Origin of the sequence: Miniphocaeibacter sp. (genome assembly GCF_049276255.1) — a bacterium.
Classification (GTDB): domain Bacteria; phylum Bacillota; class Clostridia; order Tissierellales; family Peptoniphilaceae; genus Miniphocaeibacter.
In genome coordinates this window covers 1-57671 of the sequence record NZ_JBASWB010000016.1, presented here as the reverse complement: position 1 = coordinate 57671, position 57671 = coordinate 1, and the positions used below count along the sequence as shown (strand labels likewise).

Genomic DNA, 57671 nt, shown 5'->3' with positions numbered 1-57671 from the left:
ACTATATTCTGCTGCAGAGTTTTCTTTAACAATTTGAAATATTTCAAGCCATAATCTGTTAGTCTGGGTCATATAGTTTTGACCCATGGCAACATAGGGACTTTGCATAGCATTTCCTGTAGTAGGGTGTTTTGCTAGAAAGCCAAATTCTGTTACAGCTTCTTCGCATTGAATCCACCTTGCCACACTCATAGCATACCTTTCTAAAAGTTGAGGGGAGACTAGGGAAGAACAACCTCTTTCATGGAGCCATTGCCAAGTTTCCCTAAAAACTTCACCTGCTAATAAGGTTTTACCATCCTTTTGAACAGCCTCCAGCATCTTATTTGGCTCTGGCATTTCTTGGCCTTGGAGGTCTGCTGCATTTTTAAATTCCATAACTGTTAAAGTTCTACCACCAGGGTTTCCTTCGGCTATTTTATCTGCTAGTGGTTTCTTTTTAGCCCCTGCTCCAATACGAGCACCACCTCTATTAGTACCATCTTTCGCCATATATTAAAACACCTCACTTTTGCATTGCCCTATTACCCCCTTTGAAACTGCATTTTTTCACACGGGACTCCCCGCCGCTGTCCGAGATTGAAAGTTCTAGGGATTTGACCTCCCCCACCGGTCACCACTGAGGACTGTTATACGAGAGTGACAGGATTTACATAAAGACATCAAGTTATCATATTCATTTCCACCACCCTTAGATAGGGGAAGTATATGATGAACCTCTTCAGCAGTAGTTAACCTTCCATGCTTCTCACATTCTTCGCAGAGAGGATGGGCTTTGATGTATCTGTCCCTGATTCGTTTCCAAGACCGTCCATACCTTTTGTTAGACTCAGGATCTCTTTGGTGCTTGTTGTAGCTTTTGTTTACTAAACTCCTATGGTCCTTACAGTACCTATCATCAGAAAGATTAGGACAGCCTGGGTAGGAACAGGGTCTTTTAGGCTTCCTTGGCATTTAATCACCTCAATTCTTTCAACAAAAAAACCTCCGTAGATTTTTCCACGAAGGTTTGTAAAAGATTTATATTCTTTGCCTATCTTAATAATATCATAGGGGTCTATGAACATCTACTAACATTACCTATCATTTTTTAAAAGAATAGAAACTTCTGCAAGGGCCCTATCTCTGACCCTATAAATATGCTGAATGCTGTAATCCATATCTACTGCAATTTGCTCCCAAGTTTGAAAGCAAAGGTATCTTTTCTCAAGTAGGGTTTGGTGCTCCTGGTTATTAACATTTTTTATAAGCATTACAATTTCGGTTTTAAAATCTATTAGCCTATCAATATCTTTGTTTATATTACTTTGTAAATCTATAATCTTAGAAATAACATCGGCCATTTTGGAGGTAGCCATATTAGGATTCCTAGGCATAGCAGAGAGGGTAGAGGTTGCCTTCATGGCCAATTCATTTAGTGAATCTACTTGTTCTAGTTTACTATTTATCCTTTGATCTAGACGATAGGCTTTACTTAAATATTCTTTAGCTCTCATTATATAACCTCCTGATTGAGCTTCTCAATAAGCATATTAGGATCAACATCTGTGAGAGCTGAATACCAGCTGGAAAGGAAGAAGAATTCAATTTCAAGTTTTGTGTATGAAGCACGACTATTCTTTGGATGTTTCTTTAATACTTTCAAGGCTTCACGATAGTCTTTAACAGCAGTTAAAACAATAGCATTGGCTAAATCTTCATATTTAACATCCATAGTCTTTACCTCCAATTTGTAAATTAACTTTAACAGCATCTATTAATGCAGCTTGAGTATTATCTTTGCTTTTAAGTGCCTTCACTATCTGTTCATCAATAGTTGCTTTAGCTATTAGATGGTGAATAACAACATTATTCTTTTGGCCTTGTCTCCATAGCCTTGCGTTGGTTTGTTGGTAAAGTTCTAAACTCCAAGTAAGACTAAACCAAATGAGAGTAGAACCACCAGTTTGTAAATTAAGTCCATGCCCAGCAGAGGCTGGGTGGATAACTGCTACAGGAATCTCACCATTATTCCATCTTTTTATGGAGTCTGAGCTGTCCAAGTTTTCCACTGTAAATCTTTTAGTAATTCTTGCTAGATCATGTTTAAACCAGTAAGCTATTAAAACAGGTTTACCATTTGAAGCTTCTATTAAATCTTCCAAAGCATCTAACTTTCCGTGATGAATATGAACTATATTTCCACTATCATCATAAACTGCACCATTTGCCATTTGAAGAAGCTTTCCAGATAGAGCTGCAGAATTGGAAGCTGTGATTTCATCTCCTTCAATTGTTGTGATTAAATCTTTTTTCATTTCATCAAGGACACTCATTTCTTTTTTAGAAAGATTAACTTTGACTTCATTTAAAACTAGTTCAGGAAGCTTAAGGTAATCGGAACCTTTCATACTTATGGTTATATCTGAAATCTTTTTATATATTAATTCTTCAGCACCAGCTTTAGCTTTATATGAAAATATGATCTGCTGGTTTCTTTTATCTGGAGTGAAATATTCATCTCTATATTTTCCAATAAATCTTCCAAGTCTTTCTCCCATATCTAAGAGTCTAAACTCGGCCCATAAATCCATAAGTCCATTACTTGCTGGGGTTCCAGTTAGACCTACGATTCTTTTAACCTTTGGTCTTACTTTTATAAGGGAACGGAATCGTTTAGCCTTATAGTTCTTGAAGGATGAAAGCTCATCTATAATTACAGTATCAAAGTCGAAGGGGAGAGAGCTATCTTCTATAAGCCATTTAACATTTTCACGATTTATAATATAAATGTCCGCCTTTTTAAGCAGTGCAGCTTTCCTTATTTTTTCACTACCAAGAGCTACAGAATATATTAAATTATCAAGATGATCCCATTTTTCAATTTCTGTAGGCCATGTATCTCTAGCTACTCGAAGTGGTGCAATAACTAAAATCTTGTGTGCTTCAAAGCTATCAAACAATAGGTTATTTAAAGCTGTTAAAGTAAGGACAGTCTTACCTAACCTAAGCCCATATCCAAAAACACTGCTGATATAGGATTTGTTTCAATATATTTAGTCGCATATCGCTGGTAATCATGGGGTATGAACTTCATCTGGCATCACCTCCTATAATATTTTGAATTATTATTTGTATTTCTTTTTCATCATCTAAAACATACACTTTAAAACCAAGATTTCTAAGAAGTTTGTGTCTTGAAACTTGAAGAGGTCTTGGATTTAATCTTTTTGATTTAACTTCCACAAAAGCTATTTTACCTTTAGGAAGAAGGACTAGACGGTCAGGCATTCCAGCAAATCCAGGAGAGACAAACTTAGGACAAAGCCCACCTAGTTTTTTAATTTCTTTAACTAACTTTTGTTCGATCAGTTTTTCTTGCATTTTATCTTTAACCTTAGCACCATTATAAAACCTCCATTTTTAGGTGTTTGTAGCTACTATGTTTCATCATAATTTAAAGAGAATGTAGGTCAATGTAGGGTCTGCCTATAACTATATATATAATAATATTTATAATATTTACATGTAAAAGTCTTATATATAGCCTTCATAGACCTACATTATTACTAAAACACTGGGTTACAGGAATTCTGATTTTAATCTTAATCCTTTAACTAAAACTCCTTTTGAAGTCCTTTTTCTTTCGAACGCTTCTGATTCGAGTGCAGTATAGAAATCAGCTGTACTTCTAGAAAATTCTCCAACCCTTAAACAAAATGCTCGGTATTCATTATAGACTTCACCTGATTTTGCAGTATAGCTTTCATTTACTTCGCAGCATTCATTAAGAAAGTGAGATAACCAGTTGTTATTTTCCCTATAAAGTTGTATGGCATCTTCAACTTTTTTAGGTAGCTTTATTTTGTAGTCATCATTGATTACTTTTTCCGCGCCTTGAATTATCCAGCTAAGAATTGCTCCACCTGATTTTTCAACTAGATAATCTGTATAGTTTTTAATATCCTTGCTTCCTTCAATTTTAGCTTCAAAGGGAATTACAATAAGCCTTCGCCAGGTTCCTTCATCAATAGCACCAACCTTAGGCAGATGATTGGTATATAAGACTAGGGTGTGAGTTGGGATGTAGCTGAAGGGGGCCTTATATTTTTTCTCCGCATAGATTTCATCAGTAGAACAAAGTTGCTTAATATTTGATGTGTTAAGTCTCATACCTTCTTCAAGTTCTGCTGCGATAATAAGCCTCTTCCCTTTGGCTTCGGCGAGCTCTGGCTTAACATTTCTTCTGCAACCTACTGTAAGAATATCAGCAGAAATATTACCACTGTAGGATCCTAGAACCCTTGCGATGGCATTCCAGAATGTAGATTTACCATTTCGTCCTTCACCATATGATATTATTAATGCCTCTACATAAACTTTTCCTATTGCAGCAAGTCCAACAATTCTTTGAACATATTCAATTAAACTTTTATCTTTACTGAAAAAGGTATCTAATGCATCTATCCATTTGTCCATTCCATCATTACTTGGGCTTACAGATGTTTGTTTTGTTATGAAGTGTGAGTAGTCTGGTTCCATGCTAGAAGTTAAACCTTTTCTTAAATCATAGGTGGACTCTGGTGTATTTAGTAAAAAACCATCTGCATCAAGATCTTTAGGTTCAATTTCAAGCATGGGCTGTGCTTCTTTTAATGATGAGGTTATTTTCCTAGAATCCCTTCGACTGATTACATACTTCCTATAAGCCATAGCACTTTCATACCTATTAAAGGCTTTTTCCTGATCACTACTAAAATGCTCAGCTGCCTTTTTAGCACCGTTTTCCATAACTATATCCATAGCACCATTACCAGTCATTTCATCTAAGGCATTGTCTATTTCAAATTCAACCTCTTCTAGTTGCTTGGTAGTTAGCTCTTGGGCAACTGCCTGCGCCTTAGACTTTGATTCCTCCCAGAAGCTACCGTTATAAACAATATAATCGGTAGCAGGGGAGTACCTGAGAACTCCTAAATATTCATTAAAAAGTACAATTGCTTGGCCCACATCTGAAAAGTCAGCAGGTTTTAGTTTAGGTTCAGCACCATAATCTTCTGGAGATATATAACCTTCTTCAGAAGCTACTTTCTTGCCAAAGTTAACAGCGCTCCGCCATATAAGATTTAATTCATCTTCATCTAGTGGAGGATTACATTTTTCTGCTTCCTTGAGAAAGAGGGAGTAGGCTTCATCTGTGACTCCAAGTCTTATAATTACTTTTCCTGCAAAATGAGACATGGTATTATTGCGGTTTCCTTCTGGAACTTCTTCCTGTTTGCTATCCCAATTTTCAAAATCAGATGTGCAAAAGAATTCTTCAATACTTTTGCTCCCATCATAGACTTCTATATTTGGATTACTTGTACCAAAAATGAATCTAGCGCTATCAAGAGCATTAGTATCAAAGTAGGGGAAGGCAGCTGCTATTTTTTGTTTTAAAGATACATACTCAGTTGAATCTGTTATTGGCTTAATTGCGAAATATACATGAAATCTGGGACGGGGAGACTTATTACCTTTTTGTTTCATGTGATTTCTACTATATACAGCTATAAAGGGGACATCTTGAAAGGTGGTAGATAAATCGGCTACAGTGACCCAGTCATCTAGATTGTCTGAATGATCATTATCACAATCTAGCACTGCATTGTCTGCTTGGATAAAATTAGCCTTACTACGATAGTTGTTTTTGTATTCAGCTGTAACGTGATCAAACTTCATTGCATCTATCATAGATTCTTTATCTGTGATTACAGTCTTTTTAGGATAAATACAGTTTGAAAGATTCCCAGTACAATCCGCTCTATATAGGGTAAATCTAATCATTCTAACACCTCCAGGTAATCATCCCAAGCAGTTAGAGGGTAGCTGTTTACTGATCCAAATCTTTCATCATTTGTTTCACATTTTCTTATTTCAATAGAATGGGACCTGCAATATGCTGAGAGACGTTTACCTAGAATTTGACACTCTCTAAGATTCCAGCCCATATTAAATACTCTGTTATATTTTGCTACTGTAAAGAACTTTAAGGATTCATTAAGGGCAATTTCAAGAGTTTCATTTTCTTCCACTAAAGCAAAGATCTTTAATTCAGCTTCCCTTGATTTTTGCTGGGCGATTTGTAGGGCACGTTCCATAATCTTTTCTGGAGAATTCCAGGCTTCTTCGACGGCAATGAAATATTGTCTAAACTTTTTTCCCATTTCACTTCTTTGGAGCATACATAATTCTTTGGCCATAGGGATTTTTACTTGGTGTTCTTTGGCTGGTCTGCCACCTGTACTTTCCGACAAAAATGTCGTAAAGTCTAAACCTTCAGTAAATCCATATTCACACATTCTTGGAAACCATTTATCATAAGGGGTTTTTACCTCTAAGGCTTCATATAGTTCACGTCCAATAACAGTAGGAGCATCATCTTTGTAATTGATTGGAATTAAGTGGTTCATTCTAGGTCCTCCTCACATTTTGAATTAAAATATCTAATTGGCATATTTCTTCTTTTGGCCTTTGCAATTTCCTGGGCTACTCCTTTGGAAACTCTATCAAAGACCCATAATTCTTCACATTTACCAAGAAGAATAAGAGCAAAGCGAAGTCCAAGCTTTCTTTCATCTGGATCCTCGTCATCTAGAAACTGTGGGTAATGTAAATGAGGAGCTAGGGGAATATATCCTTCCTTTACTGCAAACCTACAATACCCTTGAGCCTTTGTAGTGTTTCTTTCCATATCACCAGAGAATGGAGAGGCTATATATACAAGAGGTAGATATTCTTTCTTTGTTTTTTCTTTTTTCATAATATTAGTTAAAGCCTTATGAGGAGTAGGATCATAGTAACCTTCTGAATTAAGTTTACTTATCTTCATATCTTAGACCTCACATTTTTAAAATCTTTTAGTTTTGATTTGCTGCATTCTGTACAGTAGACAGAAGTACCATAAAGGTCCCCATCTCCTTTACTAAACAGTTCTACTAAATCAATTTCTACTTCACATCCACAATTAGGACAGATACAAAATACATTGTCATCATGAAGATCAACAGTTACATCAACTGATGGACTTATTTTTTCTTTTACATAAAACATAAAAAACACCTCCAAATAAAATAGGCAGATACGCCCTTATTATCTAAAGGACAGTACCTGCCAAATTCCGTAGTAGTTTTTAATATTTTTATTTAAAATGATAATATATTCTTATTATTTACTACTTTTTTAGAGGCTCATCTTTCATTTATATCAAAGATAATATCTAGTCCTTTTTATAGAAGTAGCTTTCAAAGCCTTCAGCACGAAGCTTTAAACCTTTAGCCCAAGGAGGGATTTGGCCCATCATTTTACATGTTTCATCTACACTTATATGTTTCTCAGCTTCGATAACTATTTCATCATGGATATGCATTACAATAGAAAAGTGTTTTAAATTCTGCATAGAGTAGGTTAGGATGTCCCTACTAATTGCCTGTACAATATTTTCTACAAACTTAGGTCCATAGGATTGCATTCTTTCCCATTTTTTAGTGGCCCCAATACCTTCATAGGATATACAATTTGAGCCAAATTGGTTTAACTCTATACGTGGCTTAACATAGGATAATTTTCTGCCAGAGGGAAGTTTTATAAAAAACATTCCACTTTCATAAGAAAATATGATTCCGTGGGTTTCAGTTGTAGTTCTTTCTCTTACAGATTTTATTGCAGCCCTATCAACATCCCACCAAAAGCTTACGATTTTAGAATTTGCCTGTCTCCAAGTATTAACTAAAGGTTTAAGTTCATCTTTAGTAAGACCCATATCAAGTGCCCCCATAGCCACTAAGGCACCCACTGAGCCGCCGTAGCCGCATGCTAGATCAGCCACCTTTCCCTTTTGCCTCAAAGGGCCTTTTTTATCTATTTCTTCAATTGGAACTTGAAACATTTGACTAGCAGTTGCAGTATATAAATCTTTTTTATCTGCATATGAATCAAGAACCCACTTTTCACCAGCTAGCCAGGCTAGAACAACTCTTTCTATGGATGAAAAATCTGCAACTATAAACTTATGGTTAGCTTTAGGGATAAAGGAGGTTCGAATAAGTTCTGATAAAACTTCAGGTATAGAGTCATAGAGTATTTTCAAGGCATCTAAGTTATTGTTTCGAACTAATTCTCTGGCTTCAGAAAGATCAGCCATTTCATTTCTGGGAAGATTCTGGGGTTGTAAAATGCGCCCAGAAAACCTACCTGTACGATTTGCACCATAAAACTGAAACATCCCTCTAGCACGATTATCAGAGCATATTGCATTTTCCATAGTTTGATATTTTTTCACTGACGATTTAGATAGTTTCTGCCTAAGAATTAATACTTCAGATAAGGCACCTGATGAAGTTTCTAATAATTCAGATACAATCTTTTTTCCTAGACTGTCAGTTTGGAGTCCATTTTCAGCTAACCAACCTTTTAGTTGTTGTACAGAGTTTGGATTATCAAGATTGGTTAAAGCTTTCATTTCATTTAGTAATTTAGACCTGGAATACTCATCAATTTCAATAGCGTGATTGATAAATGTTAAATCTAAAAGAACTCCCCTATCATTTATTTCCTGATCTAAATGATATTCATCCCATATGTTCTCTGGTACAGGGAATTTTGAAAGTTTGATTTGAATTTCTATTTCAGTTTCAACATCTCTTTGATTATATTCTTTAAAAGTGGACCATTTATCTAAGTCGTGGAGAGGTAAATTTCTGGTTCTTTTTCCATTTGAAATTGTTGGTTTGCGGGGAATACAAAAATAACGAATTAAATCCTTACCTTCTTTAAGCTTTTGTTTTTCCAGTCTTAAGACGGTACCTACACCTTCAAGAGAGAAGGGAAGACCCATATAGGCAGACCAAATCATAGTACATCTAAAGGACTTAGGGTCCAGGTATTTACCAGTAGGAAGTCCTAACCATTTGGATAAACAGACTCTTTCAAAATTAGCATTAAATGCCCATTTGATTATGTTGGAATCAGTAAGGGCCTGTATTATTTCTTCTGGTACTTTTTCTCCAAGTGTTAAATCAACTACCTTAACCTCACCACTATTAACGGCGTATGCAAATAATAAAATTTCGAAATCTTGAGACTCTACATACCTATAAACTCCTGATTTAGAAAGATTTACACTACTAAAAGTTTCAATATCAATTTCTAATGTTTTCATCAAATTCTCCTTTCCTTTATATAGATAGGGCAGCAAGATATAATCCAGCTGCCCGTAGGTTAATATTTTATGAAAGGAAATCTTCATCCACACTAGTGGAGAAATCGTCCTCAGCACGTGTTCGACCGCCAAGGGACTCACCATCTTTAATTTTCTGTAGATTATTAAGTCCGCAGGCAATTCCCTTATTTCCATTGCTGTTAAAGGCATAGAAGCTGATACTTGCACGACCGTAAACACCACTGTAAACTTCAGATCTTTCAATGATAGGGTCAAGATTGGAATCTACAATACCTGGTTGTGTTGCTGAGTTGGCATTAATGAAATATGAATTAGCATAATCAGCATCATCAGGACGTTCAAGGTCCCCATCACGAAGTGGTTGTTTAAGAGTTGATAGGGGAGGTACACTTTTACCATTTCCTTTTAATTTCCCCTGACCTTCATTGTAGGCAGCTTCAATGGCAGCCTTTATTTTATCTAAAGTTTTAGTATCTGATTTAGGAACAATAAGGGATACAGAAAACTTTGGAGTACCACCGTTAATTGACTTTGATTCCCATACATTTGCATAAGACCATCTAGTGCTTGGACCTGTTATTACCTTCATTGGGTTTTGATTTAAATTTTTACTCATAAATTTTATCCTCCTTAATTTTCATTAAAATCATCTGCAGCTGTATTAATAGCTGGGCGTTTATCGCTCTCGGGAACGAGAGTAGGTTTGCCTTTTGGTTTTTCTAATAGTTGGGAAAGAAGTTCTGAAAACCTAGATTTTCCTAGAGCTTTTTCCATAGCTGTAATACCTCTAATTTTGTGTTCATATGGGTCATAGCCATGAGACTTAACTATTTCAACAACGGCATCTTCATTAATATATTTCCTGTTGCTTCTTCCTTCGACTAATTTGAAGTCTTTCCACTGCTTACCTCGTAGGGATGCTTGTAGGGCATAATCCTTAATATCAGAGGCCCAAGATACCAATCCATCAACTTTACTTAAGATTTCTTCAATATCATCATCTTCTAATGTTGGTGGAAGTTGAAATTCATATTTAGCTAGTTCAAGATTGTATTCAGAACGGTATCTGCATTCATGCTTAATCTTACAAAATACGCACCAGTCACCACATTTAAATTCACCTTTGCCATCGTAAGCAAGTTTTGCTGTAGGCTTTAATACTTCGTTGGCCCATTTATAGAGTTCTTCTTTTGGTATGGTGAAAGTACTGATGTTGCTTCTTCTAGGTTGATAGACGGTCATTGAAACAGTATCAATGTCATATAGGCAGTCGAATAATTCAAGGGCTCCCAAGGCATATAATTTTAATTGGGAATTTTCATAGGCTTCTACTAAAATTCCTTGACCATGCTTATAGTCAATTATGTGTAAATTATCATCTGAAACAATGACGCAGTCACCTGTACCAAAACCACCTTCAGCATATTTAGAGTAGTCTACCTTTTGTTCAATAAGGATTAAGGGATCAGAGCAGGTATTTTTTGCATCTTCTAAAAGTTCTAAAATATATGTGGCATAGTCTGAAGTACATTCTTCCATTTCTTCATTATAATAAATTAAATTAGCTGTAGGATCTCTAGCCTTAATGCCAAGAGTAGACCTAAGCTTATATTCACATAGGGCATGGGCTTCAGTACCCTCAGCTGCATAGCTACTGCTTGTATTTTCATATTGCTGGCTAAGTCTTAAAGACGGAGGGCAGTTTAACCAGCGGTGACTTGAAGAGGGTGAGAGTAGGGCATGTTTATTCACTACCTAACACCTTCACTTCATCTAATAAATTTTGATAATTTTTAGGATCTACCTCGCTTAATACAGCTGCACCATATTTTTCTATTAAGGCTTTGATTTCATTTGTATATCCACTACGAGATTTCTCTGCGAGAACTCCTCTAACCGATTCAAGAGTTAGCAGCTTCTTATTTTCTATTGGTGGACTTGAACTTTCATTTACTTCCTCTGAAAGACTACCAGCTCCAGAAAATAAGTCTGTAAGAGTATCAGTTATAGATAAGATTGATGCTGCTACATTTTTCAGCTCATCTAGGGTTTGAGACAGCTCGTTCATTTTACTCATTAAATTTACCTCCTTTCAAAATTCTTGTATTTTTTAAAAGTTTTGCCCTTCACTTTCTAAAGGACAGTAAGGGGCAAAACCCGTAGTGAAATTTAAAACATTTCTAATAAATCTTTTAATTGTTTATCGGAGAGTAGCTTTTTACGAAGTTGTAGCTCTCTGTAGCGGACTCCATCAACTGTAATATTTAAACTTTCTGCTATGACTTTCTTCTTTTCATTATTTAAAAGTAAGTTAAAAAGTTTTTTATCATCAGGAGACAGAGTTTCTAAAGTGGAATTAAAGAAGGAGACAAATTCTTCATTCTTAATGATTTCAATTATGTTTTGAGATTCATCTACTGGTTCAAAAATGCTTATCATCTCATCGCTACCACTGCTAGTCCAAATTTTGTCTATTTCAACAGTACGACTTGTATTTTTTCTATTACATTCATTACAATTTTGGTCACAGTTAGATGTATCTTTCCAGACACAAGAGAATTTTCTATTTCTGTATCTCTCGTCTCGTTTAAGGCTTGTATCATTAGAGCGGTGAACTTCCTCGCTAAGTTGGCTTCGTTCTAGGCGAACTGCATATCCTGCCTCAAAGTCATAGAACCATCTTTGTTTAAATGGATTATCATCAGTTGGTGGTTCTGCAGGTGCAAAGCAAGATTTTCTGTCGACTGGGATATATTCTCCCTTTTCATTTTGAGCATAGTAATTCTTGAAATATAGGCTTTGGTAATTTTTCATTTTATTGTCTCCTTTGGTTTTCAAATTTTGGCTTATCTAGGTGAAACTTTATGGATTTGTTTACAAAAAGATGGTGGTGATCTAGAATGATTTTGAAGTTTCAGAAATTTCATAAATTTGTTTTCCTCCTTTTATTGGCAGTAAATAAAAATTTGTGTTAAAATGAATTGATAGGAATAAGTAGGAATTATTGTTGATTGAAACAACAAAAAAGCTGCTGTTAGAAGTTCTAACAACAGCATGCAATTTATTGATATTGCTTAGAAATAGAGTGGGACATACTTACAGATTACAAAGGCTTACAAAGACTTACTTATAACTTACAAGGGGGTCGAAATGATGAGATTATGTTTTGGAACATTTGCGCAGGTTCTTCGCCTGAGTATGCTAGAAACGGTAACGGATAAGCAGCTTGTAGGTACAATGACAAGAATAATAGATCCTAATTGTAAATATATTGAAAAAGGTAGCGACACACCAGTTTCTCGACTGCTTAGTTGTGAGGGGAACTTTCCACCAGTAGTAACAAGTGGAGGTAGTGGAGCTTATAAAAAGGTTGGGGATAATTTAAGTGCTGTAGCAACGTTGGCCTTAAGAATGAAAACTGAAGATATAATAAAGGATTTTAATAACTTTGTTCTTACGCTAATTGATGAAGACAAGAAAGCCATAATAGTTCTTGCATTGTTAGATATAATCAAAAAGGACTTAACGATAAATGAAGTAAATAAATTGAAGTTCGAGAAATATATTGGGACGACAAAAGAGGACTTATTTTCACAAGGTGAGTTTGTATTATCTAAACTTTTAGCAGGAATATTTTTATATACTGTTGTATCAGTAAAAAATACTGTGGGTAAGGTTTGTGTAAAAACTATTGATCCCAACTATTTAAATGCTTTTGAATCTAAAAGAGAGAGTATTAATGTAGTTGATTATAATGAAATTATACGAGCGGCCCCCTCACTAGATATTTTATCTTTAGAAGATCAATTATATTTTGATGATGATTTTGATGATCAAGTAATTAGATTAGATCGAGTATTACGTTGGGTTGACGGATTTATAATGGGCAGGATTGAGAAACAAATGGATGATATAGGTACGTTATTTGTAGAGACACTTAATAATACGGTTTCACAAGGAAGGTTAATCAAAAATACAGCAGGTAGTTTAAAAGACTTCATTGATAAGTTAGCAAAGTCAGCAAAAATGTGGAAAGATGCCGAAAGAGATGAAGATGGGGATAGTGAAGACATTAATGAGATTTTATTTGGTATCAAAACTAATATGGATGAATATCTAGATTTTAGGCAGGATTACTTGTTGAATAGAAAGGTAGCCTTATCACCAGATTTGACACCTTCAGAAAAAATGATTTTAATATTCAAGCAGGCAATTATGGACTATCGCATTATAGACTTTGTGAACAACGATCCCAGCATATCTTTATCTATGAATTTGGAAATGGATGCAGAGTACTTTTCTGATGTAGTTAGGAATAGGATTACTCTACCCTTCGCTCATGACCAAAAGGAAAAGACCTTTATTAAAATTAATGAATTCATACAAACTATTAATAAATATAATACTTATTTATCTCATAATATGTATCCAATTAATAATAAGAAAATATCCATGTATATTCCTATGCATAGTCAAAGTGAACTTGATCTAAGATTGAAATTTGAAGAGTCAACAGGTGCATTCAGAATGCAATTAGATGAAATATATGGTCAAATTACTAATGGAGAAACACTGTTTATTTATTCGATTAATGACACCTTTGGCGGAAGTAACTTTCCTCTATCTAATTATTTAATCAAGTTGAGAGAAAAATATAGCATGATAAAAACCTTACTGTACAGTGACCAGCCCAGGTCATTTTATGATTTCTATGTGTGTAATTCTATAGAAAGACGGATACCTAAACCTGGCAGACATGGGGTATCATATGAAACTGAAATTATTGAGAATATTACCTTTATATCATTATTAGAATACTCACGATTTATTATCTTATCTGGAACAGGTGGTTTAGGGAAATCAATGATGATGCGGCACTTGCTATTAGACTCAATAGAGTGCTATAAAGAAACAGAAGTAATCCCTGTTTTTATTCCTTTAAAAGATTATGATGAAACAACTGGTAGTCTATTTGATTATGCTTATACTAAAATGGAAAGCTTGGGGGGCAATATTACAGAGAGTCAGTTTGGGAATACTCTTGAAAAAGGACTATGTCTTTTACTTTTCGATGGATTGGATGAAATAGGTACTGTTCATGCCAAGCGTTTTGAACTGGAATTAGAGAAATTTACAGATAAATATCCAGAAAATTATTTTGTTTTATCCTCTCGTCCTTACCAGGACTTTGTTTCTTATTCTAGGTTTACTGTTTTAAGATTAAGGCCGTTTTCAAAACTACAAGCTATGCAATTGATAGAAAAACTAGAATTTCGTCTAGATGAGCCTATAATTAAAAAGAAGTTTTATCATGAATTAGAACATCAACTTTATAGGACGCATCGAGAGTTCACAGAAAATCCTCTTTTGCTTACAATTATGTTGATGACATTTGAGCAATTTGCTGAAATACCTTCAAAAATGCATATATTCTATAGGGAAGCATTTCTAGCTTTATCACAAAAGCATGATGCTAGTAAAGGAGCATATAAAAGAACGCTTAGAACAGGGTTGTCTACAGATCGATTTGCAGATTACTTTGCTGAACTTTGTTCACGTTCCTATCATGATGAAAAGTTTGAATTAGATGAAACAGAGTTTGCTAAATATTACAATGAACTCAAAGAGAGGGAGAAAGAACAAGATAGAATAACTAATGCAGAAGATTTTTTATATGATCTTTGTACTAATATGTGTTTAATGTATTTTGAAGGTGGGAAGTACCACTTTACCCATCGTTCATTTCAAGAATATTTTTGTGCATTATACTTTTCAAAACAAAAAGATAAAAACCTTAAGGAGATAGGTAACTTTTTTGAAAACAGAAGAACTAGAACGTATGGAGATAAAACTTTCAGTATGTTATATGACATGATTTCTGCTAAGGTAGAGGAGTATATTTTCCTACCTTTATTAGATGATCTTTATAAGAAGTGTGATAAGGAAGATGGATATTGGACATTTTTAGAGACTCTTTACCTTTATTTAAGTTATGAGAAGGGTGAAACCAATGTTTCAATTTCTAATGATCCGCAATCATACCTGTATGAATTTATTAGTCTTCTTAATGACAATGAATCCGTAGATTATCTTGACTTACCTCACTATGAACAGTTAGTTGTTGAAGAGTATGTTTATTTAGTAACTGAAGATGGAAGAGAAGAATTAGTTAATTCTACAGATGTTAGTTGGGAATATGAAAAAGAATATGGAGAACCAGATACTGTTGGATGGTTATTTGAAATTGATATAGATGACATACTCAGGAAACCAGAGGAATATAAAGAACTATTAGAAATTCTTGACAAGGATGATTTTGTATTGAAAGTGGAATATATAAAAATGAGAAAATATCTAGAGGAACTGAAAGCAAAACAAAAGGTCACTGGTGGTAGCCTTTTCGATTTGTTTTAGAATTTAGAATCTATAAAAATAAGAAACATACTGATCATAACTGATTTAAAGAGGGGGAACGATAGCAATGAATGAACCTGAAAAATGGTCAAGCCTTGAGGATATTGCAGAGCACCTTGGCGTTAGCAAGGACACCATTCGTAACTGGATTAAAAAAGACGCAATCCCAAATTATAGAGTAGGCAAACAGTTCAAATTTAAAATTTCTGAAGTTGATGAATGGGTAGAGAGTGGGGAGAGTGCTGAGATTGACTAGTATAAATTAAGGATGTTTTATTAAAGTTTTCAATAATATGGGTTAAAAAACAAAGCAACCAAACTATTTATATAAGAAGATAGTAATTAATCAATTTAATTCTGGAGATAAAGTCCATAAATCGATTTATGTGTATGAAAAACCTTTATATTTTAAATTCACTAGAGGGGAAGGAGAATGCGATATGGGGAAAAAACATTTATCTGAAGAAGATATCAAGGCTGGATATATTACACCAGCAATCACTAAAGCAGGGTGGGAAATAGGTAAACAAATTAGATTTGAGTATCCCTTCACAGATGGGAGAATTATTCTTCGAGGTAATATGACCACTAGAGGAAAGAAGAAACAGGCTGATTATGTGCTCTTTTATAAACCTAATTTTATTCTAGCAGTGGTTGAAGCTAAAAATAATAATCATTCAGTGGGTGCAGGATTACAACAAGCAATTGATTATGCAAAGGCACTTGATGTTTCTTATGTATATGCTTCAAATGGAGATGGTTTTGTTGAGCAAAATTTAATAACTGGTGCAGTAAGAGAACTTAGGCTTGACGAGTTTCCATCACCAGAGGAATTATATAGTAGATACCTGAAAGATAAAAATATAAATGATACCGAGGAAAAAATGCTTCTTGAACCCTATTATTATGTGCCTAATTATAAAACACCTAGATATTACCAACGAGTGGCTATCAATAGAACTGTGGACGCAGTTGTAAAGGGACAAGAAAGAATATTACTTGTAAGTGCAACAGGTACAGGTAAAACATTTATGGCTTTTCAAATAATATACAGACTTTGGAAGTCAGGACTTAAGAAAAAAATATTATTTTTAGCAGATAGGAATATATTAATTGACCAGACAATGTCAGGAGACTTTAAACCATTTAAAGAGAAGATGACAAAAGTGGAAAAGAAAAAACTTGATAGTTCTTATGAAATATATCTTGCACTATATCACCAGCTTACTGGAGATGATGGTGAAGAAGCATATCTGCAGTTTCAGCCTAATTTCTTTGATCTAATCGTTATAGATGAGTGCCATAGAGGGAGTGCAAAAGAGGATTCTGCATGGAGAAAAATATTAGATTATTTTTCATCAGCTACTCATATCGGATGTACTGCTACGCCGGTTGAAACAAAAGAAGCTTCAAGTCAGACATACTTTGGTAAAGCTATTTATACATATTCATTAAAACAAGGTATTAATGATGGATTTTTAGCACCTTATAAAGTAATCAGAGTGGGGCTAGATAGGGACCTTGAAGGATATAGGCCAGAGGATGGAAAACTTGATAAATATGGTTATGAGATTGAAGATAGGGAATATAACTCAAAGGACTTTGATAGGAATATAGTGATTGATGATAGAACTAAAGTTGTTGCTTCAAAGATTACTGAATTTCTAAAGAAAACAGATAGATTTAGTAAGACCATCGTGTTTTGTGTGGATATAGAACACGCAGAACGAATGAGACAAGCACTTATTAATGAAAATAAAGACCTGTATAAAGAAAATGACAGATATATTATGCGTATAACGGGGGATAATGATGTGGGTAAAGCACAATTAGAAAACTTTATAGATGAGGAAAGCACATACCCCGTTATTACAATAACCAGTGAACTAATGTCCACAGGTGTTGATGCAAAGATGTGTAAACTTATTGTACTTGATAATACATTTGGTGAAAATGGAATGATTAGGTTTAAGCAAATGATTGGAAGGGGTACAAGACTCTTAGAGGAAAAGGGAAAGACTTACTTTACCATTATGGACTTTCGTAATGCAAGTAGATTATTTGCTGATAAATCATTTGATGGAGAACCAGAAGTGGTAATTGATCTTGGACAGGATGACCCAATAGAGGAGCCTATGGGAGATAGCCCAGACGATGGTACTAATCCAGATGAAGGAAACGATGATGATTGGGTTGAAGATGAAACTGATACAGGAGATGGTAATACTGGTTCTGAGGGTGAGCATAAGCCAAAAAAATATTATGTTGATGATGTATTAGTAAAAGTTCTTTCAGAGAGAGTACAATATATTGATAGGGATGGTAAATTAGTCACCGAGAGTCTTATAGATTACACTAAGAAAAATATTTTACAGCAATATGCAAAGTTAGATGATTTCCTTTTAACATGGACAGCAGCAGAAAAAAAACAAGCCATAATTGATGAATTAGAATCTGAGGGGGTTTTGCTTGAAGCTGTCAGAGAAGAGTTTGGACATAAGGAGTTAGATGACTTTGATTTAATATGCCATCTAGCATATGATAAAGCACCTTTGACGAAAGCAGAAAGAGCCAACAATGTTAAGAAGAGACATTATCTATACAAGTATTCTGAAGTAGCACAGCAAGTACTAGAAGCACTACTAGATAAATATTCAAATGAAGGTATCAAAGAAATTGAACAGACTAAGGTCCTTCAACTTCAAGAATTTGCTAAGTTCGGAAGTCCACTTAAAATAGTTAAAGAGTTTGGTGGAAAAGAAGCCTATGAAAAGGCAATTCAAGAATTAGGAAATGAAATATATATAGCTTAAATAGATTGGATAAAATAATAATGAAAGTAGGTAAAGAATAATGTCGATGGGAAACTTTGTGAAGAGAATACAAAATATAATGAGAAATGATGCAGGAATTAATGGGGATGCCCAAAGGATAGAACAAATAGTGTGGGTTTTATTCTTAAAGATATATGATGCAAAAGAAGAAATGTGGGAATTATATTACGATGATTATAAATCTATTATTCCAGCAGGACTTAAATGGAGAGATTGGGCTGTAGACAAAAAGGATGGAGAAGCACTAACTGGTGATAATCTATTAGACTTTGTAAATAATAATCTGTTTCCAACGCTTAAAGAACTAGAAATTGATGAAAAAACTCCAATGAGCCAAGTTATTGTAAAACAGGCATTTGAAGATGCAAATAATTATCAGAAAGATGGTATTTTACTCCGTCAAGTGGTTAATGTTATTGATGAAATTGATTTTACGGAGAATGAAGAACGCCATGAATTTGGTACAATATATGAATCGTTTTTAAAAGATTTACAAAGTGCAGGTAATGCAGGTGAATTTTACACACCAAGAGCAGTAACCGATTTTATGGTAGAGGTTATAAAACCTGTGTTAGGCGAAAAAATAGGGGATTTTGCTTGTGGTACAGGTGGTTTCTTAATATCTGCCCTAAGTACTTTAGAGAAACAGATTGGAAATTCTCTTGAAAATAAAGAGATTTATAATAATTCAGTTTATGGAATAGAGAAAAAGGCATTACCACATATGCTTTGTGTTACAAATATGCTTCTACATGATATAGATGATCCAGATATTATTCATGGTAATGGGTTAGAGACAGATTATAAAGATTTAAGAAAGATGGGTAAATTCGATGTGATTTTAATGAACCCACCATATGGTGGAAGTGAAAAAGATAGTGTCAAAGTTAATTTCCCAACGGAGTTTAGAAGTTCTGAAACGGCAGATTTATTTATGAATGTAATTATGTATAGACTTAAGAAAAATGGTAGGTGTGGGGTAATTATTCCAGATGGGTTTTTATTTGGTATAGATAATGCTAAAACCAATATTAAGAAAAAGTTATTTAATGAGTTTAATCTTCACACAGTTATTAGATTACCACATAGTGTATTTGCTCCTTACACATCTATTACAACTAATATTTTGTTCTTTGATAATACAAAGCCAACTGAAGAAACATGGTTTTATAGAGTTGATATGCCAGAAGGATATAAAAACTTCTCAAAGACAAGACCGATGAAGCTAGAGCACTTCGAATCAACAATGGCTTGGTGGGAGAATAGGGAAGAGATTGAAGTGGATGGTTTTCCGAAGGCTAAAAGATATACGATAGCTGAGATAGAAGATTTAAAATATAATATTGACTTATGCGGGATTCCGTATGAAGAAGAAGTTATTTTAGATCCTTTGGATTTAATACATCTATATCAAGAAAAGAGAGCATCTTTAAATACTGAAATAGATTATGTGTTAGAAGAGATTGCTTCGATGCTTGGAGGTAACAAAGATGAATGAACAGGATTTAAAGAGTAGCATATTACAACTAGCAATATCAGGTAAATTGGTTGAACAAAGAGAAGAAGAGGGAACTGCAAAAGAACTGTTAGAGCAGGTAGGCATAAAAAAAGAACAACTCATAAAAGAGAAGAAGATTAGAAGAATAAAATCCTCGGGGAAGATAACAGAAGAAGAAATCCCATTTGATATTCCTGACAGCTGGGAGTGGGTGAGATTTTTAGACATCATTGATGTTAGGGATGGTACACACGATACCCCTAAATATGTTTCTAAAGGTATACCATTGATAACAAGTAAAAATTTAGTGAATGGAATAATTGATTTTGACAACATTAAGCTGATATCTAGGGAAGATTCTGAAGATATTAATAAACGATCAGGTGTAGATTGTGGTGATATACTTTTTGCTATGATTGGAACTATTGGCAACCCTGTTTTAGTAATAAAGGAGAGGGAATTTTCAATCAAGAATATGGCACTTTTCAAGACGATTGATAGTGAACTATTTAGTATGGAATATTTATTGTGGTATTTACAGTTAGAGCAGGAAGCCATGAAAAGGAGAGCAAGAGGAGCAGTACAATCATTTGTTTCACTGACTTACTTAAGGAATTACTTAATCCCAATCCCTCCACTTGAAGAACAAAAGCGCATTGTAACTAGGATTGAAGAACTAATGCCTTATATTGAAAAGTACGGTGAATCGTATTATAAAATAGAAGGCTTTAATAAGAAGTTCCCAGAAGATATGCAGAAATCGATTTTACAATATGCAATGAAAGGTAAGTTAGTAGAGCAGAGGGAAGAAGAAGGAACGGCTGCGGAACTATATAAGAAAATCCAAAAGGAAAAGAAAGGCTAGCTAAGGAAGGTAAGTTTAAGAAACAAAAGAAGCTTATCGAAATAACAGAGGAAGAGATACCATTTGATATTCCAGAGAGTTGGAAGTGGGTTAAGATGGGAAATTTGTTAAATAAACTTACTGACGGAGCACATCATACTCCTAAATATACTGTAAGTGGAGTTCGATTCATTTCAGTAAAGGATCTTAGTGGTGGTACTATTGATTTCTCAGACACGAGATTTATATCGCAAGAATCACATGACGATTTATACAAAAGATGTGATCCTGAAAGGGAAGATATCTTATTGACAAAGGTTGGGACAACGGGAATTCCAGTTATAGTTGATACAGATGAGGAATTTAGTTTATTTGTGAGTGTTGCACTGTTAAAGTTTGATACTGATTTAATTTATAATAAATATCTTCTTTATGCAATTAAGGCTCCAGTAGTTAAAACCCAATGTGAAATAAATACTAAAGGAGTAGGAAATAAAAACTGGGTGTTAAGAGATATTGCCAATACAGTGCTTCCACTACCCCCATTAGGGGAACAAAAGCGTATCGTGGATGAGATTGAAAGATTCTTACCTTACTGTCAACAACTAATAAAGTAGGTTTATTAGTTAAAAATCAATTTTGATTATATCTAGTCAAAGTTGAAAGTGCTAGGATTTGGATAATTAAGTTTAATTAGCTCCTTTTGAGAGGATTGTTTATCTGAAATAAAATAAAAATATAAGAAATGATATTTAAAGGTAATACTTGAGATATTGAGAATAAAGAAGGTTAAAAATTAATTTAGTACAGGAGGTTTGAAATGAAAATACATTTTTTTCAAAGATATCATAGTAAAGAGAATGTTGATACTGCCAATGCTATGCTCTTACTATCGAGACTTTATTCATTTTCACCTGATAAATTCTTTTCTTTTATTACACAGATATTGCCGGAAAATGCAAACATCGAGCTCGAATTTGAAATGCAGAAAAAAATTGAGGGTGGCACAATACCAGATGCTACGATTGGACAATCAAGTTTTAAAGTTGTTATTGAAACAAAATTACAAGGACAATTTGGCATTAAACAATTGATTGGGCATTTAGGTTCGTTTAAAAATGAGGATTATAAAGTGCTAATGACGCTTGATCCTAAAGAAATGAATGCTAAATTAAAATCTACCCTTGATAAGAAAATATTTGATTATAACTTAGAATTTAATAGTAATATTATTCATCATCATTTAACATTTGAAGAGCTTATAAATAAAATAAATGAAGTAATAGATGAACGTGACTATGATATGCAGGATGTTTTAGAGGACTATCGTGATTATTGTTATTCAGGAGGATTGATTTCAGATGACTGGAAGTGGATGCGCGTTCAACTTGCTGGTGCAACTATTGAAATCAATAAGAAGTTGGGGCTATATTATGATAATGTAAATAGGGGATTCTCGGATCACAAATATCTTGGTTTATATGACCAAAAGGCAGTAAGGGCAGTTGGTGAAATTACTGACATTGTTACTGCAATTCCAATTGATGGTTCACTGGTAATTGAAGTTGAAAAGGGAAAAATAACAGATGAAATGAAACAACGAATAATTATAGCGATTGATGATGCAAAAAAATATGGTTATAATTTACGTGATAATAAGCATAGGTATTTTTTTGTAGAGAAATTTATTGATACCTACTTTGAAAAGGATACCAAATATCCTCCTAGGGGAACTCGGATATTCGATTTATGTGAAGTGCTAGGAGTTAATGGATTACCAGGTATAGATGAGGTTGCAAATAGGTTAAAGACTAAAAAGTGGTAATAAATACACTATTTAATTTTAACTATATCTTTTAATTATTCCATAAGAGTTGGCTATAGAGGTGTGCAGTAAATTATAAATTCTTATAAAAACAACTGATATGAATTAAATAAGTATAAAGTAAGTGAAGTAATAATAATATTTCAGATAAAAAGATGATATTAGACCTTTGATGACAGGCAGTTCTTACGTATTTTGAATTTTAAAAGGGTAAGAACTGCTTTTTAAAATTGTATCAAAGACAGTAAGAAGATAGATCCTTGTGTAGGATCAGGTCATTTTCTTGTATATGCTTTTAATGTTTTAATGGAGATTTACAAGGAAGAAGGTTATACAGAAAGAGAAGCTGCTCAAAAAATAGTAGAAAAAAACTTATTTGGACTTGATATTGATAAAAGAGCTGCTCAACTTGCGTATTTTTCTATAATAATGAAGGGCAGAAGCTTTGATAGAAGATTTTTAAGTAGGGAAATAAAGCCTAATATTATGGATATAAAGGAAACTAATTTAGTAGATGAATTTGAATGTGCTGGAGTTACCGACAATATAGAAATGAATAAAATTGGTAACTACCTACTAAATATTTTTAAAGATGCTAAAGAATATGGTTCCTTAATAAAAGTTGAAAAATTAGACTATGAAAAATTTGAAGAATATTTAGAAGAATGTGATAAAGCTGAAGAAAATATTTATAATTTTGAATGGAAAAGAAAAATTCTACCATTATTTAAAAACTTAACAAAACAAGCAAAAATCTTAGCCAGTAAATATAAAGTTGTAGCAACAAATCCACCATATTTAAACAAATTTGAAGGAAAGTTAAAGAAATTTATAACATCAGAATACAAATCATATAAAGGCGATTTATTCTCAGCTTTTATTTTTAGAAATTTTGAATTTTTAGAGGAAAATGGATATTCAGGTTTTATGACGCCTTTTGTATGGATGTTTATAAAAACTTACGAAGAATTAAGAAATTATATAATTAGCCATAAAGCCATAACTACATTAATTCAAATGGAATATTCTGCTTTTGAAGAAGCAACTGTTCCAATATGTTCATTTGTCTTAAAAAATGGAAAAGAAAGTTCTAAAGGTCTGTATTTTAGACTGTCGGAATTTAAAGGTGGAATGGATGTTCAGAAAGAAAAAGTATTAGAAGCCTTGGAGAATAAAGATTGTGGATATTTCTACGAAACATCAGAAGAAAATTTCACAAAAATTCCAGGTATGCCTATTGCTTATTGGGCTAGTGAGAATTTAATTCAAGCTTTTGAAAAAGGGACCTTAATAAGAAATATTGCAATACCTAGAACTGGTATGACAACAGGAGATAATAATAGGTTTTTACGATTATGGCATGAAGTAGAAATAATAAAAGCTAAGCTAGGTACTAAAACTAAAGAAGAAGCAGCTTTATCTGGAAAGAAATGGTTTCCTTACTCCAAAGGAGGGGGATATAAAAGATGGCATGGGTTTAATGAATATTTTATTAATTGGGAGGATGATGGATATGCTATAAAAAATAATATAAAATTCAACGGAAAAAAAGCGGCAAGTGTTAGATCAGAAAATTCATATTTTAAAAAAAGTATAGCTTGGTCATCTGTCACATCGTCTAAATTTTCTTGCAGATTTATTGATAATGGATTTCTGTTTGACTCAGGAGGTTCCAGCTTAAATGGAAAAGAACAGAACCTGACTTTATTAGCCATGTTAAATACTAAAATTACACAATTATTTTTAAATATATCAAATGCAACTATTAATTATCAACCTGGAGATATTGCTAACATACCTATTATATTTTCTAAATCCATTAAAAATGTAGATAATATTTCAAATGAAAATATATCCATCTCCAAATTCGATTGGGATACTTTTGAAACTTCCTGGGATTTTAAGGTAAATCCCTTGGTCAATTTTAACTCTTATATGAATGAATACTATAGGAGTCTTGGAGAAATTGGAGTAATTGCAGATAGAACAGAATATTATATTAAAAATATGGAAGATGCTTATAGACAGTATAAGGAATTTACCAATGACCAATTCCAAAAACTAAAGGATAATGAGGAGGAGTTAAATCGAATTTTTATAGATATTTATGGTTTGCAAGATGAACTTAGTCCGGAAGTTTCCGACAGGGACATTACCATAGCCAAAATCTTTGACTCTAATAAGGATATTGATCAAGAAATTAAGGGAAATAAATATGTACTTACTAAAAAAGACGTGGTAAAACAATTTATCTCCTACGCTGTAGGATCTATGCTAGGCCGTTACTCCCTAGACTATGAAGGCTTAGTCTATGCTGGTGGAGAATTTGATAGGAGTAAATATAAAAGCTTTATTCCAGATGGGGACAACTGCATACCAATAACCGATTCCAAATACTTTGAAGACGATATTGTAACAAGCTTTGAGGAATTTGTTAAGGTGGTTTATGGAGAAGATACTCTAGAGGAAAATTTAAACTTTATAGCAGAAGCCTTAGGTGGTAAGGGTGAAAGTAGGGAGGTAATTCGATCCTATTTCCTTAAGGATTTTTACAAGGACCATGTTAAAACATATCAAAAAAGACCAATTTACTGGCTCTATGATTCTGGAAAACAAAATGGTTTTAAAGCCTTAATATATATGCACCGTTATGACCAATATACAACAGGTAAGGTTAGAACTGGCTACCTTCATAAATTACAAAAATACTATGAGGACAGAATTAATTTAATTGAAATGGATATACTTAGTCAAAATAGTCCATCAACAAAGAAAAAATTAGAAGACGAAAAAATAAAAATTCAAAAACAAGTAGATGAATGCAGAAAATACGATGAACTTTTAGGTCATATTGCTAATGAAAGAATTAGTATAGATTTAGACGATGGTGTAAAGGTAAATTATGAAAAAGTGCAAAAAGACAGGGACGGCAAGGTTTTAAAAATATTAAGTAAAATTTAGGAGGATATATGGCAGAATTAAATTTATCCCAAATAGAAAATACTTTAAATGATGAATTTAAAGATCTGTCTTCTAGTAGAAAAATTATTTTTTGGTACGATTCCAAAGGTGATTTTGTAGAGGATATAAATTCCCTAGCTTTAAAAAATGCAAAATTATTGATTTTAAAAGAAAATCACCTTTTTGAAACAAAATATATTTTAGAGGTTGAGGATAGGGACAGTAACTACCTAGTTTACGCTCCCTTTCCAAGGCCTAAAAACGAAGACAACCACTTAGCAGATACTATACTATATTCTAAAACCTTTGTAGCTGATCGCCTGTCTTTAATAATGGTTGAGCTCGGCATTAAAGAAGACAAGAAGATACTATTGGAAAAATATTATAAATTCTTCAAAAGTAAGGACAGGTTTAATAAGTTTAAAGAATTGGAAATTGACAGCTATACAGAGGAAAATATTGAGCTGGGATTTTTAACGGTTCTTGCAGGTATAAGGGAAGTTAGGTTTGAATCCATAGTAAAAAGTATTTTAAAGGAAGAAGATTTAGTAGAAAATAGAATTTTAAAAGAATTTGGAAAATTTAATCTAACGGAGACCTTTTGGAAATATGTTTTCAAATATTTTGGCTATAGTTCAAAGGAACCAACTTTAGTTAAATTTGTCCTAGGTATATTTATTACCTATATTCAAAGAAAAACAGGTATTGAAAATTTAGTTAAAAACAAGGAATATGTTTTGGAAAAACCCGGTGGAACTATAGCCTTCATTAATTCTTTAATGAATGATATTAGAACACAGGATATTTTTAGATACCTGTCTAAATATGTATATGAACAAATAAAGGGCGACAATATATTTGCCAAAATTGACTTAGAACTTTTACTGGATTTAGATATTTTTGAAAAAATTGAATATAAATTCTTAGATTGGATAGTTAACAGGTTAATGGACGATCATTTTGATGCTGTCGTAAAAGACTTTAATATTGTAGCTTTGATTAATTTAAGAAAGGGAAGGTTTTATGGTTCTGAATTTTCAAATGATTATAATATGCTTTTAGCAGCCTATAATATACTATCCTTTAAAAATGACAACTATGATCTTGAAATTGGTGAAATGGTTAAGGAGTATGATAAGTCTTGGTATTTACAGGACCTTAACTACAGAAAATTCTATTTTTATTTAGATAAAATTGAAAAAGCAAGTAGGTATGAAGATTTAAGGGATTATGTTGAAAATACATATATTAACACTTTTTTAGATCCTTATAATATTGCTTTTAATAATGTATTTAATTATGAAGATTTTAAAAATATAAGGTTACAAAAGGATTTTTATAATAGTAATATCTATTTTGACAAAAAAAGATCTGTTGTAATTATTTCCGATGCCTTAAGGTATGAAGTTGGAAAGGATTTAGTAGGTCAAATGAATTTAAGTGAAAAATTTGAAGCTACTATTGAACCTCAAATTTCACTTCTTCCATCTATTACAAAATTAGGAATGGCTGCTTTACTACCCCATAAAGAAATTACTGTTAATGAAAAGTTTGATGTTCTTGTAGATGGTAAAAAGTCCAGTTCTTTAGCAGATAGGGAAAATATTTTAAAAGCCCATAAAGAAAATAGTAGGGCAATTCAATTTGATGATATAAATAATTATAGTAAGGAAGAGTTAAGGGAGTTTTTCAAGGACCAGTCAGTAATTTATATTTACCATAATCAAGTAGATGCTAGAGGAGATGAGTTAAAAACCGAAAACGAGGTTTTTAATGCCTGTAATGAAGCTATTGATGAAATTATTAGCCTTATAAGAAAACTTTCAGGGAATGCTTCTATTCATAATTATATTGTTACTTCAGATCATGGTTTTATTTATAAAAGATCTGTAAATACAGAGGCTGAAAAAATAGAAAAATTTTATAGTAATTATGATATTAAAAATAGAAGATTTATTATTTCAGAAAATAATTATAATATTCACGGAACAAGAAGTATTTCCTTAGGTAAAGTTTTAAATAATGATGATAAAAGATATGTAATATTTCCAAATAGCTCCAATGTTTTTAAATTACAAGGTGGAGGGCAAAATTATTTCCATGGTGGGTCCTCTATGCAGGAACTTATTACTCCACTAATTAATATTAAAACTAGAAGAGGAGCAGTGGAAACAAGAGATGTTTCTATTGAATTGTTGAGTATTCCTAGAACTATTACTTCTTTAAATACTTCCATAGATGTTTTTCAAAGAGATACTGTAACAGATGTAGTGAAGGCGGTAGAGTATAGTATTTACTTTCAAGATGTAAATGGACAAATAATATCTAATGAGGAAATATTTTCAGCTAATAGTTGGGAAGAGGAAACAGGAAAAAGGATACAAAAATTATCTTTTAGACTTAAAGAACATTCCTATGATCCTAATGGAAAATACTATATTGTTACAAAAAATATTAAAACTGGAATAGAAGATAAAACAAAGGTTAAGATAGATATTCCTTTTGCTGATGATTTTGGATTTAATGTATAGTGGAGAAAAATATGGAAGAAATAACTTTAATAGACAAACTTCAAGAAAATTTCCCAGGGAAATTTGTAAGGAAGGATTTAACTAAAAAAATTAAAGAAGGGGCAAATGTCCCGGTATATGTTCTAGAGTATTTACTTGGCATGTACTGTACTTCTATTAATGAAGACGACATATTGTCGGGAGTTAATTCTGTAAAAACTATTTTAGCAGAAAATTATGTAAGACCTGATGAAGCGGAGAAAATTAAGTCAAAAATTAGAGAAAAGGGAAGCTATACTGTAATTGATAGAATAACTGTAAAATTAAATGTTAAGGAGGACAGATATGAGGCTGAATTTTCAAATTTAGCTTTAAGGGGAGTCCAAATTAGCTCTTATTATACAATGCTATATGAAAGACTTTTAAGTGGTGGTATTTGGTGCATTGTTCAAATGGAATATTTTTACGATGAAGGTGATAAGAAGAAAAGTCCCTTTATTATTAAAAAGTTAACTCCTGTACAAATGCCTAAAATAGATATTGAAGAATTTAAAAAATCTAGGTTTAATTTTACTGATGATGAATGGATTGACTTGATTTTACGTAGCACTGGTATGGAACCAAGTAATTTTAATGAAAGGGAAAAGTGGTTACATTTAGCTCGCCTAATTCCATTAGTTGAAAATAATTATAATTTATGTGAACTTGGACCAAGAGGAACAGGAAAATCCCATATTTATAAGGAAATTAGTCCTAACAGCATTTTAGTTTCAGGTGGACAGACAACTGTGGCGAATCTTTTTTACAATATGGGAACAAGGCAAATAGGACTTGTAGGATTATGGGACTGTGTTGCTTTTGATGAGGTTGCAGGTATTAAATTTAAAGATCAAGATGGTGTACAAATTATGAAGGATTATATGGCATCAGGATCTTTTGCTAGAGGTAAGGAAGAAAAAAATGCTACTGCATCTATGGTTTTTGTTGGAAATATTAATCAATCTGTAGATGTAATGTTAAAGACTTCAAGTTTATTTGAACCATTTCCTGAAGCTATGGGACAGGATACAGCATTTTTAGATAGGATGCATTGTTATATACCTGGTTGGGAAATACCTAAATATAGGCCAGAGTTCTTTACAGATGATTATGGTTTTATTACAGATTACTATTCTGAAATTATGAGGGAGTTAAGAAAGGTATCCTATGGAGATGCTTATGATGAATATTTTAAACTAGGACGACAGTTGAATCAAAGAGATGTTATTGGTGTAAAAAAGACGGTTTCCGGATTAGTAAAAATAATTTATCCTCATGGTGTTTTTGAAAAGAAGGATATTGAAAAAATACTTCGTTTTGCTTTAGAGATGAGAAGAAGAGTTAAGGAACAACTGAAACGTATTGGTGGAATGGAGTTTTATGACATTAATTTTTCATATATCGACAATGAAAGCTTTTTAGAAGAATATGTTCCAGTTCCAGAGCAAGGAGGAGGAACTTTAATTCCTGAAGGAATTGGGAAGCCAGGGCATCTTTATACTGTTGCTAGGGGTAAAAGCGATATGATTGGCACTTTCAAATTGGAAACTCAGGTAATTTCAGGTAATGGTAAATTTGAAAGAACGGGACTTGGTTCTAATTCTGAAGCCAAAGAAGCTGTTGATTTAGCCTTCAAATATTTAAAAGCCAATAGTAAAAGTATAAGTGGAAGTATTAGTACAACTAATTACGATTATTTAGTAAATATACAGGACATGACGGGAATTGGAATGACTTCTACATTAACATTGGCTACCCTAATTGCCATATGTTCCGCTGCTTTAAATAAACCAATTATTTCAAGTACAGCAATTTTAGGTGATTTAAGCATTGGCGGGACCATAATTAAAGTCGATGAACTAGCAAATACCCTACAGGTTTGTAAGGATGCTGGAGCAAAGAAAATATTGCTTCCAATGAGTTCTGCAGTAGATATTGGAACAGTTCCGTCGGATTTAATTGGTGGATTTAACTTGATTTTTTATAATTCAGCAGAAGATGCAGTATATAAAGCATTAGGAGTGGAATAGTTATTTTAGATTAAAGCAGGGGTATTTTATAGAAGAGTAGTTTTTAGGAAGGAAGGCAATTATGAGATATCCATTTAATGCAAGATATAAGAACAACAACATAATAATTAGATCTAAGTCAAAATGTAAAAATTTTGACTTAGATGGATTTATTAAGGTAGCTTTAAAAAAATCTGAAAAAGATGGAATTATTTTTGACTTTAAAAGATTAATAGTTTTTATAGAAAATACTACATATGTAGAAAAGGGGATAGCTACTGGTTATAGTACATCTTATTCAATAGAAGAAAGTTCTGGACTTTGTACTGATGTAAAATATATTTTTACTAAAACAGATGAATATTACATAGATAAGGGATATACAAGATAGAAATTAAATATTTTTTAATACTATATTTGATTAATACATAAAGGAATAGAGACCTTCTTATGTAATATATATTCAAGAAAGGGATATACTATGAAAAAAGCCGAAAAGGAAAGAGACTTTATAAGTGAAGTTCAAATAACAAAAGCAATTTCGGAAATATTAAAAAAAGAAGATAAGATAAAAGAAGTATTTGTAAAAGAATTTTTAGGGATTGATTGTTTAGGGGATTCTGAAATAAAAAATTTAAAAGTAATTGCTGAATATATTGTTAGAATAAATATTCTTGAAGATGCTAGCAATAATAGAATTGACCTTGTGTTATTTAGCGAAAATTGTTTTATTCCTATAGAATTCAAAGTCTACACCAATGATGATGATGGACAATTAGATGATTATGTACATGAAATGATTTTATTTTATGAAGAACAGGAATCAAAAGGAATTAATAAAAAATCTAAGATGGAAAAACTCTTATACTACATATCACCTAACAGATCTGAGCCAGAGAAATATAAGGGGGAAAAAGTAAAGGTTAAAGATTTGTTTGATGACAATTTATTAAAATGTTTAAAAGATCATAACAATGAAATTTATAATTATTTAAATAAATTAAAAAACAATAATATCTCAAAAAATGAATTAAAGCCGGCTAAAATTAAAAAATTCAATTATTTTAGAAATGATTCTATGAAAAAAGTATTAAATATAATTTTAGATAATAATGAATACTTAAATAATCGATACAAAACAGATGTAAAACGCATAGGTAACCATAGTAATATTAGTTTCTATTTAAGAGAAGAAAATAATGCGAAAATATATTTCTCCTTAGAAAGAGTAGACTGCCAACCTTATTGGGGAATATTATTACAGGTTGATAATGAAGTAAAATTTAATAAAAAAGAAATTTTAGAAACTATTAGAAAAGAATTTGAAAAAGAAGGATTTTTAGTTAGTCGTATTCCATGGAATGGAAATTGGGTATTTTATAAATACATAGACAGTAATAACTTTGATGGTAAAAATGAATATAGTAAGAAAATTTTAAAGGAAATTGAAAAAGTTATAAAATGTTTCATGGATAATGAGGTTATGCCATTGGTAGAAGAGTTGAAATAATATGTTGTTAATAATAGACAGGTAGGAAAATATGAATAAAGAAATTTTAGATATTGCAATAAATAACTATATAGAAAACAGAAATAACAATCCTTCAAAATATAAAGAGGATTATTTAGAAAGAACAGAAAGAAAAAAATATTATCAAAGTTACACTAAAGAGAAAATAAGAAACATGGATGAGGAATAATTTTACGAATATATAAGTAAATTATGGTCCATGCTTATTTGGGGTAATAAAAAATACATTGTAAATAAATTAATTGCTGACAATGGATTTGAAAATATAAAGAAAGAACTTTCCAATTTAATTTATGGCAATAACAATATAGAAAAAAGATGGGATAATTTTCTCTCTAATATTAAAGGATTAGGAGCTGCGTCAATAAGTGAAATTTTATCCCATGTTTATCCTAATGATTATGCAATTTTTAATTCAAGATCTGTTAAATGTTTAGAATATTTGAAAGTTGAGAAAATGCCTAAATATAATTACCAGTACACCGGTAGTAAATATATTGAAGTATGTGAAAAAACAAAGGAAATTGCAGAGATTTTAGAAAATAGAGGAATAAAGAATGTTGATTTAATAACTGTGGATTATTTTCTATGGGATGAAGTTTTACCAATGACAAATGCAGAAACTATAACAGAAAAGGATATAGAGGAAATTCCTGAGAGAGAAACAACTTCGTTACATAATGAAGTACAGGAAAAGTTAGTTAATATTGGAAATTTACTTGGATTTATTAGTAATGCTGAGGTAAAGGTAGCCCAAGGAGCAATTGTGGATGTAGTTTGGGAAGCAGCAATTGGAAATATGGGTAAGGTTATTTATGTATTTGAAGTTCAATCTAAAGGTTCTGTTGATAGTTTAATTTTAAATTTAAAACGAGCTCAAAGTAATCCTGCTGTACAGGCAGTAGTAGCAGTATCCGATGAAAAACAAATAGAAAAAATAGTAAATGAAAGTAAGTATGTTATTGAAGAGAAAAACTTAAAAACTTGGGAAATAGAAGAAGTTTTAAAGGTCTATGAATCATTAACAGAAGCACATGAGTCTATAAATAGATTAGGACTTGTTCCGGACAGTTTTTAATAGTTACTAGGAGGACATGTATATGAAAAAGAAGGTAATAGTAATTATAGGATTATTGTTTTTAACATTATTAGCAGGTTGTTCATCTAATAATGTTAAGGATAGTACAAAAATAAATTACGCGGATAAAGAATTTTTATCCAGTTTTAAAAAAGGATTAGAAAAAAGATGGGATTTACCGGAAATTGATTTAACTATGGATATTCAAGAACAAAAGGAAGAATATTTAAAAGCAATTGATATTGAATTAAATGAAATTAAAGGTTATAGTAGCGAAAAATTTGAAGATACAAAATTACAAGAAAAGGCTTTAAGCTATATAAATATTTTAAAAGAACAAAGAGAATCTTTAGATTATTTTACTGTTGATGAAATAAAGTTCTATGAAACGTGGGATAAAATTTCTGCTGAAAGAAGTAAAATTTTAGTGGACCTTGTTGACAGCTATAAAATAGAATTTTCTGAAAAATACAAGAATATCTTAGATGATTTTAAATTAAATGCACAAATGGCAATAGAAGATGATACTAAAAATAAAGAAATAGAAGATATTGTAAACAAGGTGGAATTTACTAAAGTTAAGGAAGAATACGGCTCATCCTACTATGAGGCAGTTGTTGAAAATACATCCTCTGTAGAATTTGAACATTTTTCACTTGAAATTTCCCTAATAGATGAAGAGGGAATAATTGTAGAATCTACCTATAGTAATAATATAAGCAATTGGAAACCGGGTCAAAAATTTAAATTTGAATTTGTGACTCAAACAACTTTTGCAAAAATGGAATTTGAACCACAGTATTTTATAAAAGAATAGTCTTATTAATTAAATAATTTAAAGAAAAATATATAAAAACGAGTCCTAATTAAAGGACTCATTTTTTATAGCGATTCCAACATTTTTAATCTACTGCAGCTGTTACTATTATTTCCACTAACTCAGCCGGGTTATTTGCAGCTCCTTCTATACAGGCTCTTGCGGGAGCAGCGCCTTCAGCAACCCATTCGTCCCAAGCTTTGTTCATCTCTTGGAATTTAGTTACATCTTGTAAAAAGATTGTTGCCATTAGGATTTTAGATTTGTCTGAACCTAAATCTGCTAATATACCATCAATTTTTTCCAGGGTTTGTTTAGTCTGCTCATAAAGGTTAGAGCTTGTATCCTTTGCAGTTTGTCCTGTAATATAGGCTACTCCATTGTGGACTGTAGCAACTGACCATCTATGACTGGTTTTGTATCTTTTAATTTCCATTTTATAATCCTCCTAAATTTTGTCTAGGATTATTGTATCAAAAGATAGGCTTATTTATAATAGTTTTATATTTTATTAAATAACGGTAGTATCTTTTGTAAGTGATAGGAAAAATTGATTTTAATTTAAATTAATGAAAGTAAACTTACGCATTAAATGAAATAAAGTTTCATAAATAATCAAACAATACTTGAAATATAATTTCTTAAATAGTATACTATATTTACAAGAAAGAATATAGTAAGTAAGGAGGAAAGTTTTATTGAGGTATATTTTATTAGTTGGTCATGGTAATGGATGTACAGGTTTAAAGGAATCTACGGAAATGATTTTAGGTGAACAAGAAAATTTAATGGCAATTCCATTATTTAGTAATGAAAGTCCACAAGATTATATGTTAAGGATTAAAGATGCTATTAAAAAAGCTAAAGAAAACGATTTTGATGAAATATTAATATTAGCAGATCTCAAGGGAGGGACTCCTTGTAATATTTCAACAATTATTGTTAAAGAAGATTCTAATTTAAATCTTATAGCAGGTTACCACTTAGGGATGATAATAATGGCATGTACTAGTGGCGATTTAAGTACAGATGAGTTAATTGTAAATTCGAATAAATTAATTGAAAAAATTAATTGAGGAGGTATATATGAGCATAAAATTAGTAAGAATTGATGAACGATTGATTCATGGACAAGTTGCATATTCGTGGTCAGTAGAATATCAAGTAGATGAAATTGTTGTAGTAGATGATGAATTAGTTCATGATGATATGCAAAAAATGTTGTTGGAAATGGCAGTTCCAGAAGGGAAATCGTTTAATATTTTTTCGGTAGAAGATGGAATAAAGTATTTTACCAATAATAATAAGAAAAATATTTTTTTAGTTGTGAAGGGACCTCAAGTAATATTGGATTTGGCAAATGGAGGAGTTGAATTTAAAGAAATTAATATTGGAGGTATGTATTATAAAGAGGGAAAAGAAGAGATTACTAAAACAGTATATTTAGATGAAGAAGAAAAAGATATTTTTAGAGAGTTAGCAGATAAAAATATTTATCTTGATTTAAGGACAGCACCTGGAGATAAATCTATAGATTTATCTACTAAAATATAATTAATAATTAAGAAAGGAGTTACATATGAATATAGTTTCTGCATTATTATTAAGTTTATTTGTTGCGTTATTGATTACAGAAAATTATGGATATGGATATTGGATGATAAGTAGACCAATTTTCGCAGGTCCTCTTATAGGGTTAATAATGGGAGATGTTAAAACTGGTTTAGCAGTAGGAGCAAGTGTTGAATTAATGTTTATGGGGGTTTTACCTATAGGTGGCTCTGTACCTCCTAATGCACAGATAGCAGGAGTTATTGGTACAATATATGCAATACAATCTAATTCACCTTCATTAGGAATTTCTTTAGCATTACCAATTGGAATTTTAGCACAATTTCTTATAATGCTTGCTTGGAATATAAATATATTTATAGTTCATAAATCAGATAAAGCAATTAATTCAGGAAATACTAAAAAAATTGAATTAATACATCTATCAGGTATTTTAGTGTTTTTCTTAGTATTTTTTATAGCATCATTTTTAGCAATTTATTTTGGTAGTGATTTTGTTAAAAATATAAACGATGCTTTGCCAGCGTGGGTATCAGGTGGAATTGAAATAGCATCTGGATTGTTACCTGCCATAGGTATGGCAATGTTATTAAAAATGATGGACTTTAAAAAATATTGGCCATTTTTCTTAATAGGTTTTATATTATCTGTTTATTTAGAATTAAATGTTCTAGCTGTTTCTCTATTAGGTTTAGGAATTGCAGCGGGAATTATGAGTATAAGTAAAAAAGATGGTGAAAGATTAAGTATTGAAGAAGATGATGAAAAAGAAGACGGTTTGATAGAAAAGAAAGATCTGAGAAAAGTTGTTCTACGTTCATTTTTTACGATGTCAACAATAAATTACGAACGTTATATGAGTTTGGGATTTAATTATGCAATGATACCTATTTTAAGGAAGATATATCCTGATGAAGAGGAATATATAAAGGCTTTACAACGTCATAATGAATTTTTCAATTGTCATCCATATACAACAAATGTAGTACTTGGTGTAGCAACAGCATTGGAAGAGCAAAGAGCGATGGGGAAATTGGTAACAGAAGAAACAATTGCTTCTACTAAAACAGCGTTAATGGGGCCTTTATCTGGTATAGGAGATTCTGTATTTAAAGCAACTTTTATGACTATATTCGCAGCCATAGGAGCTGGTTTAGCACTTAATGGAAATATACTAGGGCCAATTATATTTATTGTTCCAAATGTAACATTAAACTTACTAACTAGATATTTTGGTGTTTTTTGGGGTTATAAATTTGGAGTTAAGCTAATTGTTAAAATGAAACAATCTGACTTAATTCAAAAATTTGTCCAAGGAGCTACGATTGTAGGTATGATGGTAACAGGATCTATGGTTGTAAATTTTGTAAAAATACAGTTAACTGCTACATGGGTAAGTGGTGGAAAAGAAATTATTTTACAAGAATTACTCGATCAAATATTTCCAAGTTTATTACCTTTAGTAATCACTCTATTGTTTTATACTGCATTAGTTAAAAAGAAAAAAGCAATATACTGGTTAATGATTGTATGTTTTATTATTGGACTAGCAGGTAAATTCTTTGGAATATTATAAGGAGTAGCTATGAAAGAAAAAGTATTAAATTATATTAAGGGTGGACTAATTGTTTCATGTCAGGCAAGGAAGGGATGGCCCATGTACGGGACCGATATAATGGTCGCTTTTGCAAAGGCTGCACAACAAGGTGGAGCGGTAGGAATACGGGCAACAGAGCCAGAAAATATTTCTGCTATAAAAAAAGAAGTTAATTTACCTATGATAGGAATATATAAACAATGGTTCGATAATTATGAAGTTTATATAACTCCAACATATGAAAGTGCAGAATCGGTAATAAAAGCTGGAGCTGATATTGTTGCAATAGATGGTACAAATAGGAGAAGACCAGGCGAAGAAACTCTTGAAGATATTATAGAGAAAATACATGTAAATTATCCAGAGATTATTGTAATGGCAGATTGTGATGGAGTTGAAAGTGCTAAATATTCTGAAAAGTGTGGAGCTGATATTGTTTCAACAACTTTAGTAGGGTATACTAATAGAATAGGAGAAAAAACTGGGTTTAATAGTGGAATTATTTCGGAAATAAAGAAAAATGTATCAGTTCCTGTAATAGCAGAAGGACATATTTCTACGCCAGAAGAATTGATAGAAGCATATGAAAAAGGTGCATTTTCAGTTGTTGTGGGTACCGCAATAACAAGACCTGAAATTATCACTAAAAAATTTGTAGATAGTTTAGAAAAATAATATAAATTATCTTTTGGGGGAGAAATGTTGTTAATAGAACGAATTGAGCAGCAGAAAAATTTTACGGAAGCAGAAATTAAAATATCTAATTATATATTAAATAATCTTTCTAAAATATCTTTAATGACTATAAAGGAAGTTGCTGAAGCTTCGCAAGTTAGTCAAGCTAGCGTTGTGAGATTTTGTAAAATGTTAGGAATTAGAGGATTTCCTGAATTTAAACTTGAATTAAATAAGGAAATTACAATTAGGGAAAGCAAAGATTTTAATATTGTCCGTAAAGATAGAATAGGAAAATTATCTCCAAAAGAAGTTTTTATAAATACCTTAGAGTTAGATACGATGGCGGTAAATCAATTGATAAATACATTAGACTTAAAAAGTGTTTTAAAATCAGTTGACTTAATATTAAATGCTAACACGATAGTAGTTTACGGGGTTGGTGCTTCAGCTATTGTAGCACAGGATATTGTATATAAATTTATAAAATTAGGGTTAAATGTTGATTTTAATCAAGATTTTCATTTTATGCTTTCAATTATTTTAAACATGAAAAAGAATGATATTTTCATAGCTGTATCAACAACAGGAGAAACGCAAGAAATAATAGAACTATCAAAATTTGCTAAAGAAAGAGGAGCTGTTGTTATATCAATAACAAGTCTTCAGAAATCAACACTAATAAAGTATACTGATATTGCTTTATATACTCCTGTATTAGAGGAATACTTTAGAGTGGCCAATATGGCAACTAGAATTTCTCAACTAGCAGTTGTGGATGTTTTATATATGAACTTATATGAGCAATTAGGGGATGAGGTTATAGATAAATTCTATTCATTAAGAGAAATAGTTGAGCGATTACGTAGATAAATCAAGAGCTTTAATATAATATGTTTTAAATTAATACCAACTGATAAATATTAACTATGAATTTTATATTTATCAGTTGGTATTATATTTTTATATGTATTATAGTAAAGATACATAATGTTTGTAAAAGTATGATTTATTGAAGATTTCAATAAGAAAATAGAAGTAGAAAAATCTTTGAAAGCATATTGAAATTGGATCCGGGTTACAAAAAATATAAGATTAGATATTTAATATATTACTTTGAGATACTTATTAGATATATGATTAATTTGAAACAACAAAGAATAGAACTAGTAAAAAAGTTATAAGAAATAGAAAGTTAAAAAATTCAAGGCTTTTTTCATCATATAAAAATAGAATTAGCAAGAGGTAATTATGAACACTAATAATAAACAATTTAATATGTATGGCTACAAGGAGCTTGTTAATAGGGTTTTTAAGAAAATTTATCCTATTATTGCTAGGCAGATTATAGAATATACTGAAATAAAAGAAGGTATCTGTTTGGATATTGGTTCCGGCACCGGAGATTTAGGTATTGAAATTGCTAAATTAACCAATATGAAGGTATACTTAATGGATATTAATTTAGACGGGAAAGATATTGCCAATGAAAAAATCAAGGATGAAAATTTGGAAAATAGAGTTTTACCTATTGTTGGAGATGTTCATAATATTTCTTTTGCCGATAATTCTATAGATTTAATTGTAAGTCGTTCTTCCTACAGATTTTGGAAGGACAAAACCAAGGCTTTTAAGGAAATTTACAGGGTTTTAAGAAAAGGTGGAAAGGCCTATATTGGTAAGGGATACGGTAGTAAGAACTTAAAGGAAGAAATAGAAAGGAACATGTTTAAAATAAATCCTGAAAAATGGTATCCCGGGAAAAAAGAAATGAACTTAGAGGAATTTAAAAAATATTTTTACAAGGCTTTAGAGGAAAATCAAATAAGTAAGTATAATTTTATTAGTAACAAGTCAGGTAACTGGTTAGTAATAGAAAAATAATAGGTTATGAAACAGGTTTAATTACCTGTTTTTCTTGGGTATAGTTATATATAAGAGGGAGTTTATTTTTAAATAATTTATTTTTAGTTAATTCATCTATTTTGTATTCCATAAAAAGAAAGGATTATTAAATAGTATAGAGTAATATAGAAAGGAGATATATTATGAAATATGATGAATTTAAGAAAAGAGTAACAAAACACCTAGGTAAGTACATGGAAAAGAATTTAGGAATTAAAGAAGATGGATTGTTTAAAAATAAGGAATACGGTCATGTTCTCTCCGATGAGTTAGTAGCTGAAAATTTTATTGGTGAAACCTATCCATTATATGAAAAGTATTGTCCAAATAAAGAACTTCCTGTATATTCTAACCATTTAAATTCCTCACAGGTTATGGGAATGAATTTCTTTTTACCGCTACTTGAAAATAGGGATATTTTAAATAGGGTAGTTGAAAAAATAATAGGCAAAGAAGAAGGAACTTTAACAGACCTAGTAACTGTAGACTTTGAACATAGGTGTGGACAAGATGAAAAAACGGAAATTGATTTATTCTTAGAATATGCAAATGGAATAAGAATATTTTTTGAAATGAAATACAGTGAAAATGGTTATGGAATCTTTTCAGGCTTTAATAGAGATGAAGTATGGGATAATAAATATTCCAACTTTATTGCAAATAGTCTTTACTTAAAAAACCTTACAAAGGAAGAGTTCTTCTATGACTATCAAATAAATAGAAATATTGGAATGATAAATAGTTTAAAGGACTATGCAGTTTTCATACTTCCTTATGATAATGAAAGTTTAATTAAGGAAATTACTAAGTTTAACTATAATAATGTAAAGACAGTTGATTGGAACTATTTGGCATATTATGTTTATAATTTAGTTGTAGGTAAAAATAGGGAATTGGAAAACCATTATAGGGAATTTATACTAAAGTATTTAGAATATTAAAAACAAGAAAGGATAGCGGCAGCTATCCTTTTTCCAATTTTCTTTTTCTTAAAATTCATCAAAGTAAATTTTATCGTCTGATATGTTTTTCTTATTTAGTGATTCTACTATGGATTGTATCATTACAGGGCTACCACATAGGTAGGCAGTGTAATTTCCAGAATCCTCTAAGTATTTTTCTATTGAGTTTGTAACTCTACCTCTGTCACCAACCCAAGTGGAATCTTCTGGAACTCTAGACAGGGTTGGCATAAATTTAAAGTCATGTAACTCCTCTTCAAACATCTTCAACTCGTCTAATAAGAATAGGTCATCTTCTGTTCTAGCTCCAAAGTAAAATCTTGCTTTTCTCTTTATATCATTATCTTTCATATGGTAAAGAATTGAACGTATTGGTGCAAATCCCGTTCCGGCAGCAACCATTACTATTTCACTGTCATCATCGTGATAATAGAAGTCGCCATAAGGACCGTTTAAATCAAGTTCAGTTCCTACATCTACGAATTTATGCATATAGGTTGTACATATTCCACCGGTAAATCCAATTAAAACCTCCAGATGGTTTTCGTCTTTTATAGATGACGCAACAGAATAGGCTCTGTAAACTTCTTCTGTATTACCTTCATATTCCGGAGCTTTAATTTGTATATATTGACCAGGTTTAAAACTGATTTTTTCTCCTTCAGGTAATTGAAATCTGAATTTTTTAATTTTGTCAGTCATCTTTTGAATATCTACAACTGTAACCTTATATTCTTTTACATTAAATAATTCTTCAGGTATTTCGATTTTTATATTTTCTTTTACCTTACATTGGCAGGAAAGTCTTATATTATCTTTTAATTCTTCCGGAGTAAGCCAAGGTTTTTCCGTTGCTAAAACCTGTCCTCCTCCTTCAAGAACTTTTACTTTACAATAACCACAAGAGCCTTTTCCACCACAGGCTGAAGGTATAAAAATCTTTTCATTTCGGAGTGTGTCCAGTAAACTGTTTCCTCCATCAACTTTATACTCTTTTTCGTCGTTTATTATTAAATTTACTTCTCCATAATCTGCAATGTATTTATCTGCAATGGTTAATATAATGGCGAAAAGAGCACACAAACCAGATATTATTGCTGTTGTTGTTAAAACTGTACTCATTTTCTCCTCCTATGATATTTGTACTATACCGGAGAATCCTATAAATGCCATTGCCATTATTCCCGTTATTATGAGGGTTATTGGAGCTCCTCTAAGTCCTTCAGGTAAGGCATTTTCATTTATTCTGGACCTTATTCCAGCCATAGAGATTATTGCAAGAGCCCATCCTAAACCTGATCCTATTGCAAAGCCAACTGTTTGTAAGAAGTTATATTGTCTTATAACCATAAATAAAGAAACTCCAAGAATTGCACAGTTAACTGTTATTAATGGTAAAAATATTCCCAAGGCATAATATAAATTTGGTATGTATCTTTCTAATACCATTTCCAAAAATTGTACAAAGGCAGCAATGGAAATTATAAATACTATAAATCTTAAATATTCAATATTAAACATTACCATTAATTCATATAGGAAATAATTTATTATTGTTGTTACTGTTATAACAAAAGTTACTGCTACTCCTAGTCCTGTAGCTGTTTCAACTTCTTTACTTACTGCAACAAAGGAGCACATTCCTAAGAAATTACTAAATATCATATTGCTTGTAAATATAGAAGCAAAGAATATTACTAATGGATGTATTGTCATTATTTTTTAGCTCCTTCCTTTTTGTTTCGTATATTATAAGCTATCCACATAATTATAGGTAGTATGAAGAAAGCTCCAGGTGGCATTACCATCATTGTCCAAGGAGTAAAGGATTGTGGAAGTATTCTTATTCCAAATAAAGAACCAAATCCTAGTAGTTCCCTAACAAAAGCAACTAGTAGAAGGACAATTGTATAGCCAATTCCCGAAATAAAACCATCAACAAATGAAGGAATTGGTTTATTAGCTATTGCAAAGGCTTCTGCCCTACCCATTATTATACAGTTGGTAATTATTAAACCAACGTAAGGTCCTAGTGTTTTACTCATTTCCGGCATATATGCTTTTAAGAATATATCTACTATTATTACATAGAAGGATATTACAAATACCTGTACCATCATTCTTATATGTTTAGGAGTAATATTTCTTAACAAGGATATTGTTAGGGAAGAAAAGGCTGTTACTACAGCTAGTGCTACTCCCATAACCAATGAATTCATAGCAAGATTAGTAACTGCAAGTGTTGAACAAAGTCCTATAACTTGTACTAGAACAGGGTTATCATATAATAATGCATCGGAAATTATTTTTTTATAATTGGTTTTTCCTGCCATACTACACTCCCTTTCTTGTATTTATAAAGTTCATTATATCTTCGTTAATCATATTTGTAACAAATGTAGATGTTTGAGTTGCACCTGTAATAGCATCGATATTTCCACCGGGAGCAGGTTTGTTAATTACAATTTCTCCTGATGATGAGTCAGAAATGTCAAGGTCCCTAAATTGCTCCTTATATTCAGGTTCAGCAATTCTACCTCCTAGTCCTGGTGTTTCCTCTTGTTTTATAAATTCGATTCCTGTCACAGTTTTTAAATCTGATTTTATTCCAAGATATCCGTCAATACTACCCCAAAGTCCAGGTCCGTCAAAAGGAACTGCATAGGCAACACTTTCACCGTTTTCTTCTTGAATATATAATTTTTTACCTTCATAATCTTCTTCTTTAATATTTTCCTTAAAAATTTCATCTATTTCCTGAGGTGTTGCTTCTTCTGGCAAAATATTAAATACGGAAAGTATTTTTTCTTGTAATTCAATTTTTTGATTAAATTCAATTACCGGTAAAGATACTTCATTTATAACTGCCAAAAGAAAAGTTAGTATTCCGGCTAGAAGAACCATAAAAACCACAGGAAAGATCATGCTTTTTTTCTTAGCCATTATACCACCGCCTCTTTTGATTTTTTCTTAGCTTTTCTTTGTTTTACAACATAGTCAATTATTGGGGCAAAGGTGTTGCCCATTAAAATAGCAAACATCATACCGCCGGAGAATAGTGCAAAACCTCTAATTATTACTGTTACTACTCCTATAATAAGTCCATAAATCCATTTTCCCGGAACGGTTTTAGCAGCAGAAATAGGATCTGTTGCCATAAATACTGTACCAAGTAAAAATCCACCAAGTAACATTCCATAAATAGGATTAGGTATTGTTTCTACTCCCATAAGATTGAAGATTCCAGACAAAACTGAAAAACCCAATACAGAGCCTGCCATTATTTGCCAAGATGCAACCTTTTTATAAATTAAGTAAATAGCAGCTAAAATTATTAGAATTTTGGAAGTTTCTCCAATAGCTCCTGATACATTTCCAATTAATAAGTTAGAAATATTAGTTAAAACTCCTTCATTTCTAAAGGCTAACATTGGTGTAGCTGTTGATAATGCATCAATATGAGGTAGGGTAAATGCTCCAAAACCTCCTGGCAATCCTTTAGCAGCTTCATTCCAAGCAATAGTTAATGGGTTAGGGAAGTTGATATAGATAAAAACACGTCCAACTAAGGCTGGATTAAAAATATTTTTACCAAAACCACCAAAAACCATTTTACCAAAGAATATTCCGAAAGCTATTCCTACAGCAGAAATCCAAAATGGTAACGATACCGGTAATGTCATAGTATAAAGAATACTGGTAATAATTACTGCCTCAGAGATTTTTTTCTTTTATACAATTTAACTTCACACAAATATTCTATAGCTACTGCAATGAATAAGTTTAATAATAGCAAGGCCAATACTCTCCATCCAAAATTATAAATAGAAAAAAGGCTTATAATTATTAATGGAACCAATACTGTACGCATCATTTTTTGTTTAGTAAAGTATTTTTCATATAAATTTTTCATATAATTCACCTCCTAATTAGTGTAGGTATAATATAATTTAATACTGTTATGAAAACGTATTAGTATAAAAAACACCTACTTAAAATTATTGTATCATGATTTAGATAAATATTAAGATTTCAATGGTTATATTTCCAATTTTCAAGTAATTTAAACAAAATATTTAAGACTGATTTTATTAAAGCTAAGTAAGATTTTTATATTTTTCATTAAAATTTAGGTTTAAAAAAGATTTTTTAGATGAAGAAACTTAATAAAAAGAAAAGTAATTAATATGAACTATAAAAATAAAACACAAGAAATAAAATAGACAAAGCTTATAAAACTAATATATATATGGTATATATTAATATAGGTTTGAATTATTTCTAAAGTATATATTTATTTTAGAAAGATAAAATACATAAAAAAACAAATATTATTTTTTTAATATAAAAATTTAATATTTTAGTAAATGAGAAATTCTTACATTTTTGAAACAATTACAAAAGTAAAGAAAATAAATAATCTTGCCTATTCTGTTATTAAGGAAGAAAATAAAAGTTTATAAGTAAATATTTGAGGTATGAAGTATATAGAATAAAAATTAAAGGAGATATTAAATGAAATTAAGTGCAAGAAATCAATTAAAAGGCAAAGTAGTGGAAATAGAAAAAGGTGCTGTAAACGGAATTGTAAAAATTGATATTGGTGGAGGAAATATTATTTCTTCAACTATTTCAATGAGTTCAATTAATGAGCTAAATTTAGAAGTAGGAAAAGAAGCTTATGCTATTATTAAGGCAACTTCTGTAATGGTAGGTATTGATTAAAATTAATTTTTAAAGACAGTTTTTACTGTCTTTTTTTATGTAAAAAATTTTAGATAGTCATAGTAAAAAAATTCATTATTCTTTAATCTTCAGTGGTAAATTATGACTTTTTGTCCTATAATCATATAGGTAGTAAGTTGTAAATTTAATTTGGGGTAATAAAATATTTTGTGAATTTAAATATTTTATTTTGTTGTATATTAATAATTGGAGAATAATATGAGATATACTGAATTTAACAAGAGAATAAAAGAACATTTAACAGACTATAAAAATAATGTTTTAAGGATTAAGGAAAATGGCTTATATAAAGGTGAAGAAAAAGGACATGTTTTACCTGGAAAAGTAGAAGATAATTTTTTAAGTGATACATATTCATTGTATACAAAATACTGTAATGAAAATAGACTAAATACATATTCTAACCATTTAAATTCATCTCAAATAATGTGTATGAATTTTTTTCTACCATTATTTAATAGGAAAGAGGTTTTCAATAAAATTATTTCAGAAACATTAGGAGTTAAAGAGGAAGATTTAGGTGAAATTATAGATTTTTTCTGTAATGCCATGCATAATGAGAAGTATCAATTTGACATATATGTAGAATATTCCAGCGGCTATAAAATATTTCTTGAAACAAAATATAGTGAAGAGAATTTTAGAACTTTTCAAGGAGAGGACAAGGACCAAGCTTGGGAAGAAAGATACAAGGATTTATTAAAGGATAGTTTATATTTAAAGGATTTGGAAAAAGAGGACTTTTACAAAGACTATCAGATTTATAGAAATGTTGCTTTAATAAAAAATAAAAAAGACTATGTTATATTTCTATATCCTTTTGATAATGAAAAAATTAAAAACAAATTAAATAACTTTAAATTTGCTCAAGTTAAGGAAGTAGATTGGAATTCTGTAACCTATGATGTATTAAAACTATTGAAAAATACAGAACTAGAGGAATATTATAAGGAATTTTCAATGAAATATTTAAATTATTAAAAAATAGTCCAACATATTGAAAGTTGGACTATTTTCTTTATTTGTTTTTATTACAATTACGCATTCTTTCAGATCTTCTTTCATGACGATGCTCTTGGCGATTATCTTTTCTTTGCCCATGTCCATGGCAACCTTCTTCACCGTGATGGTGTTTATGGTTATGACATCCACCTTCACCATGTTTATGTTGATGATTATGTTCATGATGATGGTTACAATTTGCTTTTCCAGTTAAAGGAAGTTGTCCCTTTATAAAGGAGTTAACTTGTGCATCTGCTTCTCCAGAAGCTCCAGAATATATTGTAATTCCCGCTTCTTGTAAGGCATTTACTGCACCGCCACCAATACCTCCACAAATTAAGGCGTTAACATTGTTTTCCACTAGAAAATCAACTAAAGCACCATGTCCACTGGCAGGTGTTTGAACTATTTCCTGTTTAATAATATTTCCATTTTCTATTTCATATATTTTAAAATTTGGTGTTCTTCCAAAATGAGGAAAAACTTGATTGTTTTCATAAGTTATAGCTACTTTCATTTTATTCATCCCCTCAATATTTTCTATTTTTGTGCTATAATTTCCACCTTCAATAATAATAGGTAAGGATTCAACAATTGCTCTTGAAACCTTTTTTCTTGCCGATTGTAAAAGAGTCTGAACCGTTTGTCGTGATACATCCATAGATTCTGAAGCTTCCTGTTGGGAAAGTCCTAAATAATCTACCAGCCTAAAAGATTCCCATTCTTCTAAAAGTAAATGAATAGTGGAATCAGAAGCAATGTTAAAATCTTCTACTGGACTAAACATGGTATAACGGGGTTTTGCTCTTACAATTTTGTTACTAATTTTTCTAGCCATAGTCACCTCTTAGACTTTATTATTAGCATATGCTAATAATAATACTTTTATTGTTTTTTGTCAAGTTTGATTTTAGAAAATTTAATAATTATTTATCTTTATAATGTTGTACTCTGTGGAAATTTTTATAAAAAGTAAAAGATTATTTTTAATAAAAAAGGATATTAAATATGTAGGTTTAGTAATTAATTTAGTTAGGGAGGAGAGATGGAATATATAATAAAACATTTAACATTAGATAAGGCTATGGAATTTACTAAGTGGAAATATGATGGGGAATATGCAATTTATAACTATCCAGCTTGGAAATATATGCTAGAAAAAAATTATAGTATAACTAATGAGAGAAAAAGGAATGAAGAATATAGAGGGATTTTTGAAAAAAATGACCTAATTGCAGTTTTTAGATTTTTTTATTTAAGGGATGAAATCTTTGTTGGTTTAGGTTTAAAACCACAGTTATGTGGTAAAGGACTAGGAAGTGAAATTATGGGTATAATATTAAACTATGCAATAGAAAATAGTTTAAAAACCTTAAATCTTAAGGTTAGGAATTTCAATAAAAGAGCAATTAAATGCTATTTAGAATCTGGTTTTAAAATAAAAAAAGATGATTTTTCAAGAGAATATAATTTTACCTATATGGTATGGAAAAATAAAGAGTAGTAGATTATATAAAATTAAACTGCATAAATAATTTTTTAATCTATCGGAGATTGTTAAAAACATGTATAATTGTATTTAATAGATTTTAGTAATACTACTATGGAGGGGAAAATGAAATTAGGTTTAATAATAAATCCTGTTGCAGGAATAGGTGGATCTGTTGGTTTAAAAGGCAGTGACGGTGAAGAAGTACAAAAACTTGCCTTAGAAAAAGGAGGGACTTATCAGGCTAATAAAAAAGCTAAAATAGCCCTAAATCAAATTAAAGATTATAGGGATAAGGTTACTTTTATTACAGGTTTTGGAGAAATGGGAGAAAATGCCCTAAAGGAATTAGGATTTTCCTATAAGCTAGTTGGAGAAAATAAGGAAAAAACAACCTTTGAAGATACCGAAAAACTAGCAAAAGAAATGGTTAAAGAAAATATAGATTTACTTGTTTTTGCAGGTGGAGATGGTACAGCCAGAAATATATTCAATGCTGTTGAACTTTCAGTTCCCTGTGTAGGTATTCCGGCAGGAGTTAAAATTCATTCTGCAGTTTATGCCAATAATCCTAAAGATGCAGGTCTAGTTGTTAAGGAATTTATAGAAAATCCTAAGGATTTAAAAATAGAAAACTCCGAAGTAATGGATATAGATGAAGATAAATTTAGACAAAATATAGTAGAAGCTAAACTATATGGCTATTTACAAGTTCCAAGAATACAAAATTTAATGCAAGGTTCAAAATCGCCGGGAAGCTCTAGTGAAGACGAAATAGAGGGAATGTCGGCTGAAATAGAAGATCGTATAAAGGCCGGCAAGGAAGATACCTGTTATATTTTTGGAACAGGTGGTACAACTTACGCTATTTTAAAGGACTTAGGCTATGAGGGAAGTTTACTAGGAGTAGATATTTTATATAAAAATGAACTTGTTATTAAAGATGGAACAGAAGGAGAAATCTATGATTTTATTAAGGACAAGGAAGTAAAATTAATAGTTACTGCAATAGGTGGTCAAGGGCATATTTTTGGAAGAGGAAATCAACAACTTAGCCCAAGAGTATTAAGAAAAGTTGGTAAGGACAATATTTGGATAGTTGCTTCCCATAGTAAATTATATGGAATACCGGACAGTTTTTTAAGAATAGACACATCAGACGAAGAACTGGACAAGGAACTTTCAGGTTATTACAAGGTAATAATGGACTGGAAAAGAATAATAGTATATAAGGCACAAGCTTAAAAGGGACCATTTGGTCCTTTTTTATATAAAAATGATATACTGTAAATAAGAAGAAGCTAAGGGAGAAAACTATATGGAATATATTTTAATTTACAGTATTGCTTTAATACTGGTGTTAATTACAGAAATATCTAATTTTAAAATTGAAATACCAGGAAGAAGATTTAATAAAAAAAGAATAACAGGATTTATTTTTATAATTGGGTTTTCCTTAGTTATATATTATTTTTCAAGAGATGTTTATTTAGCCATGCCAATTGTAATTATAGCCTCTGTAATAAGTTTCTTTAAAATTGGAATTAGTAAAGATGGAATTCAAGGGTATGGAAAGACTTTTTTAAGACCAAAGGAAATTTCCAAGGCTATTTTAAAAGAGAATAAAGATGGGATACATTTAGTTGTACTAGGAAAAAAGGGTTCTGATGCTATATTGGATTTTAATATAGAATATAAAGAAGAAGTTATTAACTGGCTAAAAAATCATAATATTAATTTAGATATAAGACAAATTATAAGGAAATTAAAGTAGGAATAAGATGAAAATAGAAAATAATAAGATAGTTATACGCTCTGCAAAACTAGATGATGCAAAACAGCTTAATACCTGGTGGAATGATGGAAAGGTTATGGAACATGCCGGTTTTCCTAAAGGACTAGGTGAAAGTTTAGAGAAGACAAAAAGACTTGTTAGTGAAAATGAAAATCAACTTTCTCAAAGATGTGTAATTGAAATAGATAGTAAGTTAGTTGGAGAGTGTTCCTATAGAATATATAAAAATGAAGCAGCAATAGGTATTAAGATTTGTGACTTTAATTATCAAAATAAAGGTTATGGTACAGAGCTTTTAAAGTTATTAATAAAATTTCTTTTTGAAGATGAAAATTTAAATTCAAGAGAAAAAATTAATAGAATATTCTTAGATACTAATTTAAATAATAAAAGAGCTCAAAGAGTTTATGAGAAAATTGGTTTTAACAAAGTTGGTACAAGAAAAAATTGTTGGAAGGACCAACTTGGAAGATTACAGTCAGTAGTGGATTATGAAATGACAAGGAAAGATTATAACAATTTATAGGTAAAGGAAATGGAAGAATTATATATAACCTTAACAGGTTTGAAATATTATGCTGCATCTGAGTTATTAAAGGTTGGAATGGAATTAATATGTATTAAGGATTTTGACAATAAATATGACCAAGATGCAATAGTTGTAATAACAGAGGATTTATTTGTCGTCGGTTATGTTGCCAATAGTCCCTATACAGTAATTAAGGGAACGAGAAGTGCTGGTAGAATTTATGACTACATAGGGTTAGGAATTTATGTTGAAGTAAAATTTATAACAAAGGATTCAGCTATTTGCAAGGTATTAGATAAGGATATATCCGATGTACTATACAACAAAATTATGTTAAATAAAACATTTAAGTTAACTTAACGTTGTAATTTTAAATATTTATTTAGAGATGCAACGAAAATTAAAATAGCAGTTATAGTTAATCGAGTTAACAGTTTTTCCATTTCTTTTAATTCTGGTCTTTCTTTGTTAGCTCCCGTTACTTTTTCTTTAAATATTCTATCTATTCCATATTTTTCTAAAGCATCTATTTGTAGATTTAGATTCTGATCTTCTGTACTTACCCTTGCATACCCAAATATCATAAATATCTCCATGATTTTTATTTTAATAGTATCATAACTTAACTCCCTATACAACAAAAGAAACTATGATATTCATACGAGTTTAAGCGCCATAAAAGCACAAAAAATAGGGCCTTTTATTTAATTTCTAAAAAGTCCTATAATCGTCCGTTTTTGATACTATTATTTTTATAGTTTATCATGCATGTTTTTTATGAAAATCTTTCCAATATTTCCTTAACGGTACAAATACCTCTCTCGCGCTCGGTACCCCTATGTTCACAAATGAAAGATAAGGGAATTATTAAAATAGAATTTAGCTTTGAAGAATTAAGAGAGTTAAGCAATTATAAATATACAGCTTACGATAGATTTATAAAGGATATTGAAGGAGTATATGATAAATTAATACAATTAAATATCAAAATAGGTACAAATGAAGAGTTTACAAAATTTGTACTATTTACGGAATACACAGTCAGTATAAAAAAGGAAAGTGTAATTATACAGGTAAATGATAAATTTAAAGATATATTAAATAGTATAACTGGGAATTTTACCAAGTTTGAATTAAAGGAATTTACTAAATTAAGGAGTTCTTATTCTAAAACAGCATATAGACTTCTTAAACAATATAGAACAACTGGATATTACATAGTTCAAATAGATGAGTTTAGGAGAATTTTTGATGTTCCTAAGAGTTATAGAATAACAAATATTACAACAAATATATTAGATCCTATAAAAAATGAATTAGGATATTATTTTAATAATTTAAGAATTAATAAAATAAAAGGAAAAGGTAAAAGAAAGAGATTTATAGAATATATTGAGTTTAATTTTTCTCCACAAAATGATATAAAGAAAGATGGTAAAAAAACATTTAGAAAAGAAAATGGGGAGTACTATGAAAATCATATTTATAACTTTACAGAAGAAGAAGCTATAAAGACTTATCCTGAAATAAAACCTTTATCAGAAAGAAAGGAAGAACAATTAAAAGGACAACAAAAATTAGATGAAATATTAAAAAAATCATTATTAAAGGATATTGAATAATGGAAAAAACTATTAAATAATGGAAAAAACTATTAAACAATTAGCTGATGAGTTAGGGGTTTCAAAAGATAAAATAAAATATCAAGTAAGAAAATTACCTAGTGAATACTTAAGCAAAAAAAATGGAATTACCTACCTATCAAATGATGCTATAACAATAATAAAGAATGAGTTAGAGGGTAAAATACCTAATAAATCAATAGGTAATAAAACCAATTTACCTATTAATTTTACCCATCAAATAATAAAGGATAAAAATACAGAAATAGAATTTTTGAAAAATCAAATAGAAAGATTAAACAATCTTTTAGATCAACAGCAAAAATTAAATTTAATTAGTCAAAATCAGTTAGAAAATAAGATTTTAGAACTCAGAGAAAAAGAAGATAGTAAGAAGTGGTGGCAATTTTGGAAATGAAAATACACCACTATATATAGTGTTTTGGACATAAAAAACCATGCTTTCGGAAAGTTTGTTCCTAAAAGCGTGGTTTTAAGCCATTTAAGAAGTCACAAAAGAATATTTTCGTGTCTTTATTGAGATTGAATATTTAAAAGCACATCTATTAAAACATAATTTACATCACCTTTTTCCCAATCGGAAATAGATTCTTTATTAGCTTCAGTATCACTAGAACGTCCAACCTTTCCACCATTTCCTATAACAGAAGTTGAATGTGGTTTATCGCTAGTATATTTTGAAACTACCATTTTGTCATTAACTTCATATTTCCAATCTTTGATTATATTTACAATGTCAAAATCTAAATCCAAATTATCTTCACTATCAGAATCAGTTATAAGTTTACTTTCCTTTATCTCTTTAATAACAAGATTTTTACCATTTAAAGCAATGCTTCCCTCATATATTTTGTCATCTTTCCCCAAAGCTTTAATTATAAAATTTTCTTTATCCTTAATTCCTTCATTCAAAAAGAATACTTGATCATCTTTTTCAATATCTTTATCAGCTATCCTAACAACAGATTGAAACTTACCATTAGATAAGCCTATATTCTTAAACGAAGTATCTGTTTCATTAATAACTTTTAACGTATATTTTTCAGGTTCACTTTTACCACAACCTACAAAACTAAAAAGCACCCCAGTAAGTAAAACCATCATTAACATTCCCTTAAATTTTTTCTTCATCTTATACCTCCATATTAATTTTTTGTTAAATATATACATCTGTCACAAAAATCTCTTACCTTGCTATCATGAGTAACTATTAAAATAGTCTTACCCTCATTATTAATCTCTTTTAAAATACTTAAAATCAAATCTCTATTATTCTTGTCAAGAGAACCTGTTGGTTCATCAGCAAGTAATAGATTAAAAGGTTTAAGCAAGAGTCTTGCAATAGAAATTCTCTGTTGCTCACCCCCAGATAATTCATAAATGTAACTGTTTATCTTATCCTCTAAATTGACTTTTCTTAAAGCTTCAATCTTTTCTTTTTTCTTCCTACTTTTAGACAACTTAGAGTAAGACATAGCTATCTCCAGATTTTCCCTTACAGTATAATTTTCCACTAGAGCAAAATTCTGGAACAAATACCCTATCTCATTTCTTCTCAGTAAAAGAGCTTCTTTTTTATTTAATGCAGGATTTTTTATATCATTAATACTGTAGTCACCACTATCATAGCTCTCAAGCAAACCTATAATATTTAATAAAGTACTCTTGCCACATCCACTTTCTCCAAAAATAGATATGAGTTCTCCCCTTTCAACCTCAATGCTCACATCCTTTAAAATTTCATGACTACCATATTTTTTAGATATATTCTTTAAAATAAAATGACTCATGCTAATCTCCTTTAAGCGTCTTAATAGTATTTTTCATATTATTTAAATTAATAATTTTAGTAGCTATAAATAATTGCATAACTAAAATCACTAAAAATATCATTATTAATTGTGCGATATTTCTTATATTTACAAAATTAAAATACGTGTTACTTACAACAAGTAAAATAAAAGCAATCATATTTGTATAAATTATTTTAAAAATAAACTCTTCATAAATTTTAAACTTATTTATTCCCATAAGATTTTTTACAGCAATTAATTTTTTGTTTCTTTCAATAAATAAAATTGTTTCATTTATTACACCAGAAATTAAAATTCCAAAAGACACTATTACTGTTACAAAAATAGAAATTAACTTTCTATTATATTCTTCAATATAACTAGAATAATCATCATACACAGTAGTTATAGAAAGTATATTTTCTTGTAAATTGTTTTCTACTATATATTTTTCTAAGCTTTTCATAGGATTATAGTACTCCTCAATATGTGTATGGTACCATCTGTTTTGAATTGAGTTTATATAAATATCTGACAAGTCTCCAAAGTTAGTTTTATTAACCAAAAATATTAACTTTGGTTTTATTAATCTATTTTTCTGACTTATTTTAAAGTTGTAAGAAAACATATTTGGAATATCATTGTAGTAAATAATTTCTTGTTTTAAAGTATCTTTGTAAAATTCCATCTTGGAATTTTCATTATCCATATCATAACCAAGTTCCTTCACACTAAATTCAGTAAATAATTTTTGTTGCTCTCTTTTTTCACTTTTATTTAATAGCTCATTATCTGGATCTATTCCAATTTGATTAGCTTTGGCACCAACATATGCTTCATTCCAAATAGAGTATTGGAACAAATGAGTTTTCTTCAAATATTTTTTCAAATCCTCTTCTTGACCTTTAAGGGAAGAATCAGCAATTACATATAAAGTATCTTCTTCCTTTTCGAAATCAGGTAAAATGTCATTTAAACTACTTTTGTTAGCCTCTAAGTAGGCTCTGTTTACATATACTTCATCACCTTCAAATACATAACTTTCTTCATCTTTCTCGAAAGTAAACATAGGATTATATTTATTTCCAGGTCTAAATAAAATTCCACTATCCTCTGTAGAGTCGTAAAAACTCTTTAGTCCTTTAAGTAAAGGGTATGCAAATATATAATCGCTTTGCATTTTTTCATATTCACCAATATTTATGTCTGCATACTGTTTAGTCCTTTCCCAATGTTCTTTGTTTTTCTTTGAACTTTGAAGATCTTTAAATTCTCCTAACATATTAAAAGAAAGTACAATTAATACCATTGTAAAAAACATTCTTAAGAGTATAGACATATAGTTGTTTATTCTAATCTTTCCTTTTAATGAACTAAGAATATTTATTCTAAAAATAAAAATACTAGAAGAAATGATACAAATAAATAAAAATACAACAAATACTAACAAATATTTGATTGAAAAATTGTACAAACTTGCAATCTGACCTATTATACTTTTCCTAAGAAGATAAATGCCAAATACAAGTAAGTTTACTCCAAAAAACAGTGAAGTAATCTGTAGAAAATTTCTAACCATAACTTTTAAAATTATTTTAAAATTACTTTCTCCAAATAATTTACTAATAGCAAACTCTCTAGATCTTAAAATAATAATGTAAAAATACAAAAATATAATCACAGTAAATAAACTAGCAAATAATAAAACTATATTGTTTATATCACTTACGGAAACATCAAGAAAACCATGCAAATAATTAGCTTCACTATTAGTTGCTTCTACATGTTCAATGCCATTTATAATTTCAATGATGTCTGAGTAATTTCCCTTATATCCAGACAAAACATAATCACCAGAAACCTTGTGTCCTTCAATCTCCTCTATGGGCTTAATGTAAAACACTGTATTATTAATAGTATTTACTTTCTTAATATCTTTATCATTAATATTATTTTTACTATCATTTGTAACAACAGTTTTTGAACTTACATTACTTTTATCTCCTAAGTTATCAACTATTCTTTGTAAATAATTACTTTCATCAAAATAAATAGAGTACAGTATTAAATTGTTTTCACCATCATTCTTACTGGGAGAGTAGTTTAACTTTTGAATATTTACTTTATATTCTTTAGTTATTTCTTTAAGCTTATTAATTACATCTCTAGAAGAAATTCCTTTATCATCTACTATTATAGAAATATTTATATTATCGCTTAAAATAAAATTTTCAAGCTGATTGCTACCATATGTATACAAAAGTAAATATGAAGTAGCAAAAGACAATGCAATAACTAAAAATGTAATAAAAATTTTAATTTTTTTCATATACCCTCCTCAATATATATAATAATATCAGCATATTTTTACAAAACCATTTCTAAATTATTAAAAAATCATTACTAAATTATTAAAAAATCATTAAGAGCTATTATAAAATAATACTACTATTTTTAAATTGCTCTTAATGTATTGTTATTTAAGAAGATTTAATTTTTGCTAATTATTTAGTATTTGCCAAGCTCTATTTCCAGACCAAGCTTTTTCCCAAGAAGCTTTTGCAGTTGTTCCCTTTCCAACCCAACCAGAATATCCTTTTTTTCCAACAGCCCCTTGCACATGTGTTTCGTGTGTTTTCGAGCCATGATAAAAATTAGACCATACATGGCTACTATTCACACCATGTCTCCACTTTCCACCTAACCAGTTTTTAGTTCCACTATCATACGCTAAAGATACAGTTCCTATAAGTACAGAACAAATTAATAATAGTGACATTATTCTTTTTTTCATTTTATACCTCCATTTTTCAATTCATGGGGTACCGAGCGCGAGAGGGATATTTGTACCGTTAAGAAACAAATAGTCTCTATTTCTAGCACTTTGTACAATTCTAAATATTTAGCTTTCTGAGTTTTTTAGGAGTGGAATGAATATCAAATTTATATTCTCCCAAAAAGGTTATATGTTGCCAATTAATTGGAGAAATATGTTCCATGTATTTAGTGATTTCAGGATCTTTTTTCACCATATAATTATATGCTTCTTGCAAGTATACAGAGTTCCATATACTAATGGAATGGATAGGCTACACTAAATAGGACAGTTTTATACCAAACATGATAGAATCTAAATAATAAAAACAAGGAGTGAAATCATGAGTGGTAAAGGTAAGAGGTACGATGATAAATTTAAAGAACAAATGGCAAAAATCTATAATCAAGGAAATCATACCTATCGTAGTCTAAGTGAAGAATATGGAGTTTCAACAGCTGCATTAAGAAGTTGGGTAACAAGATATAATAATTCCAAATCATTTAAAATTGATGATAATAGAACAGAAGAAGAAAAGGAATTAATAAGACTTCAAAAAGAAAATCAGCAATTGAAGATGGAGAATGATATTTTATACCCTGAAGGGCACACGAAGCAAGCTGCACTACTACTAGGCAAAAAATAGATTTAATAATATCAAATCGTGATAAATATAGTATTAGTGCTATGTGTAGGTTCTTAAAAATTCATAGATCCATTGTTTATTATTATCTAAATAGATCCATATCAAGCAAATCCAATTTAAAACTAGTAGAGCAGATAAAAGAAATATTTAGGAAGAGTAAAAACAACTATGGAACTAGAAAAATAAAGAAAAAACTAAGAGTACTAGGTTATCAAGTTTCTAGACGCAAAATATCTAAAATCATGCAAGAAAATAGTTTAGTTTCTAATTATACAGTAGCACAATATAAAGTACATAACTTAAAATGTAATGAAGCGAAAACAGAAAATATATTGGATAGAGAATTTAACAAAAGGGATAATCTAGAAGTTGTAGTAAGTGATTTAACATATGTAAGAGTTGGAAAATCTTGGAATTACATATGCTTACTAATTAATTTATACAACAGGGAAATCATCGGATATTCCGTAGGTAAAAATAAGGATGCAAAATTAATCGAACAAGCTCTTCTTAGTTCTAAATACTCATTAAGTAAAATACAGTTATTTCATTCAGATAGAGGGAGTGAATATGATAATAAAGTAATAGATGACCTTTTAAAAATCTTTAAGATAAAAAGATCTTTAAGTAGAAAAGGTAATCCTTATGAGGGTCTGCCCCAGCATAGCGAGGGTACAACGCAGTAAGTGAAGCAACTAATAAAATTTTAAAAACCGAATTAATTTATCAACACAAATTCAAGAATCTAGAACAATTAAAATATGAACTGGAAAAATATATTTATTGGTATAATAATGATAGAATACACGGTTCCTTAGGATATCTAAGTCCTATAGAATACAGAAAATTACATATGACAAGTTGAATTTCTATAAATAGATAAGAATATTTTCAAGGTTTAGGCTATGGCAAATTATGTCTTTTAATTTGGGCAACGCCT

General features: G+C 30.6%; 58 protein-coding genes and 3 pseudogenes (1 of these 61 running past the window's edge). 32 read left to right on the top strand and 29 right to left on the bottom strand.

Going from position 1 to position 57671, the window contains the following annotated elements:
- The 15 genes and pseudogenes from WAO56_RS01920 to WAO56_RS01850 form a co-directional block, all read right to left on the bottom strand.
- Positions 1-492, bottom strand: partial view of a P27 family phage terminase small subunit gene (locus WAO56_RS01920; protein ID WP_422146218.1) — the 5' portion only. It extends 60 nt beyond the left edge of the window; only the first 492 of its 552 coding nucleotides appear in the window; the start codon lies at positions 490-492; the stop codon falls past the left edge of the window.
- 96 nt (positions 493-588) lie between these two features.
- Positions 589-954 carry an HNH endonuclease gene (locus tag WAO56_RS01915; RefSeq protein WP_422146217.1) on the bottom strand — a complete coding sequence of 122 codons (366 nt, stop codon included), beginning with the start codon at positions 952-954 and terminating at the stop codon, positions 589-591.
- A 122-nt stretch (positions 955-1076) separates the two neighbouring features.
- Positions 1077-1496: a DUF1492 domain-containing protein gene (locus tag WAO56_RS01910; RefSeq protein WP_422146216.1), complete on the bottom strand. Its 420-nt coding sequence runs from the start codon at positions 1494-1496 to the stop codon at positions 1077-1079.
- Positions 1496-1714, bottom strand: a complete 219-nt coding sequence (locus tag WAO56_RS01905; protein ID WP_422146215.1) for a hypothetical protein — start codon at positions 1712-1714, stop codon at positions 1496-1498. Before WAO56_RS01905 ends, WAO56_RS01910 begins: the two co-directional genes overlap by 1 nt.
- A pseudogene (locus WAO56_RS01900) lies at positions 1704-3076 on the bottom strand (SNF2-related protein). Before WAO56_RS01900 ends, WAO56_RS01905 begins: the two are co-directional and overlap by 11 nt.
- Positions 3073-3363 (bottom strand): VRR-NUC domain-containing protein, encoded by a 291-nt coding sequence (locus WAO56_RS01895; RefSeq protein WP_422144668.1) that lies wholly within the window; start codon positions 3361-3363, stop codon positions 3073-3075. The pseudogene WAO56_RS01900 and the gene WAO56_RS01895 overlap by 4 nt, the downstream one beginning before the upstream one ends.
- A gap of 198 nt (positions 3364-3561) precedes the next feature.
- Positions 3562-5808 (bottom strand): phage/plasmid primase, P4 family, encoded by a 2247-nt coding sequence (locus tag WAO56_RS01890; protein ID WP_422144669.1) that lies wholly within the window; start codon positions 5806-5808, stop codon positions 3562-3564.
- Entirely contained in the window at positions 5805-6434 is a 630-nt protein-coding gene (locus WAO56_RS01885; RefSeq protein WP_422144670.1) for an antA/AntB antirepressor family protein, read from the bottom strand. The genes WAO56_RS01890 and WAO56_RS01885 overlap by 4 nt, the downstream gene beginning before the upstream one ends.
- On the bottom strand, positions 6431-6853 hold the full coding sequence (locus WAO56_RS01880) for a DUF4406 domain-containing protein (protein ID WP_422144671.1): 423 nt from the start codon (positions 6851-6853) through the stop codon (positions 6431-6433). Before WAO56_RS01880 ends, WAO56_RS01885 begins: the two co-directional genes overlap by 4 nt.
- Positions 6850-7089 carry a hypothetical protein gene (locus WAO56_RS01875; RefSeq protein WP_422146214.1) on the bottom strand — a complete coding sequence of 80 codons (240 nt, stop codon included), beginning with the start codon at positions 7087-7089 and terminating at the stop codon, positions 6850-6852. The genes WAO56_RS01880 and WAO56_RS01875 overlap by 4 nt, the downstream gene beginning before the upstream one ends.
- Positions 7090-7240: 151 nt before the next feature.
- On the bottom strand, positions 7241-9181 hold the full coding sequence (locus tag WAO56_RS01870) for a DNA polymerase (RefSeq protein WP_422144673.1): 1941 nt from the start codon (positions 9179-9181) through the stop codon (positions 7241-7243).
- A 67-nt stretch (positions 9182-9248) separates the two neighbouring features.
- Positions 9249-9818 carry a DUF2815 family protein gene (locus WAO56_RS01865; protein ID WP_422144674.1) on the bottom strand — a complete coding sequence of 190 codons (570 nt, stop codon included), beginning with the start codon at positions 9816-9818 and terminating at the stop codon, positions 9249-9251.
- A gap of 14 nt (positions 9819-9832) precedes the next feature.
- Positions 9833-10954 (bottom strand): DUF2800 domain-containing protein, encoded by a 1122-nt coding sequence (locus WAO56_RS01860; protein ID WP_422144675.1) that lies wholly within the window; start codon positions 10952-10954, stop codon positions 9833-9835.
- Positions 10947-11279, bottom strand: a complete 333-nt coding sequence (locus WAO56_RS01855; RefSeq protein WP_422144676.1) for an rRNA biogenesis protein rrp5 — start codon at positions 11277-11279, stop codon at positions 10947-10949. The genes WAO56_RS01860 and WAO56_RS01855 overlap by 8 nt, the downstream gene beginning before the upstream one ends.
- Positions 11280-11371: 92 nt before the next feature.
- Positions 11372-12016: a hypothetical protein gene (locus tag WAO56_RS01850; RefSeq protein ID WP_422144677.1), complete on the bottom strand. Its 645-nt coding sequence runs from the start codon at positions 12014-12016 to the stop codon at positions 11372-11374.
- A gap of 336 nt (positions 12017-12352) precedes the next feature.
- Here WAO56_RS01850 and WAO56_RS01845 point away from each other — a divergent pair, with 336 nt between their 5' ends.
- The 15 genes from WAO56_RS01845 (at position 12353) to WAO56_RS01775 (ending at position 33562) form a co-directional block, all read left to right on the top strand.
- Positions 12353-15616, top strand: a complete 3264-nt coding sequence (locus WAO56_RS01845) for an NACHT domain-containing protein (RefSeq protein ID WP_422146213.1) — start codon at positions 12353-12355, stop codon at positions 15614-15616.
- A gap of 67 nt (positions 15617-15683) precedes the next feature.
- Positions 15684-15872: a helix-turn-helix domain-containing protein gene (locus WAO56_RS01840; protein ID WP_422144679.1), complete on the top strand. Its 189-nt coding sequence runs from the start codon at positions 15684-15686 to the stop codon at positions 15870-15872.
- A gap of 184 nt (positions 15873-16056) precedes the next feature.
- Positions 16057-18429, top strand: a complete 2373-nt coding sequence (gene hsdR, locus WAO56_RS01835; protein WP_422146212.1) for an EcoAI/FtnUII family type I restriction enzme subunit R — start codon at positions 16057-16059, stop codon at positions 18427-18429.
- Positions 18430-18487: 58 nt separating this feature from the next.
- Positions 18488-19948 carry an N-6 DNA methylase gene (locus WAO56_RS01830; protein WP_422144681.1) on the top strand — a complete coding sequence of 487 codons (1461 nt, stop codon included), beginning with the start codon at positions 18488-18490 and terminating at the stop codon, positions 19946-19948.
- Positions 19941-20813: a restriction endonuclease subunit S gene (locus WAO56_RS01825; protein WP_422144682.1), complete on the top strand. Its 873-nt coding sequence runs from the start codon at positions 19941-19943 to the stop codon at positions 20811-20813. Before WAO56_RS01830 ends, WAO56_RS01825 begins: the two co-directional genes overlap by 8 nt.
- Before the next feature lie 95 nt (positions 20814-20908).
- A complete protein-coding gene (locus tag WAO56_RS01820; RefSeq protein WP_422144683.1) occupies positions 20909-21409 on the top strand; it encodes a restriction endonuclease subunit S in 501 nt (166 codons plus the stop codon).
- A gap of 203 nt (positions 21410-21612) precedes the next feature.
- On the top strand, positions 21613-22617 hold the full coding sequence (locus WAO56_RS01815; RefSeq protein WP_422144684.1) for a hypothetical protein: 1005 nt from the start codon (positions 21613-21615) through the stop codon (positions 22615-22617).
- Positions 22618-22851: 234 nt separating this feature from the next.
- Positions 22852-25578 carry a BREX-1 system adenine-specific DNA-methyltransferase PglX gene (gene pglX, locus WAO56_RS01810; protein WP_422144719.1) on the top strand — a complete coding sequence of 909 codons (2727 nt, stop codon included), beginning with the start codon at positions 22852-22854 and terminating at the stop codon, positions 25576-25578.
- An 8-nt stretch (positions 25579-25586) separates the two neighbouring features.
- Entirely contained in the window at positions 25587-28109 is a 2523-nt protein-coding gene (gene pglZ, locus WAO56_RS01805) for a BREX-1 system phosphatase PglZ type A (RefSeq protein WP_422144685.1), read from the top strand.
- An 11-nt stretch (positions 28110-28120) separates the two neighbouring features.
- The gene (gene brxL, locus WAO56_RS01800; RefSeq protein ID WP_422144686.1) at positions 28121-30157 is read left to right on the top strand and encodes a protease Lon-related BREX system protein BrxL; all 2037 of its coding nucleotides are present in this window, start codon (positions 28121-28123) and stop codon (positions 30155-30157) included.
- Positions 30158-30218: 61 nt separating this feature from the next.
- Positions 30219-30527 carry a hypothetical protein gene (locus WAO56_RS01795; RefSeq protein ID WP_422144687.1) on the top strand — a complete coding sequence of 103 codons (309 nt, stop codon included), beginning with the start codon at positions 30219-30221 and terminating at the stop codon, positions 30525-30527.
- A 90-nt stretch (positions 30528-30617) separates the two neighbouring features.
- Entirely contained in the window at positions 30618-31646 is a 1029-nt protein-coding gene (locus WAO56_RS01790; protein ID WP_422144688.1) for a PD-(D/E)XK nuclease family protein, read from the top strand.
- A gap of 31 nt (positions 31647-31677) precedes the next feature.
- The gene (locus WAO56_RS01785) at positions 31678-31836 is read left to right on the top strand and encodes a hypothetical protein (RefSeq protein ID WP_422144689.1); all 159 of its coding nucleotides are present in this window, start codon (positions 31678-31680) and stop codon (positions 31834-31836) included.
- A 30-nt stretch (positions 31837-31866) separates the two neighbouring features.
- Positions 31867-32745: a hypothetical protein gene (locus WAO56_RS01780; RefSeq protein ID WP_422144690.1), complete on the top strand. Its 879-nt coding sequence runs from the start codon at positions 31867-31869 to the stop codon at positions 32743-32745.
- A 22-nt stretch (positions 32746-32767) separates the two neighbouring features.
- The gene (locus WAO56_RS01775; protein WP_422144691.1) at positions 32768-33562 is read left to right on the top strand and encodes an FxLYD domain-containing protein; all 795 of its coding nucleotides are present in this window, start codon (positions 32768-32770) and stop codon (positions 33560-33562) included.
- An 85-nt stretch (positions 33563-33647) separates the two neighbouring features.
- Here WAO56_RS01775 and WAO56_RS01770 read toward each other — a convergent pair whose 3' ends face one another.
- Positions 33648-33998: a RidA family protein gene (locus WAO56_RS01770; RefSeq protein WP_422144692.1), complete on the bottom strand. Its 351-nt coding sequence runs from the start codon at positions 33996-33998 to the stop codon at positions 33648-33650.
- 262 nt (positions 33999-34260) lie between these two features.
- Here WAO56_RS01770 and WAO56_RS01765 point away from each other — a divergent pair, with 262 nt between their 5' ends.
- The 7 genes from WAO56_RS01765 (at position 34261) to WAO56_RS01735 (ending at position 40252) form a co-directional block, all read left to right on the top strand.
- On the top strand, positions 34261-34638 hold the full coding sequence (locus tag WAO56_RS01765) for a PTS sugar transporter subunit IIA (protein ID WP_422144693.1): 378 nt from the start codon (positions 34261-34263) through the stop codon (positions 34636-34638).
- Between the two features lie 10 nt (positions 34639-34648).
- Complete coding sequence (locus WAO56_RS01760; protein ID WP_422144694.1) at positions 34649-35116, top strand: PTS system mannose/fructose/N-acetylgalactosamine-transporter subunit IIB; 468 nt, start codon at positions 34649-34651, stop codon at positions 35114-35116.
- A gap of 25 nt (positions 35117-35141) precedes the next feature.
- Complete coding sequence (locus WAO56_RS01755) at positions 35142-36710, top strand: PTS system mannose/fructose/sorbose family transporter subunit IID (RefSeq protein WP_422144695.1); 1569 nt, start codon at positions 35142-35144, stop codon at positions 36708-36710.
- A 9-nt stretch (positions 36711-36719) separates the two neighbouring features.
- A complete protein-coding gene (locus WAO56_RS01750; protein ID WP_422144696.1) occupies positions 36720-37406 on the top strand; it encodes an N-acetylmannosamine-6-phosphate 2-epimerase in 687 nt (228 codons plus the stop codon).
- Between the two features lie 24 nt (positions 37407-37430).
- Positions 37431-38279: a MurR/RpiR family transcriptional regulator gene (locus WAO56_RS01745; RefSeq protein ID WP_422144697.1), complete on the top strand. Its 849-nt coding sequence runs from the start codon at positions 37431-37433 to the stop codon at positions 38277-38279.
- Positions 38280-38657: 378 nt separating this feature from the next.
- A complete protein-coding gene (locus tag WAO56_RS01740) occupies positions 38658-39290 on the top strand; it encodes a class I SAM-dependent methyltransferase (protein WP_422144698.1) in 633 nt (210 codons plus the stop codon).
- Positions 39291-39454: 164 nt separating this feature from the next.
- Positions 39455-40252, top strand: coding sequence for a PGN_0703 family putative restriction endonuclease (locus WAO56_RS01735; RefSeq protein ID WP_422144699.1), 798 nt, complete (start codon positions 39455-39457; stop codon positions 40250-40252).
- 48 nt (positions 40253-40300) lie between these two features.
- On the opposite strand, the gene WAO56_RS01730 is transcribed toward WAO56_RS01735, so the two are convergent.
- From WAO56_RS01730 to WAO56_RS01705, 6 genes are read right to left on the bottom strand one after another with little or no spacing between them, the layout of a single operon-like run.
- Positions 40301-41395, bottom strand: coding sequence for an NADH:ubiquinone reductase (Na(+)-transporting) subunit F (locus WAO56_RS01730; RefSeq protein ID WP_422144700.1), 1095 nt, complete (start codon positions 41393-41395; stop codon positions 40301-40303).
- 9 nt (positions 41396-41404) lie between these two features.
- Positions 41405-41989, bottom strand: coding sequence for an NADH:ubiquinone reductase (Na(+)-transporting) subunit E (locus WAO56_RS01725; protein WP_243661699.1), 585 nt, complete (start codon positions 41987-41989; stop codon positions 41405-41407).
- Complete coding sequence (locus tag WAO56_RS01720) at positions 41989-42606, bottom strand: NADH:ubiquinone reductase (Na(+)-transporting) subunit D (RefSeq protein ID WP_422144701.1); 618 nt, start codon at positions 42604-42606, stop codon at positions 41989-41991. The genes WAO56_RS01725 and WAO56_RS01720 overlap by 1 nt, the downstream gene beginning before the upstream one ends.
- Before the next feature lies 1 nt (position 42607).
- Entirely contained in the window at positions 42608-43216 is a 609-nt protein-coding gene (locus WAO56_RS01715; RefSeq protein WP_422144702.1) for an FMN-binding protein, read from the bottom strand.
- Positions 43216-43956 (bottom strand): RnfABCDGE type electron transport complex subunit D, encoded by a 741-nt coding sequence (locus WAO56_RS01710; protein WP_422146211.1) that lies wholly within the window; start codon positions 43954-43956, stop codon positions 43216-43218. Before WAO56_RS01710 ends, WAO56_RS01715 begins: the two co-directional genes overlap by 1 nt.
- Positions 43957-43979: 23 nt before the next feature.
- Positions 43980-44186, bottom strand: coding sequence for an RnfABCDGE type electron transport complex subunit D (locus tag WAO56_RS01705; RefSeq protein WP_422146210.1), 207 nt, complete (start codon positions 44184-44186; stop codon positions 43980-43982).
- Positions 44187-44788: 602 nt separating this feature from the next.
- Here WAO56_RS01705 and WAO56_RS01700 point away from each other — a divergent pair.
- Together WAO56_RS01700 and WAO56_RS01695 are read left to right on the top strand one after the other, a co-directional pair.
- Positions 44789-44998, top strand: a complete 210-nt coding sequence (locus WAO56_RS01700; protein WP_422144704.1) for a TOBE domain-containing protein — start codon at positions 44789-44791, stop codon at positions 44996-44998.
- 219 nt (positions 44999-45217) lie between these two features.
- A complete protein-coding gene (locus WAO56_RS01695) occupies positions 45218-46000 on the top strand; it encodes a PGN_0703 family putative restriction endonuclease (protein ID WP_422144705.1) in 783 nt (260 codons plus the stop codon).
- A 37-nt stretch (positions 46001-46037) separates the two neighbouring features.
- On the opposite strand, the gene WAO56_RS01690 is transcribed toward WAO56_RS01695, so the two are convergent.
- The gene (locus WAO56_RS01690) at positions 46038-46859 is read right to left on the bottom strand and encodes a NifB/NifX family molybdenum-iron cluster-binding protein (protein ID WP_422144706.1); all 822 of its coding nucleotides are present in this window, start codon (positions 46857-46859) and stop codon (positions 46038-46040) included.
- A 207-nt stretch (positions 46860-47066) separates the two neighbouring features.
- On the opposite strand from WAO56_RS01690, the gene WAO56_RS01685 reads away from it, so the two are divergent.
- From WAO56_RS01685 to WAO56_RS01665, 5 genes are all read left to right on the top strand, one after another.
- Positions 47067-47525: a GNAT family N-acetyltransferase gene (locus WAO56_RS01685; protein WP_422144707.1), complete on the top strand. Its 459-nt coding sequence runs from the start codon at positions 47067-47069 to the stop codon at positions 47523-47525.
- 111 nt (positions 47526-47636) lie between these two features.
- The gene (locus WAO56_RS01680) at positions 47637-48755 is read left to right on the top strand and encodes an ATP-NAD kinase family protein (protein WP_422144708.1); all 1119 of its coding nucleotides are present in this window, start codon (positions 47637-47639) and stop codon (positions 48753-48755) included.
- A gap of 73 nt (positions 48756-48828) precedes the next feature.
- A complete protein-coding gene (locus WAO56_RS01675) occupies positions 48829-49284 on the top strand; it encodes a hypothetical protein (protein WP_422144709.1) in 456 nt (151 codons plus the stop codon).
- A 7-nt stretch (positions 49285-49291) separates the two neighbouring features.
- A complete protein-coding gene (locus tag WAO56_RS01670; protein WP_422144710.1) occupies positions 49292-49831 on the top strand; it encodes a GNAT family N-acetyltransferase in 540 nt (179 codons plus the stop codon).
- A 9-nt stretch (positions 49832-49840) separates the two neighbouring features.
- On the top strand, positions 49841-50194 hold the full coding sequence (locus tag WAO56_RS01665) for an HIRAN domain-containing protein (protein WP_422144711.1): 354 nt from the start codon (positions 49841-49843) through the stop codon (positions 50192-50194).
- Here the strand turns inward: WAO56_RS01665 and WAO56_RS01660 are convergent.
- Entirely contained in the window at positions 50191-50418 is a 228-nt protein-coding gene (locus WAO56_RS01660; protein ID WP_422144712.1) for a recombinase family protein, read from the bottom strand. The two genes, WAO56_RS01665 and WAO56_RS01660, sit on opposite strands and share 4 nt — an antisense overlap.
- Before the next feature lie 264 nt (positions 50419-50682).
- Between WAO56_RS01660 and WAO56_RS01655 the strand changes: the two genes are divergently transcribed.
- Both WAO56_RS01655 and WAO56_RS01650 read left to right on the top strand, forming a co-directional pair.
- Positions 50683-51456, top strand: coding sequence for a replication initiation protein (locus WAO56_RS01655; protein ID WP_422144713.1), 774 nt, complete (start codon positions 50683-50685; stop codon positions 51454-51456).
- 19 nt (positions 51457-51475) lie between these two features.
- Positions 51476-51874: a hypothetical protein gene (locus WAO56_RS01650; protein WP_422144714.1), complete on the top strand. Its 399-nt coding sequence runs from the start codon at positions 51476-51478 to the stop codon at positions 51872-51874.
- Positions 51875-51990: 116 nt separating this feature from the next.
- On the opposite strand, the gene WAO56_RS01645 is transcribed toward WAO56_RS01650, so the two are convergent.
- The 5 genes and pseudogenes from WAO56_RS01645 to WAO56_RS01625 form a co-directional block, all read right to left on the bottom strand.
- Entirely contained in the window at positions 51991-52608 is a 618-nt protein-coding gene (locus WAO56_RS01645; RefSeq protein WP_422144715.1) for a hypothetical protein, read from the bottom strand.
- Positions 52609-52622: 14 nt separating this feature from the next.
- Complete coding sequence (locus WAO56_RS01640; protein WP_422144716.1) at positions 52623-53267, bottom strand: putative bacteriocin export ABC transporter; 645 nt, start codon at positions 53265-53267, stop codon at positions 52623-52625.
- A gap of 1 nt (position 53268) precedes the next feature.
- Positions 53269-55599: a hypothetical protein gene (locus tag WAO56_RS01635; protein WP_422144717.1), complete on the bottom strand. Its 2331-nt coding sequence runs from the start codon at positions 55597-55599 to the stop codon at positions 53269-53271.
- 171 nt (positions 55600-55770) lie between these two features.
- Positions 55771-56064 carry a lactococcin 972 family bacteriocin gene (locus tag WAO56_RS01630; protein WP_422144718.1) on the bottom strand — a complete coding sequence of 98 codons (294 nt, stop codon included), beginning with the start codon at positions 56062-56064 and terminating at the stop codon, positions 55771-55773.
- Positions 56065-56164: 100 nt separating this feature from the next.
- Positions 56165-56356, bottom strand: a pseudogene (locus WAO56_RS01625) (Tn3 family transposase); the annotation flags it as partial.
- 72 nt (positions 56357-56428) lie between these two features.
- Here WAO56_RS01625 and WAO56_RS01620 point away from each other — a divergent pair.
- Positions 56429-57596 (top strand): annotated as a pseudogene (locus WAO56_RS01620) (IS3 family transposase).
- Positions 57597-57671 lie beyond the last annotated feature (75 nt).

Coding starts and splice junctions, on each gene's coding strand:
- WAO56_RS01685 (WP_422144707.1), top strand. CDS start 47,067: ATGGAATATATAATAAAACATTTAACATTAGATAAGGCTATGGAATTT.
- WAO56_RS01905 (WP_422146215.1), bottom strand. CDS start 1,714: ATGGATGTTAAATATGAAGATTTAGCCAATGCTATTGTTTTAACTGCT.
- WAO56_RS01885 (WP_422144670.1), bottom strand. CDS start 6,434: ATGAACCACTTAATTCCAATCAATTACAAAGATGATGCTCCTACTGTT.
- WAO56_RS01650 (WP_422144714.1), top strand. CDS start 51,476: ATGGAAAAAACTATTAAACAATTAGCTGATGAGTTAGGGGTTTCAAAA.
- WAO56_RS01840 (WP_422144679.1), top strand. CDS start 15,684: ATGAATGAACCTGAAAAATGGTCAAGCCTTGAGGATATTGCAGAGCAC.
- WAO56_RS01820 (WP_422144683.1), top strand. CDS start 20,909: ATGGGAAATTTGTTAAATAAACTTACTGACGGAGCACATCATACTCCT.
- WAO56_RS01640 (WP_422144716.1), bottom strand. CDS start 53,267: ATGAGTCATTTTATTTTAAAGAATATATCTAAAAAATATGGTAGTCAT.
- WAO56_RS01645 (WP_422144715.1), bottom strand. CDS start 52,608: ATGAAGAAAAAATTTAAGGGAATGTTAATGATGGTTTTACTTACTGGG.
- WAO56_RS01705 (WP_422146210.1), bottom strand. CDS start 44,186: ATGAAAAATTTATATGAAAAATACTTTACTAAACAAAAAATGATGCGT.
- WAO56_RS01760 (WP_422144694.1), top strand. CDS start 34,649: ATGAGCATAAAATTAGTAAGAATTGATGAACGATTGATTCATGGACAA.
- WAO56_RS01715 (WP_422144702.1), bottom strand. CDS start 43,216: ATGGCTAAGAAAAAAAGCATGATCTTTCCTGTGGTTTTTATGGTTCTT.
- WAO56_RS01910 (WP_422146216.1), bottom strand. CDS start 1,496: ATGAGAGCTAAAGAATATTTAAGTAAAGCCTATCGTCTAGATCAAAGG.
- WAO56_RS01895 (WP_422144668.1), bottom strand. CDS start 3,363: ATGCAAGAAAAACTGATCGAACAAAAGTTAGTTAAAGAAATTAAAAAA.
- WAO56_RS01780 (WP_422144690.1), top strand. CDS start 31,867: ATGCTTATTTGGGGTAATAAAAAATACATTGTAAATAAATTAATTGCT.
- WAO56_RS01915 (WP_422146217.1), bottom strand. CDS start 954: ATGCCAAGGAAGCCTAAAAGACCCTGTTCCTACCCAGGCTGTCCTAAT.
- WAO56_RS01735 (WP_422144699.1), top strand. CDS start 39,455: ATGAAATATGATGAATTTAAGAAAAGAGTAACAAAACACCTAGGTAAG.
- WAO56_RS01660 (WP_422144712.1), bottom strand. CDS start 50,418: ATGATATTTGGGTATGCAAGGGTAAGTACAGAAGATCAGAATCTAAAT.
- WAO56_RS01785 (WP_422144689.1), top strand. CDS start 31,678: ATGAATAAAGAAATTTTAGATATTGCAATAAATAACTATATAGAAAAC.
- pglZ (WP_422144685.1), top strand. CDS start 25,587: ATGGCAGAATTAAATTTATCCCAAATAGAAAATACTTTAAATGATGAA.
- WAO56_RS01680 (WP_422144708.1), top strand. CDS start 47,637: ATGAAATTAGGTTTAATAATAAATCCTGTTGCAGGAATAGGTGGATCT.
- hsdR (WP_422146212.1), top strand. CDS start 16,057: ATGGGGAAAAAACATTTATCTGAAGAAGATATCAAGGCTGGATATATT.
- WAO56_RS01655 (WP_422144713.1), top strand. CDS start 50,683: ATGAAAGATAAGGGAATTATTAAAATAGAATTTAGCTTTGAAGAATTA.
- WAO56_RS01880 (WP_422144671.1), bottom strand. CDS start 6,853: ATGAAGATAAGTAAACTTAATTCAGAAGGTTACTATGATCCTACTCCT.
- WAO56_RS01750 (WP_422144696.1), top strand. CDS start 36,720: ATGAAAGAAAAAGTATTAAATTATATTAAGGGTGGACTAATTGTTTCA.
- WAO56_RS01865 (WP_422144674.1), bottom strand. CDS start 9,818: ATGAGTAAAAATTTAAATCAAAACCCAATGAAGGTAATAACAGGTCCA.
- WAO56_RS01730 (WP_422144700.1), bottom strand. CDS start 41,395: ATGAGTACAGTTTTAACAACAACAGCAATAATATCTGGTTTGTGTGCT.
- WAO56_RS01815 (WP_422144684.1), top strand. CDS start 21,613: ATGAAAATACATTTTTTTCAAAGATATCATAGTAAAGAGAATGTTGAT.
- WAO56_RS01825 (WP_422144682.1), top strand. CDS start 19,941: ATGAATGAACAGGATTTAAAGAGTAGCATATTACAACTAGCAATATCA.
- WAO56_RS01845 (WP_422146213.1), top strand. CDS start 12,353: ATGATGAGATTATGTTTTGGAACATTTGCGCAGGTTCTTCGCCTGAGT.
- WAO56_RS01790 (WP_422144688.1), top strand. CDS start 30,618: ATGAAAAAAGCCGAAAAGGAAAGAGACTTTATAAGTGAAGTTCAAATA.
- brxL (WP_422144686.1), top strand. CDS start 28,121: ATGGAAGAAATAACTTTAATAGACAAACTTCAAGAAAATTTCCCAGGG.
- WAO56_RS01670 (WP_422144710.1), top strand. CDS start 49,292: ATGAAAATAGAAAATAATAAGATAGTTATACGCTCTGCAAAACTAGAT.
- WAO56_RS01795 (WP_422144687.1), top strand. CDS start 30,219: ATGAGATATCCATTTAATGCAAGATATAAGAACAACAACATAATAATT.
- WAO56_RS01870 (WP_422144673.1), bottom strand. CDS start 9,181: ATGAAAACATTAGAAATTGATATTGAAACTTTTAGTAGTGTAAATCTT.
- WAO56_RS01720 (WP_422144701.1), bottom strand. CDS start 42,606: ATGGCAGGAAAAACCAATTATAAAAAAATAATTTCCGATGCATTATTA.
- WAO56_RS01770 (WP_422144692.1), bottom strand. CDS start 33,998: ATGGAAATTAAAAGATACAAAACCAGTCATAGATGGTCAGTTGCTACA.
- WAO56_RS01855 (WP_422144676.1), bottom strand. CDS start 11,279: ATGAGTAAAATGAACGAGCTGTCTCAAACCCTAGATGAGCTGAAAAAT.
- WAO56_RS01695 (WP_422144705.1), top strand. CDS start 45,218: ATGAGATATACTGAATTTAACAAGAGAATAAAAGAACATTTAACAGAC.
- WAO56_RS01745 (WP_422144697.1), top strand. CDS start 37,431: ATGTTGTTAATAGAACGAATTGAGCAGCAGAAAAATTTTACGGAAGCA.
- WAO56_RS01690 (WP_422144706.1), bottom strand. CDS start 46,859: ATGGCTAGAAAAATTAGTAACAAAATTGTAAGAGCAAAACCCCGTTAT.
- WAO56_RS01725 (WP_243661699.1), bottom strand. CDS start 41,989: ATGACAATACATCCATTAGTAATATTCTTTGCTTCTATATTTACAAGC.
- WAO56_RS01775 (WP_422144691.1), top strand. CDS start 32,768: ATGAAAAAGAAGGTAATAGTAATTATAGGATTATTGTTTTTAACATTA.
- WAO56_RS01665 (WP_422144711.1), top strand. CDS start 49,841: ATGGAAGAATTATATATAACCTTAACAGGTTTGAAATATTATGCTGCA.
- WAO56_RS01675 (WP_422144709.1), top strand. CDS start 48,829: ATGGAATATATTTTAATTTACAGTATTGCTTTAATACTGGTGTTAATT.
- WAO56_RS01740 (WP_422144698.1), top strand. CDS start 38,658: ATGAACACTAATAATAAACAATTTAATATGTATGGCTACAAGGAGCTT.
- WAO56_RS01635 (WP_422144717.1), bottom strand. CDS start 55,599: ATGAAAAAAATTAAAATTTTTATTACATTTTTAGTTATTGCATTGTCT.
- WAO56_RS01755 (WP_422144695.1), top strand. CDS start 35,142: ATGAATATAGTTTCTGCATTATTATTAAGTTTATTTGTTGCGTTATTG.
- WAO56_RS01630 (WP_422144718.1), bottom strand. CDS start 56,064: ATGAAAAAAAGAATAATGTCACTATTATTAATTTGTTCTGTACTTATA.
- WAO56_RS01710 (WP_422146211.1), bottom strand. CDS start 43,956: ATGACATTACCGGTATCGTTACCATTTTGGATTTCTGCTGTAGGAATA.
- WAO56_RS01890 (WP_422144669.1), bottom strand. CDS start 5,808: ATGATTAGATTTACCCTATATAGAGCGGATTGTACTGGGAATCTTTCA.
- WAO56_RS01850 (WP_422144677.1), bottom strand. CDS start 12,016: ATGAAAAATTACCAAAGCCTATATTTCAAGAATTACTATGCTCAAAAT.
- WAO56_RS01700 (WP_422144704.1), top strand. CDS start 44,789: ATGAAATTAAGTGCAAGAAATCAATTAAAAGGCAAAGTAGTGGAAATA.